Source organism: Citrobacter sp. Ce129 (genome assembly GCF_030334545.1).
Classification (GTDB): Bacteria; Pseudomonadota; Gammaproteobacteria; order Enterobacterales; family Enterobacteriaceae; genus Citrobacter; species Citrobacter europaeus.
Genome location: NZ_JAOWDS010000074.1, coordinates 115,343 through 161,720 on the forward strand (window position 1 = coordinate 115,343; position 46,378 = coordinate 161,720).

Annotated in this window: 44 protein-coding genes and 4 tRNA genes (1 of these 48 only partly in view); 27 read left to right on the forward strand and 21 right to left on the reverse strand. The window is 53.7% G+C overall.

Going from position 1 to position 46,378, the window contains the following annotated elements:
- Nucleotides 1–110, reverse strand: partial view of a porin gene (locus OGV77_RS23250; RefSeq protein ID WP_047409196.1) — the 5' end (the start) only. Its footprint begins 931 nt before the window's first position; only the first 110 of its 1,041 coding nucleotides appear in the window; its start codon is at nt 108–110; its stop codon lies off the left edge, out of view.
- Nucleotides 111–516: 406 nt separating this feature from the next.
- On the opposite strand from OGV77_RS23250, the gene OGV77_RS23255 reads away from it, so the two are divergent.
- Nucleotides 517–1,887 (forward strand): class-II fumarase/aspartase family protein, encoded by a 1,371-nt coding sequence (locus OGV77_RS23255; protein WP_087051255.1) that lies wholly within the window; start codon nt 517–519, stop codon nt 1,885–1,887.
- Nucleotides 1,888–1,933: 46 nt separating this feature from the next.
- Here the strand turns inward: OGV77_RS23255 and OGV77_RS23260 are convergent, their stop codons facing one another.
- On the reverse strand, nt 1,934–2,827 hold the full coding sequence (locus OGV77_RS23260; RefSeq protein ID WP_087051256.1) for a MurR/RpiR family transcriptional regulator: 894 nt from the start codon (nt 2,825–2,827) through the stop codon (nt 1,934–1,936).
- Nucleotides 2,828–3,180: 353 nt separating this feature from the next.
- On the opposite strand from OGV77_RS23260, the gene dcuC reads away from it, so the two are divergent.
- The 3 genes from dcuC (at nt 3,181) to OGV77_RS23275 (ending at nt 6,725) form a co-directional block, all read left to right on the forward strand.
- The gene (gene dcuC / locus OGV77_RS23265; RefSeq protein WP_080626187.1) at nt 3,181–4,548 is read left to right on the forward strand and encodes a C4-dicarboxylate transporter DcuC; all 1,368 of its coding nucleotides are present in this window, start codon (nt 3,181–3,183) and stop codon (nt 4,546–4,548) included.
- A gap of 52 nt (nt 4,549–4,600) precedes the next feature.
- Nucleotides 4,601–6,295, forward strand: a complete 1,695-nt coding sequence (locus OGV77_RS23270) for an NAD-dependent malic enzyme (protein WP_087051257.1) — start codon at nt 4,601–4,603, stop codon at nt 6,293–6,295.
- An 85-nt stretch (nt 6,296–6,380) separates the two neighbouring features.
- Nucleotides 6,381–6,725, forward strand: coding sequence for a nitrous oxide-stimulated promoter family protein (locus OGV77_RS23275; RefSeq protein ID WP_003825888.1), 345 nt, complete (start codon nt 6,381–6,383; stop codon nt 6,723–6,725).
- Between the two features lie 117 nt (nt 6,726–6,842).
- On the opposite strand, the gene OGV77_RS23280 is transcribed toward OGV77_RS23275, so the two are convergent.
- The 7 genes from OGV77_RS23280 to hypA form a co-directional block, all read right to left on the reverse strand.
- Nucleotides 6,843–7,271, reverse strand: a complete 429-nt coding sequence (locus OGV77_RS23280; RefSeq protein WP_003825890.1) for a TOBE domain-containing protein — start codon at nt 7,269–7,271, stop codon at nt 6,843–6,845.
- A 44-nt stretch (nt 7,272–7,315) separates the two neighbouring features.
- Nucleotides 7,316–9,394, reverse strand: a complete 2,079-nt coding sequence (gene flhA / locus OGV77_RS23285) for a formate hydrogenlyase transcriptional activator FlhA (RefSeq protein WP_087051259.1) — start codon at nt 9,392–9,394, stop codon at nt 7,316–7,318.
- A gap of 206 nt (nt 9,395–9,600) precedes the next feature.
- Nucleotides 9,601–10,611 (reverse strand): hydrogenase maturation carbamoyl dehydratase HypE, encoded by a 1,011-nt coding sequence (gene hypE, locus OGV77_RS23290; protein ID WP_043017345.1) that lies wholly within the window; start codon nt 10,609–10,611, stop codon nt 9,601–9,603.
- A complete protein-coding gene (gene hypD / locus OGV77_RS23295; protein ID WP_043017344.1) occupies nt 10,608–11,729 on the reverse strand; it encodes a hydrogenase formation protein HypD in 1,122 nt (373 codons plus the stop codon). The genes hypE and hypD overlap by 4 nt, the downstream gene beginning before the upstream one ends.
- Nucleotides 11,729–12,001, reverse strand: a complete 273-nt coding sequence (hypC, locus tag OGV77_RS23300; protein WP_003037411.1) for a hydrogenase 3 maturation protein HypC — start codon at nt 11,999–12,001, stop codon at nt 11,729–11,731. Before hypC ends, hypD begins: the two co-directional genes overlap by 1 nt.
- Entirely contained in the window at nt 11,992–12,864 is an 873-nt protein-coding gene (gene hypB, locus OGV77_RS23305; RefSeq protein ID WP_043017343.1) for a hydrogenase nickel incorporation protein HypB, read from the reverse strand. The genes hypC and hypB overlap by 10 nt, the downstream gene beginning before the upstream one ends.
- Nucleotides 12,865–12,967: 103 nt before the next feature.
- The gene (gene hypA / locus OGV77_RS23310; protein WP_016154191.1) at nt 12,968–13,339 is read right to left on the reverse strand and encodes a hydrogenase maturation nickel metallochaperone HypA; all 372 of its coding nucleotides are present in this window, start codon (nt 13,337–13,339) and stop codon (nt 12,968–12,970) included.
- A gap of 198 nt (nt 13,340–13,537) precedes the next feature.
- Here hypA and hycA point away from each other — a divergent pair, with 198 nt between their 5' ends.
- The 9 genes from hycA (at nt 13,538) to hycI (ending at nt 21,416) form a co-directional block, all read left to right on the forward strand.
- Nucleotides 13,538–13,996 (forward strand): formate hydrogenlyase regulator HycA, encoded by a 459-nt coding sequence (gene hycA / locus OGV77_RS23315; RefSeq protein WP_043017342.1) that lies wholly within the window; start codon nt 13,538–13,540, stop codon nt 13,994–13,996.
- A 143-nt stretch (nt 13,997–14,139) separates the two neighbouring features.
- Nucleotides 14,140–14,751, forward strand: coding sequence for a formate hydrogenlyase subunit HycB (gene hycB / locus OGV77_RS23320; RefSeq protein WP_043017341.1), 612 nt, complete (start codon nt 14,140–14,142; stop codon nt 14,749–14,751).
- On the forward strand, nt 14,748–16,574 hold the full coding sequence (gene hycC / locus OGV77_RS23325) for a formate hydrogenlyase subunit 3 (RefSeq protein ID WP_087051260.1): 1,827 nt from the start codon (nt 14,748–14,750) through the stop codon (nt 16,572–16,574). The genes hycB and hycC overlap by 4 nt, the downstream gene beginning before the upstream one ends.
- A 2-nt stretch (nt 16,575–16,576) precedes the next feature.
- Nucleotides 16,577–17,500 (forward strand): respiratory chain complex I subunit 1 family protein, encoded by a 924-nt coding sequence (locus OGV77_RS23330; RefSeq protein ID WP_003825914.1) that lies wholly within the window; start codon nt 16,577–16,579, stop codon nt 17,498–17,500.
- Between the two features lie 17 nt (nt 17,501–17,517).
- On the forward strand, nt 17,518–19,227 hold the full coding sequence (hycE, locus tag OGV77_RS23335; RefSeq protein ID WP_003037393.1) for a formate hydrogenlyase subunit HycE: 1,710 nt from the start codon (nt 17,518–17,520) through the stop codon (nt 19,225–19,227).
- A gap of 9 nt (nt 19,228–19,236) precedes the next feature.
- On the forward strand, nt 19,237–19,779 hold the full coding sequence (hycF, locus tag OGV77_RS23340) for a formate hydrogenlyase subunit HycF (protein ID WP_016154185.1): 543 nt from the start codon (nt 19,237–19,239) through the stop codon (nt 19,777–19,779).
- Nucleotides 19,779–20,546: a formate hydrogenlyase subunit HycG gene (hycG, locus tag OGV77_RS23345; RefSeq protein WP_087051261.1), complete on the forward strand. Its 768-nt coding sequence runs from the start codon at nt 19,779–19,781 to the stop codon at nt 20,544–20,546. Before hycF ends, hycG begins: the two co-directional genes overlap by 1 nt.
- Nucleotides 20,543–20,953: a formate hydrogenlyase maturation HycH family protein gene (locus tag OGV77_RS23350; RefSeq protein WP_043017338.1), complete on the forward strand. Its 411-nt coding sequence runs from the start codon at nt 20,543–20,545 to the stop codon at nt 20,951–20,953. Before hycG ends, OGV77_RS23350 begins: the two co-directional genes overlap by 4 nt.
- Complete coding sequence (gene hycI, locus OGV77_RS23355; protein ID WP_043017337.1) at nt 20,946–21,416, forward strand: hydrogenase maturation peptidase HycI; 471 nt, start codon at nt 20,946–20,948, stop codon at nt 21,414–21,416. The genes OGV77_RS23350 and hycI overlap by 8 nt, the downstream gene beginning before the upstream one ends.
- Before the next feature lie 55 nt (nt 21,417–21,471).
- Here hycI and OGV77_RS23360 read toward each other — a convergent pair whose 3' ends face one another.
- The 3 genes from OGV77_RS23360 to ascF form a co-directional block, all read right to left on the reverse strand.
- Complete coding sequence (locus OGV77_RS23360) at nt 21,472–21,711, reverse strand: SymE family type I addiction module toxin (protein ID WP_075145731.1); 240 nt, start codon at nt 21,709–21,711, stop codon at nt 21,472–21,474.
- Nucleotides 21,712–21,883: 172 nt separating this feature from the next.
- Nucleotides 21,884–23,308: a 6-phospho-beta-glucosidase gene (locus OGV77_RS23365; protein ID WP_087051262.1), complete on the reverse strand. Its 1,425-nt coding sequence runs from the start codon at nt 23,306–23,308 to the stop codon at nt 21,884–21,886.
- 22 nt (nt 23,309–23,330) lie between these two features.
- Nucleotides 23,331–24,785 (reverse strand): PTS cellobiose/arbutin/salicin transporter subunit IIBC, encoded by a 1,455-nt coding sequence (gene ascF, locus OGV77_RS23370; protein WP_043017335.1) that lies wholly within the window; start codon nt 24,783–24,785, stop codon nt 23,331–23,333.
- 264 nt (nt 24,786–25,049) lie between these two features.
- Here ascF and OGV77_RS23375 point away from each other — a divergent pair, with 264 nt between their 5' ends.
- The 3 genes from OGV77_RS23375 (at nt 25,050) to hypF (ending at nt 29,090) form a co-directional block, all read left to right on the forward strand.
- Nucleotides 25,050–26,063 carry a LacI family DNA-binding transcriptional regulator gene (locus tag OGV77_RS23375; RefSeq protein WP_087051274.1) on the forward strand — a complete coding sequence of 338 codons (1,014 nt, stop codon included), beginning with the start codon at nt 25,050–25,052 and terminating at the stop codon, nt 26,061–26,063.
- A 145-nt stretch (nt 26,064–26,208) separates the two neighbouring features.
- Nucleotides 26,209–26,754 carry an electron transport protein HydN gene (gene hydN, locus OGV77_RS23380; RefSeq protein WP_003037366.1) on the forward strand — a complete coding sequence of 182 codons (546 nt, stop codon included), beginning with the start codon at nt 26,209–26,211 and terminating at the stop codon, nt 26,752–26,754.
- A 95-nt stretch (nt 26,755–26,849) separates the two neighbouring features.
- Complete coding sequence (hypF, locus tag OGV77_RS23385) at nt 26,850–29,090, forward strand: carbamoyltransferase HypF (RefSeq protein ID WP_087051263.1); 2,241 nt, start codon at nt 26,850–26,852, stop codon at nt 29,088–29,090.
- A gap of 138 nt (nt 29,091–29,228) precedes the next feature.
- Here hypF and norW read toward each other — a convergent pair whose 3' ends face one another.
- Complete coding sequence (gene norW / locus OGV77_RS23390; protein ID WP_075145735.1) at nt 29,229–30,362, reverse strand: NADH:flavorubredoxin reductase NorW; 1,134 nt, start codon at nt 30,360–30,362, stop codon at nt 29,229–29,231.
- A complete protein-coding gene (gene norV / locus OGV77_RS23395) occupies nt 30,359–31,807 on the reverse strand; it encodes an anaerobic nitric oxide reductase flavorubredoxin (protein ID WP_075145736.1) in 1,449 nt (482 codons plus the stop codon). The genes norW and norV overlap by 4 nt, the downstream gene beginning before the upstream one ends.
- Before the next feature lie 191 nt (nt 31,808–31,998).
- On the opposite strand from norV, the gene norR reads away from it, so the two are divergent.
- Complete coding sequence (gene norR, locus OGV77_RS23400) at nt 31,999–33,519, forward strand: nitric oxide reductase transcriptional regulator NorR (protein ID WP_080626190.1); 1,521 nt, start codon at nt 31,999–32,001, stop codon at nt 33,517–33,519.
- On the opposite strand, the gene gutQ is transcribed toward norR, so the two are convergent.
- The 7 genes from gutQ to srlA all read right to left on the reverse strand — a co-directional run bounded on the left by gutQ (nt 33,516) and on the right by srlA (nt 38,436).
- Nucleotides 33,516–34,481 carry an arabinose-5-phosphate isomerase GutQ gene (gene gutQ / locus OGV77_RS23405; protein ID WP_038633059.1) on the reverse strand — a complete coding sequence of 322 codons (966 nt, stop codon included), beginning with the start codon at nt 34,479–34,481 and terminating at the stop codon, nt 33,516–33,518. The two genes, norR and gutQ, sit on opposite strands and share 4 nt — an antisense overlap.
- On the reverse strand, nt 34,474–35,247 hold the full coding sequence (gene srlR, locus OGV77_RS23410) for a glucitol operon DNA-binding transcriptional repressor SrlR (protein WP_003037350.1): 774 nt from the start codon (nt 35,245–35,247) through the stop codon (nt 34,474–34,476). Before srlR ends, gutQ begins: the two co-directional genes overlap by 8 nt.
- 70 nt (nt 35,248–35,317) lie before the next feature.
- Nucleotides 35,318–35,677: a transcriptional regulator GutM gene (gene gutM, locus OGV77_RS23415; protein ID WP_043017330.1), complete on the reverse strand. Its 360-nt coding sequence runs from the start codon at nt 35,675–35,677 to the stop codon at nt 35,318–35,320.
- A 54-nt stretch (nt 35,678–35,731) separates the two neighbouring features.
- Nucleotides 35,732–36,511, reverse strand: coding sequence for a sorbitol-6-phosphate dehydrogenase (srlD, locus tag OGV77_RS23420; RefSeq protein WP_043017329.1), 780 nt, complete (start codon nt 36,509–36,511; stop codon nt 35,732–35,734).
- A 17-nt stretch (nt 36,512–36,528) separates the two neighbouring features.
- On the reverse strand, nt 36,529–36,891 hold the full coding sequence (gene srlB, locus OGV77_RS23425) for a PTS glucitol/sorbitol transporter subunit IIA (protein ID WP_087051264.1): 363 nt from the start codon (nt 36,889–36,891) through the stop codon (nt 36,529–36,531).
- A 13-nt stretch (nt 36,892–36,904) separates the two neighbouring features.
- A complete protein-coding gene (srlE, locus tag OGV77_RS23430; RefSeq protein ID WP_075145739.1) occupies nt 36,905–37,876 on the reverse strand; it encodes a PTS glucitol/sorbitol transporter subunit IIB in 972 nt (323 codons plus the stop codon).
- Nucleotides 37,873–38,436 carry a PTS glucitol/sorbitol transporter subunit IIC gene (gene srlA / locus OGV77_RS23435; protein WP_003825953.1) on the reverse strand — a complete coding sequence of 188 codons (564 nt, stop codon included), beginning with the start codon at nt 38,434–38,436 and terminating at the stop codon, nt 37,873–37,875. The genes srlE and srlA overlap by 4 nt, the downstream gene beginning before the upstream one ends.
- A 264-nt stretch (nt 38,437–38,700) precedes the next feature.
- Between srlA and mltB the strand changes: the two genes are divergently transcribed.
- The 10 genes from mltB (at nt 38,701) to OGV77_RS23485 (ending at nt 46,185) form a co-directional block, all read left to right on the forward strand.
- A complete protein-coding gene (gene mltB, locus OGV77_RS23440; protein ID WP_032947148.1) occupies nt 38,701–39,780 on the forward strand; it encodes a lytic murein transglycosylase B in 1,080 nt (359 codons plus the stop codon).
- Nucleotides 39,781–39,970: 190 nt separating this feature from the next.
- Nucleotides 39,971–40,468, forward strand: a complete 498-nt coding sequence (gene pncC / locus OGV77_RS23445) for a nicotinamide-nucleotide amidase (protein WP_043017326.1) — start codon at nt 39,971–39,973, stop codon at nt 40,466–40,468.
- A gap of 92 nt (nt 40,469–40,560) precedes the next feature.
- Nucleotides 40,561–41,625 carry a recombinase RecA gene (gene recA / locus OGV77_RS23450; RefSeq protein WP_003037330.1) on the forward strand — a complete coding sequence of 355 codons (1,065 nt, stop codon included), beginning with the start codon at nt 40,561–40,563 and terminating at the stop codon, nt 41,623–41,625.
- An 86-nt stretch (nt 41,626–41,711) separates the two neighbouring features.
- Nucleotides 41,712–42,212, forward strand: coding sequence for a recombination regulator RecX (recX, locus tag OGV77_RS23455; protein WP_087051265.1), 501 nt, complete (start codon nt 41,712–41,714; stop codon nt 42,210–42,212).
- A 128-nt stretch (nt 42,213–42,340) separates the two neighbouring features.
- Nucleotides 42,341–44,968 carry an alanine--tRNA ligase gene (gene alaS / locus OGV77_RS23460; protein WP_047409235.1) on the forward strand — a complete coding sequence of 876 codons (2,628 nt, stop codon included), beginning with the start codon at nt 42,341–42,343 and terminating at the stop codon, nt 44,966–44,968.
- Nucleotides 44,969–45,206: 238 nt separating this feature from the next.
- Nucleotides 45,207–45,392 carry a carbon storage regulator CsrA gene (gene csrA / locus OGV77_RS23465; protein ID WP_000906486.1) on the forward strand — a complete coding sequence of 62 codons (186 nt, stop codon included), beginning with the start codon at nt 45,207–45,209 and terminating at the stop codon, nt 45,390–45,392.
- A 336-nt stretch (nt 45,393–45,728) separates the two neighbouring features.
- A tRNA-Ser gene (locus tag OGV77_RS23470) sits at nt 45,729–45,821 on the forward strand.
- 3 nt (nt 45,822–45,824) lie between these two features.
- A tRNA-Arg gene (locus tag OGV77_RS23475) sits at nt 45,825–45,901 on the forward strand.
- 91 nt (nt 45,902–45,992) lie between these two features.
- Nucleotides 45,993–46,069: transfer RNA gene (locus OGV77_RS23480), tRNA-Arg, on the forward strand.
- Between the two features lie 39 nt (nt 46,070–46,108).
- Nucleotides 46,109–46,185, forward strand: a tRNA-Arg gene (locus tag OGV77_RS23485).
- Nucleotides 46,186–46,378: the final 193 nt, after the last annotated feature.

The window sequence follows — 46,378 nt, forward strand, 5'->3', positions numbered from 1 at the left end:
ACGCGGCCATAGATATCCAGAGTATTGCCATCCTTATTATAGACGTTTAAGGCGAACGCCGAGGAACTCATACCCATAAGTAATATTAGTGAATAATTTTTTAGCTTCATGTCATCCCTCAAACAAGCATAAATTTCCTGACCATAAAAATGAATTTCACAGCGAGGTAATTGTTTGTGGAAATGGAATGTCAGCGGTATGGGAATCATTTTTTCTCGTGATGAAATGTGATTATTCACGCATAAATATCTCCGATTTCACTATTGTATTAATGGTTCTTATATTTAATAAGCATTTTTTTGGAAATATTGCAGTTGTTTAAAATGTAATTCACAAATTACTGTGAAGTACATCGCACTTCTACTTGGTGAGAAAAATGAAAATGGGAATATTGCATTCTCATGGCCATTTTTGGGTGGGAATACTATTTTCCCCTATAATTTGGAAAACAGATCCCGCAAACTTGATTAATCACATTTTCGATTTTGACGCATTCATTGGCCGGAGAGGCGCTGTATGTTCGGTAAGCAAACAACGGTATTTGATTCTGATCTTTATTCTTCATTGTTCACCCAGGGGCGGATGCGGGAAATATGGTCTGACGACAATCTGCTGCGGTGTTGGTTGCGGTTTGAGGCGACTGTCGCTCGCGTGCAAGGCGAGCTGGGGATTATCCCTGAGCAAGCCGCCGTCGAAATTGAAAAAACGTGCAGGGATATACAGATAGATTGGCCGGCCCTGGCACAGGAAACACAGACGGTTGGTATGGCGATAAAACCGTTGATCGATCAGATCTCTGCTTGCGGCACACCGTTGGTCAGCCAGTTTCTGCACTGGGGATGTACCACTCAGGACCTGCTGGACTCTGGCATGGCGATGAGACTACAACAAACGCTGCATCTGCTGCGCGAGCAAATACTTGATGTTGGCGAAGCGATGAAAGCGATGGCAATACGTCATACCAGGACGGTGATGGTTGCGCGCACCAATTCGGTGGATGCCTCTGCGACAACATGGGGGCTACATGTTTGCAGTTATCTGGCGGAGGTTAACCGCCATCTGATAAGACTCCAGCAGCTGTACCCGCGCGCGGTCACCGGGCTCTTTGGCGGCGCGGTAGGTAATCTGGCCTCGGTGGGCGAGCAGGGAATGGAAACGCGTGAACGGCTGATGCGAGAGCTGGGTCTGAACGTGCCCTGCGGCATTAATAATGCCAGCCAGGATGCGGTTGTTGAAGTCGTGCAGTTTTTTGCCCTTGTTCACGGCACGCTGTGTCGTCTGGCCAACGATGTCGAAACAATGGGACGCACGCCGATTGCTGAAGTGCTTGAGGGTGAGGGCGGCGGAGGGTCGAGCACGATGCCGCACAAAGTTAATCCGCGTGCCAGTAACATGATGCAAACGCTGGCAAGGATGGGATGGATGTATGCGTCTGGCGCCCCAGCAATGCTGGATCAACAGGACGTACGGGCTGCCTCAATGAGGGTATTAAACTGGACAATCCTCCCGGAGGCCTCTAATGCTTTATCGACCAGCCTGACACGCGCAAAGAATCTGCTTGCGCATCTCATTATTAATGAAGAGAAAATGCGCGCCAATTTTGACTGTTCGAAGCACTTTATTATGTCGGAATCGCTGACGATGAGGCTTGCCGCCAAAATTGGCAGAGAGTCTGCCTATAACTTAGTTAAAGACCTGCTGAAGCATGCAAACGGTGAGCAGAGTTTCATGGAGATTGTCCAGGCTAGCCCGGAAATCCGTGCATCATTATCTGTAGAGGAAATTGCCGACGCCTGCGAGCCGCTGTCATATATCGGAGCGAACGACGCGCTAATCGCTGAAACTATCGCTGAGTTCGATCGCGTGAAAACCGCAGAGAAAGCCTGATGCATCCTGTTGCCAGGAGTGAGAACACTCCTGGCTGCTGGTGGGTCTAAGTATTGTGGGCTGATGCTGAAAATGTTTCGAAAAAGACGAACAACTCCTCCAGTTGGGCAAAATTCCCCTCGCTATCACCTTTCTCATACGCCAGATGCAATATAAGTTCGATAAAAAAGAAGCCAAGAATACGGCTTTGAAAAATGGATTGTACGTCGCTGGGAAGAACGAACTGCAGATCGCAGAACTTACCGTAAGGATTCGCCTCTGAGTTGGTAACCAGGACCACGACGGCATTCTTTTTTCTGAACCACTTTGCAATATTGAGCGCTACCCGGTTAAATCGGTAGTAGGAGAACACAATCAAGACATCCTCCTCCTCAATATTGAGGAGGCATTTGGGGAGTTCGCTGATGTCCGTCGGTAACAGGGTGATGTCACTGCGAAAGTACTTTAGCAGTGTACAAAAGTGCGTTGCCATTGCATGAGATGATGAAGGGCCGACGACATAAATATGACGTTGATTGTTCAATACCAGATCGATAAACGCATTAAGGCTTTCAATATCGATATTATTTTTAAATTGATTAAATAATTCTGATACTTTGTGGGTGAAATCGGTAACGATACTTTCAGTGGTAATGCTGGGGTTGTTACGTAGTTTGATGTTTTTCTCAAAGGGTGCGGATATTTTATTTTTTGATAGCGTAATGTCTAATGCTTTGCGAAAAGCAGCATACCCCGTAAACCCAATTTTATTTAAAAATCGGCCAATGGTGGCTTTGCTTACCATCGCATTTTGCGAGAGATCAACAATGCCATGATAGGGGAGTTCATTGAAGTGTTTATTAATGTACTCATTAAGTCGGCACTCAGATTCAGTCAGTTCACCCATATTAAGAGTAAGTGAGTTATACTCATCCAGACTTAACGTGTTTTTTTTGTACATAGATAACACCCGATGGCTGCTGTATATCAACGTTGTTATAGGGTAATACGCTTTCGACGTCAATCATAGAATGAATATGTTGGAAACCCGCATCCAGCCTTTTCTGAGGGATGCGACCGCATTCAGATGAGTTGCGATCTTACTCACAAAAAGTGGTGGGAAAACACCTTTCCCGTATTTTACAACCGCACAACCCATTACAATTAAATCTGAATATTTGAGTATGTAATACGTTAAATTTACGTGCATATTATAGCTGCTTATATATAGGTGTGATTTTTTACTATCCTACATAAGCTATGATGATATGACAGAAAACCCTACCCGATTTGTATGGCATAGGAATTGTTATTATGACGGCGTTTATTATAGCAATAGTGATAACAGTTATTGCTGCATGGTTAATTGTGAAAAACTATCAGCCGCAAACTGTTCTATTACTCGCTGGACTGGCATTATTGACCATTACCGTACTGTTTTATCCTGAAAACAGCATTCTTTATGATAAAGCAAAATCCACGGGGTCAACCTGGCTGGATATCTTTAGTTTTGCAAAAGAATCGCTTACCACACAAATCGCGGGTATTGGTCTTATCATCATGGCGGCGGGTGGATTTGCCAGCTATATGGATCACATTAAAGCGTCGAACGCGATGGTGAATATGTGCATTCGACCGCTGCAGGTGATTAAAGCGCCATACCTGATCCTTGCGTTAGGGTATATCTGCGCACAGCTTCTGCACGTGGCAATTTCAAGTGCGGCAGGTCTGGCAATGTTGCTGCTGGTAACATTCTTCCCGGTCCTGGTACGCCTGGGAGTCAGTAAAGCCTCCGCGGCCGCGATGATCGGTCTGTGCGCGTTTATGGATTTAGGGCCCGCGGTTGGTACGGCGAATCTGGCAGCCAAGCATGCTGGCATGGAAAGCGCTATCTACTTTGCTCATTACCAGATGCCAGTGGCGGTGGTCGTAATGCTGGCCGTGGCGGTGGTGATTTACTTCAGCGCGAAGTATTTCGACAAAAAAGATGGCTTTGTTCCTGGAGCGCAAAGCGTAGCACAAGCGGAAGAAGAAGGCCGTAAGGTGCCCGTCATTTATGCGCTGTTGCCCGTCCTGCCTGTGGTACTGGTGCTGGTCTTTAGCCCTTTGGTTATCAAATCCATCAAAATTGACGTGGTCACAGCAATGATCCTTGGCGCGGTCGTCGCGTTTTTCTTCGAACTGGTGGCTACCCGAGATTTCAAAAGCTGCTGCAAAGGATTACAGGTCTTTTTCAAAGGGATGGGCAGCATGTTTACCAGCATCGTTTCCTTGCTGGTATGTGCGGATATTTATGCCCAGGGGCTGCAGAAAATTGGCGCGGTGGACTACCTGTTGCAGTCCGTGCAAAACGCAGGGCTGGGTTTTACCAGCATGACGCTGGTAATGACCGCGCTGGTGGGCGTCACCGCCGTCCTGACTGGCTCTGGCGTTGCAGCCTTTTTCTCTTTCTCCGGCCTGGCACCTTCGATTGCGGCAAAATTCGGTGAGAACGCTGTCAATATGATCCTGCCAATGCAGTTGATGGCGGGAATGGGGCGTTCAATGTCTCCGGTGGCTGGCATCATTATTGCGGTAAGCAAGGCAGGGGAATGCTCACCGTTTATGATTGTCAGAAGAACGCTGCTTCCAGCGCTGGCCGGTATCGCGGCGATGCTGGTTGCCAACTATGTCCTGATTTGAATCCTGAGAGCCTGTTAATGCAGGCTCTTATTTTTTTATCTGGTTGTAATTTATGGATGGCAACGTGACAAACGATGTTTTATACGTCCCGTTTACGGGGAAGTTACTGCTTGAGTCTCCGTTATTAAACAAGGGAAGTAGCTTCACGCAGCAAGAAAGACATGACTTTAACCTGAGTGGGCTACTGCCTTGTGCGATTGAGAATATTGATGAACAAGCTGAGCGGGCGTATCAACAATATCTTGAGGCTGAATCCCACAGCGCTCGACATATTTACCTGCGTAATATCCAGGATACCAACGAAACTTTATTTTATTACCTGTTGAAAAAGCACCTGCCCGAGATGTTGCCAATCGTTTATACCCCAGTAGTCGGGGCTGCCTGCGAAAAATTCTCCTGGATATATCGTCGGGCGCGTGGTGTCTTTATTTCCTGGCCCGATCGCGATCGTATTGACGATATTTTGCATGATATTCCACGACACGATATCAAGGTCATCGTCGTCACTGATGGTGAGCGCATTCTGGGACTAGGTGACCAGGGCGTTGGCGGTATGGGGATCCCTATCGGGAAACTGTCGCTCTATACCGTCTGTGGCGGGGTTAATCCGGCGAATACGCTACCCATTCTGCTGGATGTCGGTACGAACAATACGCGACTGCTGGACGATCCGCGCTATATCGGCTGGCGTCATCCGCGCATAACTGGCGAAGACTACTTCGCATTCATTGGTATGTTTATTGCTGCCGTAAAACGGCGCTGGCCTAACGTTCTGCTGCAGTTTGAAGATTTCGCCCAGCATACCGCTGTACCGCTACTGGACCGCTATCGCGATGAGCTGTGCTGTTTTAATGATGATATTCAGGGCACGGCGTCGGTGGCTCTGGCGACCGTGGTTGCTGCCTGTCGTGGCAGCGGCCGCGATTTCCGTCAGCAATCGATTGTGATTGTGGGCGCGGGTGCTGCCGGATGTGGGATCGCCCGACATATTATCGCCTGCCGCATCTCTGAAGGAATGAGCCAGGCCGAAGCCCGACGGACCATTTTTATGGTGGATCGCGACGGTCTGGTGATGACCACCAATCATGGATTAGCGGATTTCCAGCAACCGCTGGCGCAGCCTCCTGTGGCCTTATCTGACTGGCTGTATGAGGGGCAGACACCGTCGTTACTGGAGGTTATCCACAATGCCAAACCTTCGGTGATGCTGGGAGTGTCGGGCCAGGCCGGATTATTTTCGCAAGAGGTGATTAGCACGATGTACCAATACTGCGATCGGCCGATTGTTATGCCGTTGTCGAATCCCACCTCGAGAATGGAAGCGCGGCCAGAAGATATTGTTCGCTGGACCGAAGGACGGGCCATCATCGCGACCGGCAGTCCCTGCGATGCGGTTGAATTCAATGGGTGTTCCATTCCGGTTGCGCAGTGCAATAACGTTTATGTTTTCCCGGCCATCGGTCTGGGGGCTATCGCCAGCGGCGCGGCGCGAATAACAGAAGCCATGTTGATGGCGGCAAGCCGTGCGCTGGCCGATGCTTCTCCGCTGGTGCATAACGGGGAAGGCGCTCTGTTGCCGGAGATTGGGACAATCTGTGACGTGACGCGCCGCATTGCCTTCGAGGTCGGCAAGACGGCGCAGCAGTCAGGTGTGGCAGAGAAGATGAGCGACGACGCGCTGTTGCAGAGCATCAACGATAACTTTTGGCTACCGCACTACCGTCCTTATAAACGCAGGGCAATTTAGTCATTCTCGTGGGGAATTGATCTCATGTGATGGTTGCCTTCACTGTTAAGGTGTATTATTTATGCAACTTAATTGTGGAGGCATCATGTCCGGCAAACGTATTGCACGTGAAAAAATGACGATCCAGAGAATGATCTCGCTGTATGAAAGCCAGTGTCCGCAGGCTTCAGACGAGCCGGGGCATTACGATGCGTTGTTTGCCTATGCGCAAAAGCGCCTCGATAAGTGCGTATTTGGTGAGGAAAAACCGGCCTGTAAACAGTGCCCTGTGCACTGTTATCAACCAGCTAAACGCGAAGAGATGAAGCAAATTATGCGCTGGGCTGGACCAAGAATGCTCTGGCGTCATCCGATTCTGACCGTGCGTCATCTGATTGATGACAAACGTCCGGTACCGGAATTGCCAGAGAAATACCAGCGGAAGAAGTAATTCTATGCCGGATGGCGGCGATGCTTTATCTGGCCTACGAGAGCAAGCGCTCCTGCCGCGTAGGCCCGATAAGCACAGCGCTATCGGGCAAACTGGCCATGCGTTGACGAATGGTGATTACGCTTTGGTGGCAATCAGAATGGCTGAGGCTTTGATCAGCGCAACAACGCGGCTTCCCTGGCTCAGTTTCATCTCTTGCTGACTTTCGTTGGTGACGACGGCAACAATCTCAAAGCCTGCGTCAGTTTTGATATGTACCGTGGCGTTGACTGCGCCTTCAGTGACCTGGGAAACGCTACCGGCAAACTGGTTACGGGCGGAGAACTTCAGGCCGCAGTCTTCTGTTGCCAGCGTTACCCACGGCGCTTTAATCAGGGCAATTGCCTCTTTCCCTTTTGCCAGACCCAACGCCTGCTGGCTGCTATGGGTTACAATCGCGACCAGTTTTGCGCCGCCAGCCAGCGTCAGTTCAACTTCATCATTCACTGCGCCCGTAGCGACTGCGCTCACCGTACCGGTTAATTGATTACGTGCTGATACCGCCATACTGCCTCCTTTCGTTGAGATATCACCCAGTATAACCACACTGGCTAAACCAGTGCATCCTTATCAATGCCCAATCGTTTCATGCGTGAGAGTAACGTTGTGCGTTTCAGCCCCAGTCTTTGCGCCGCGCCTTTCGGACCGGCAACGACGCCGTTGGTCTCTTTTAGCACGCGCATTATCAACTGATATTCATCTTCGCCGTCCTGCGCGACTTCGGTCGCCACTGGTGGGGTGGATGGCGCCAACGCGACAACATCCGGCAGGGACAGTTGCAGCACGTTGCCTCGGGTGAGCAGAACCGCGCGCTCTACCACGTTTTCCAGTTCACGCACGTTACCCGGCCATTCCATATTGCTCAGCGTACGCAGAGCTTCGGCGGGAATACTGTCGATATTGCGCCCCATCCGGCGGGCAATCTTAAAGGTGAAGGCTTTCACCAGTAGCGGAATATCTTCCGGGCGCTCACGCAGCGGCGGCAGATGGATCGGGAAGACGTTCAGCCGATAGTAGAGATCGTTACGAAACTCGCGATCGGCGACCATCTTTTTCAGATCGCGGTTGGTGGCGGCGATCAAGCGAACGTCGGTCTGGATCAGCTTATTGCTGCCCAGACGTTCAAACTCCTGCTCCTGCAGAACGCGCAGCAGCTTCGGCTGAAGTTCCAGCGGCATGTCGCCAACTTCGTCGAGGAACAACGAACTTTTGTCCGCCAGTTCGAAACGCCCAATCCGCTGCGTGCTGGCCCCGGTAAACGCGCCGCGCTCATGGCCAAACAGATCGCTTTCCAGCAATCCGGCAGGCATTGCCGCGCAGTTCATTTTCACCATTCGGCGGGCGTTGCGTCCGCTCAGGTTGTGAATTGCTCGCGCGATTAGCTCCTTACCCGTTCCGGTTTCACCCAGAATCAGGACGGTGCTGTCGCTTTGCGCCACCATTTCGACCTGTTTGAGTACGCTGTACATCGCTTCGCTGCGGCCAATGATTTCGCCGAACTCACTCTCCACGTTGTTGAGTTGTTCCGTCAACGCCAGGTTTTCGTCGACCAGACGTTCCTTCAGGCGGTGGATCTCCTGGTAGGCGAGGGCGTTATCTACGGCGATCGCCACGCGTTCGGCGATTTGACGCAGTAGTTTTAGGTTGGCGGTGGTGAACACTTTCTCTTCGCACTGCGCCAGCTTCAGTACGCCGAGCATAGTATTGCCGGACATCAGCGGCAGCAGGCACAGAGTCTGTAGCTGGTTGCCCCAGGTTTCGAACAGCATCCGTTCGTAAGGAGCAAGGGTATCGCGTTCACTCAGGTTAATCAGCAGCATCTCTTTGCTTTTGAAGACCCGTTCAGAGAGTGTGCCTGCTTCGTCCACCTCACTTTGTTCGTGCGCCGGATGATGTTCATCCAGATAATGGGTGGAATAAATGCTGAGTTTATTCTTGCGATCGCTGCGTAACACGATGCTGATGGCATCAATGTCGAAGTAGTGATGGATCTCCTTGGCGACTTCGCTAACCAGTTCATCAATGTCGAGACGCGAGAGCACCGCATTGGTGATGGCGACCAGGATGCGAAAGTTGTCGCGCTCGCGGCACAGTAAATCGTAATCGACGTTGTTGCTGACCCTGCTTTGAATTTGTTCAGCAACAACGCCGACTATTTGCGTGAAGGTCTGCAGCCGGTTGTACTCTTTTTCACTCCACGGCCGATCTTCATTACGGATGAATTCGCAGCCGCCAAAGATTCGCCCATCTGCCGCCAGCGGCAACAGACAGTAGTGGCCAAATTCAGAATACAGCCCGCCTGAGGCCAGTTGCGGCCAGGTTTCCGTAAACTCATGATAGTTGCAGTGCAGCGCATCGGGGCGAGACAAAATACGGCGTACCGGGCCATGCGCCAGCACCGTTTCGTCTTCATAATCGATGGGTTTACCATTTTCACGCGTCGCAAAATAACGCGCACGCTGCGTTTGTGCCTGCCACAAGACAATAGCCGCACAGTCGGCCAGCGCTGAACGCTTGACCAGCTGCGAAAGCGCCTCGCTGAGAGACGGGAGATCGGGCTGCTGTAATAATGTACGAGTAATATCGAACAGGCCTTGCTGTCCAAGGTCACTCATCGGTGTATACGACATATTGCTTTTCCAGGAAAAGCACCGCAGAACGGTGCGAAAACGGTAAATGAATTATAGGTATAAGTCGTAATTTATTGCCGGATTGGTCCGGCTACACGAACCGTAGGCCCGATCGGCAAAGCGCCATCAGGCGAAAATGCATCGTTAATGCCGGATGTCGACGCAAATGCGTCTTATCCGGCCTACAGCTTGCTGCCAACCGGCTGTTAGCATATACGAGGCAATGGCTCGGCGTGCGGTAAATCGAGGGTTCGTTTCACGCCGTAGAGTCCGGCAAGACGTACACCTTTGCGTTCCACCACTTCACCAATCATTGCGGCATCGCGCCCTAACGGATGCGCGCGCAGCGCGGCAAGCGCCGTTTCAGCCGCCTGGCGCTCAACGGCAATCACCAGCTTGCCCTCGTTAGCAAAGTTGAGCGCATCCAGACCCAGCAGTTCGCAAACGCCGCGCACCGCGGGCTTCACGGGCAGGGCCGCTTCAGACAGCTCAATACCAAATCCGCATGAGGCGGCAAATTCATGCGTTACCGCATTCACGCCGCCACGGGTCGCGTCACGCAGCGCCTTCACGCCGGGAATATCACGTAGCGTCTGGATAAGCGGCGTTAATACCGCGCAGTCGCTGACCAGTTCACCATCAAGACCCAACTGTTCGCGCAGGTTAAGGATAGTTGCGCCGTGATCGCCAAGCGTACCGCTGACCAGCAGCACATCGCCCGGGCTGAGGGTCTGTGCCCCCCAGTGAATGTTGGCGGGGATCGCCCCCATTCCGGCGGTGTTGATGAACAGCTTGTCTGCTGCGCCGCGCTGCACGACTTTAGTATCGCCGGTTACGATGGCGATGCCCGCTTCGCGCGCGGTTGCTGCCATGCTGTTAACGACGGTTTTCAGCGTCTCCATCGGCAGACCCTCTTCGAGGATAAAACCACAGGAGAGGTAGCGCGGGATTGCGCCGCTGACCGCTACGTCGTTAGCCGTACCGCAAATAGCCAGCTTGCCGATATTGCCGCCCGGGAAGAACAACGGATCGATAACATAGCTGTCGGTTGAAAATGCCAGACGATCGCCTTCTGCCACCAGCTGCGCCAGTTCCAGACGTGCCTGATCCTCTTGTTCTGCCAGCCACGGATTAGCAAAAGCTTCCATAAACAGACTGTTGATCAACTGCTGCATAGCCTGACCGCCGCTACCGTGGGCGAGTTGTACGCTGTTCATGCTTCACACTCCTGCTGACGATACTGATACCAGGCGGCACATGCGCCTTCTGAGGAGACCATCAGGGCGCCAAACGCGGTCTCCGGGTTACAGGTTTTGCCAAATAGCGGGCACTGATGCGGTTTGCATCGGCCGGTCAATACCTCTCCGCAACGGGCGCGCGGATCGTCATACACCTGCTGCGGCGCTGGCTGGAAATGCGCTTCGGCATCAAAACGCTGATAGTCTGGCGTCAGGTGAACGCCAGAGGATTCAATTACGCCCAGGCCGCGCCATTCACTGTCGCCATTGACGCAGAACACGTCGGCGATAGCCTTTTGCGCTAACGCGTTACCGGCGTCCGGCACCACGCGGCGGTACTGGTTTTCGACCTGACTATGCTCGGCAATCTTCTGTTCAATCAACATCACCACGCCCTGCAGCAAATCGAGCGGTTCGAAACCGGCGACCACTAACGGACGATGGAAGTCTGACGCAATGAAGTTATAGGCATCGGTACCAATCACCATGCTGACGTGGCCTGGCGCTAAAAAGGCGTCGATGCCGTTGTCCGGCTGCTCCAGCAGACTGCGCAGCGTAGGAATAAGCGTGATGTGCTGGCAGAAAAAGTAAAAGTTCTGCACGTTACGCTGTTTTGCCTGCTGCAGGGTGATGGCGGTGGTTGGCATTGTGGTTTCAAAACCCAGGCCAAAGAACACTACCTTACGCGTTGGGTTTTCCTGCGCCAGCTTCAGCGCATCCATCGGTGAATAGACGATGCGGATATCTGCGCCGCGTGCTTTGGCTTGTAGCAAAGAACCTTGTTTACCCGGGACGCGCATCGCATCGCCAAAGGTGCAGAAAATCACTTCTGGATGGCTGGCGATTTCAACACAGCTGTCGATTCTGCCCATCGGCAGAACGCAAACCGGGCAGCCTGGTCCATGAATAAACTCGACATTTTCAGGCAATAACTGGTCGAGACCGAACTTGAAGATAGCGTGGGTATGACCACCACAAACTTCCATGATGCGCAGCGGGCGTTCAGCCGTGTAGGGGAGGAGTGCGGCACGTTCACACAGGTGCTCTATCAACTGCATCACCTGTTCTGGTGCGCGGTATTCGTCAACAAAACGCATTATTTTTCCTCGCCATACAGCAATGCGCCGACATCCGGCTCAACGTCAAACATATTTTGCAGCGCGTCGAGCGTGTCGCGCGCTTCAGCTTCATTAATGATGCTCATGGCAAAACCGACGTGGACCAGCACCCACTGACCCAGACGAGGTTGACCATGTTCATCGCAGCTTCCGACCAGCGTCAGGTCGACGTCACGCTGAATACCGCAAACGTCGACTTTAGCCTGGTTGCCATCAATGGTGCGGATTTGACCCGGAACACCTATGCACATCGCTGCGCCTCCAGCCAGGAGAGCCATTGATCCATGCCTTCGCCGCTGGTGGCAGAAATCAGGATAATCTCAATTTCGGGGTTCACTTCCCGGGCGCTGGCGATGCACTTCTCTACGTCAAAATTGAGGTACGGCAGCAGATCGACTTTGTTGAGCAGCATCAGCGACGCGGCGGCAAACATATGTGGGTATTTTAGCGGCTTGTCTTCACCTTCGGTGACGGAAAGCACCGCCACTTTATGACGCTCGCCGAGGTCGAAGCTGGCCGGGCAAACCAGGTTCCCGACGTTTTCAATGAACAGAATGCCGTTGTCTTCAAGCGGCAAACGCGGCGCGGCGTCAGCAATCATTTGGGCGTCGAGGTGACAGCCTTTACCGGTGTTGACCTGAATGGCTGGGGTGCCTGTGGCGCGAATACGGGCGGCATCATTAACCGTCTGCTGGTCGCCTTCAATCACGGCGCACGGCACGCTGTCTTTAAGCTTCATCAGCGTTTCGGTCAGTAGCGTGGTTTTACCGGAGCCAGGGCTTGAGACAAGGTTCAGCACCAGATGTTGACGGGCAGCAAAGCGGGCGCGGTTGCGCTCGGCCAGACGGTTGTTTTTGTCCAGCACGTCAATTTCCACTTCCAGCATCCGACGCTGGCTCATGCCTGGCGCGTGGGTGCCTGCTTCTCCGTGACCGTAGTGCAAATCGCCTTCTTCGGTCTGGCTTGGCGTGAAACTGGATGTCTTCACACCGGTAATGTTCAACGCCGGACGAGCTGCCGGGGCAAATGGCGCGCTGCGAAACGCCGAGTGGGGATTATGCTCATCACCCTCTATATAAAGGTTGCCTTCAGCGCAACCACATGTCGTACACATCGCTCACTCCTGATCTTTATCTTGCGGTATATCTGTTGCCGGATGGCGGCTTCGTCTTTTCCGGCCAACAACTCAGGCCATTCCTGTAGGCCGGACAAGACGCTTAGGCGTCGGCATCCGGCGCTGGAGTTTCATCTATTTCAATACGTCGAATCTGTAAGCCGTCATCGGCCACAATTCTCAGCATATCGCTGTTGCATTGCGGACATCTGCGCACGCGTTGCGTCAGTAAGGTGACGTATTGCTGACAAGATTCGCACCAACATTCGGCTTCTTGTTCTTCGAGGTGGAGTTTACAACCTTCTGCAAGGGTCCCGCGGCATACCAGATCAAAACAAAAGGCGAGAGCGCTGGTTTCTACGCAAGAAAATGCGCCAATTTTGAGCCAGACCCCAGTTACTCGCTGAGCACCGTATTGCGTGGCCTGTTGTTCAATCAATTCCAGTGCCCGTTGGCAGAGGGTTATTTCGTGCATACCGCCTCCTGTGAAGTTGCGATATTAAAAGCAATAAACATGCCAGGTTGAAATTTCCCGCGAGTGACAATGACGACGATGACGAAATGACACGTCGTCACCGGGTTTATGTTTTTTATCTATATGAAAATAAAGAATTTTAATTTTGGCATGAAATGTGCTTAAGGGTGTTCATCTCTGCTAAACGGGTAACCTGACATGACTATTTGGGAAATAAGCGAAAAAGCCGATTACATCGCTGAACGGCACCGTCGCCTACAGGACCAGTGGCGTATTTACTGTAACTCGCTGGTTCAGGGGATCACCCTGTCAAAAGCGCGTTTGCATCATGCAATGAGCTGCGCACCGGACAAGGATCTCTGCTTCGTCCTTTTTGAACACTTCACTATCTACGTCACGCTGGCGGACGGCTTTAACAGCCACACCATCGAATACTACGTTGAAACGAAAGATGGTGATGATAAACAACTGATTGCACGGGCAGAGTTGACCATCGACGGTAAAGTCGATGAGCGTATCAGCAACCGCGATCGCGAGCAGGTGCTGGAGCACTATCTCGAAAAAATCGCCACCGTCTACGACAGCCTGTACACCGCGGTTGAGAACAATATGCCGGTGAATTTAAGCCAACTGGTTGAGGGACACAGCCCGGCTTAAGCCTCGGGTGCTGCCCACTTTTGTCATGATGCGCTTTCATATTGCGTCACGACAGTTTAGGGAATGGGCATGTCGAAAAATGTCGAAATGACATTTACCAGACATGTTTTCGTCAAAAATGACTATCACCTGAGGAATGCCTGGTGAATCGTTTTGTAATTGCTGACTCCACTCTTTGTATCGGCTGCCACACCTGTGAAGCCGCCTGCTCAGAGACACATCGCCAGCATGGCCTGCAGTCAATGCCGCGCCTGAAAGTGATGTTAAATGAAAAAGAATCCGCCCCGCAGCTTTGCCACCAGTGTGAAGATGCGCCTTGCGCCACCGTTTGTCCGGTTAATGCGATTAATCGCGTTGATGGTGCCGTGCAACTGAATGAAAGCCTGTGCGTAAGCTGCAAACTGTGCGGGATTGCCTGTCCGTTTGGCGCAATTGAGTTTTCCGGTAGCCGTCCGCTGCATATCCCGGCAAACGCCAATACGCCAAAAGCGCCTCCGGCTCCGCCAGCGCCTGCCCGCGTGAGCACGCTGCTGGATTGGGTTCCGGGCGTTCGCGCCATCGCGGTGAAATGCGATCTGTGCAGTTTTGATGAGCTTGGTCCGGCCTGTGTACGCATGTGCCCAACCAAAGCCCTGCATCTGGTGAGCAACATGGATATCGCCCGCGCCAGCAAACGTAAGCGTGAGCTGACTTTCAATACCGATTTCGGCGATCTCACCTTGTTTCAGCAGGCTCAGAGTGGAGATGCAAAATGAGCGCAATTTCACTAATTAACAGCGGCGTGGCCTGGTTTACAGCGGCTGCGGTTCTGGCATTTCTGTTTTCATTTCATAAATCGCTGAGCGGCTGGATTGCCGGGGTTGGCGGTGCGGTCGGCAGCCTGTGTACGGCAGCCGCGGGTTTTACCGTTCTGACTAATGCGCTGGCAGTGAGCGGCGTGATGCCGTTTATTGGTCACAGTCTGCAAATTACTCCGCTTAATGCTATCTGGCTGATTACACTGGGCCTGTGCGGCCTGTTTGTCAGCCTGTACAACATTGACTGGCATCGTCATCCTCAGGTGAAAGCTAACGGCCTGCTGGTGAATCTGCTGATGGCCGCGGCGGTATGTGCGGTAGTGGCCAGCAACCTCGGAACGCTGGTGGTGATGGCGGAAATCATGGCGCTGTGCGCCGTGTTCCTCACCGGCTGCAGTAAAGAGGGCAAACTGTGGTTTGCGCTGGGACGCGTCGGTACGCTGCTGCTGGCTATTGCCTGTTACCTGGTGTGGCAACGTTACGGCACCCTGGAGTTGCGCCTGCTTGACCTGCGTACTCAGGAGCTGCCCCTTGGCTCTGACATCTGGCTGCTGGGCGTGGCGGGTTTTGGCCTGCTGGCCGGGATTATTCCGCTGCACGGATGGGTGCCACAGGCGCACGCCAACGCCAGCGCACCGGCTGCGGCGCTGTTCTCTACCGTCGTCATGAAGGTGGGGCTGCTGGGTATTCTCTCCCTGTCGCTGCTGGGCGGTAACGCGCCGCTGTGGTGGGGGATTACGCTGCTGGTGCTGGGTATGATCACCGCATTTGTCGGCGGTCTGTATGCGCTGATGGAACACAACATTCAGCGTCTGCTGGCGTACCACACGCTGGAAAACATCGGCATTATTCTGCTGGGTCTGGGTGCTGGCGTGACCGGGATTTCCCTGAATCAACCGGCGCTGATTGCGCTAGGTTTGACCGGCGGTCTGTACCACCTGGTAAACCACAGCCTGTTCAAAAGCGTTCTGTTCCTGGGCGCAGGTAGCATCTGGTTCCGTACCGGTCATCGTGATATCGAAAAACTGGGTGGTATTGGTAAACGTATGCCGGTTATCTCTCTGGCGATGCTGGTTGGCCTGATGGCGATGGCCGCACTGCCGCCGCTGAACGGTTTTGCCGGTGAGTGGGTTATCTACCAGTCCTTCTTTAAGCTTGGCAACAGCGGCGCGTTTGTCGGCCGTCTGTTAGGACCGTTGCTGGCGGTAGGACTGGCGATTACCGGCGCGCTGGCGGTGATGTGTATGGCGAAAGTGTATGGCGTTACGTTCCTTGGCGCACCGCGCACGAAGGAAGCTGAAAACGCCTGCTGCGCGCCAATCCTGATGGGGGTGAGCGTCGTTGCGCTGGCTATCTGTTGCGTGATTGGCGGCGTGGCGGCGCCGTGGCTGCTGCCGATGATCTCCTCTGCCGTTCCGCTGCCGCTGGAAACTGCGAACACCACCGTTTCTCAGCCAATGATCACGCTGCTGCTAATCGCATGTCCGCTGCTGCCGTTCATCATCATGGCAATTTTCAAAGGCAACCGTCTGCCGTCGCGTTCACGCGGTACGGCATGGGTGTGTGGTTACGATCATGAGCAGTCAATGGTCATTACCGCGCACGGTTTTGCCATGCCGGTGAAAGAAGCCTTTGCCCCGGTACTCAAACTGCGTAAATGGCTAAACCCGGTATCACTGGTTCCGGGCTGGCAGAATGCGGCTGCGCCGGTGCTGTTCCGTCGTCTGGCATTGATTGAGCTGGCGGTGCTGGTGGTGATTGTGGTTTCACGAGGAGCCTGAGAATGAGTGTTTTATATCCGTTAATTCAGGCGCTGGTGCTGTTTGCCGTTGCGCCGCTACTTTCCGGTGTTACCCGCGTGGCGCGTGCGCGTTTGCACAATCGCCGTGGTCCGGGCGTTTTGCAGGAATACCGCGACATTATCAAACTGCTGGGCCGTCAGAGCATTGCGCCTGCGGATTCCAGCTGGGTTTTCCGCCTGACACCGTTCGTGATGGTGGGCGTGATGCTGACTATCGCCACCGCGTTGCCGGTAGTGACCGTTGGCTCGCCGCTGCCGCAACTGGGCGATCTGATCACCTTGATTTACCTGTTCGCCATCGCCCGTTTCTTCTTCTCTATCGCGGGTCTGGATACCGGTAGCCCATTTACCGCTATTGGCGCCAGCCGCGAAGCGATGCTCGGCGTACTGGTTGAACCTATCCTGCTGTTGGGGCTGTGGGTAGCGGCGCAGGTTGCTGGCTCAACTCATATCAGCAATATCGCCGATACCATTTATCACTGGCCTGCTGCGCGCAGCATCCCGCTGATTCTGGCGCTGTGCGCCTGTGCTTTCGCCACCTTTATCGAAATGGGCAAACTGCCATTCGATCTGGCGGAAGCAGAGCAGGAGCTGCAGGAAGGTCCATTGACCGAATACAGCGGCAGCGGTTTTGCGGTGCTGAAATGGGGCATTAGCCTCAAGCAACTGGTCGTTCTGCAAATGTTCGTCGGCGTGTTCCTGCCGTGGGGACAGATGGAAACCTTCACCGCCGGTGGGCTGCTGTTGGCGCTGGTGATTGCCGTCGTCAAACTGGTCCTCGGCGTGCTGGTTATCGCCCTGTTCGAAAACAGCATGGCGCGTCTGCGTTTTTGCGCCACTTCACGCGTGACCTGGGCCGGTTTTGGGTTTGCGTTTTTAGCGTTCGTCTCCTTGCTGGTGGCGTGATTTAAGAGAGTTTGAGCATGTCTGAAGAAAAATTAGGTCAACAATATCTCGCTGCGCTGCACCAGGCCTTTCCGGGTGTCGTACTGGATGAAGCCTGGCAGACCAAAGATCAACTGACGATCACCGTCAAGGTGAACTACCTGCCGGAAGTGGTGGAGTTCCTGTACTACAAACAGGGTGGCTGGTTGTCCGTGCTGTTTGGTAACGACGAACGCCAGCTGTGCGGCCATTATGCCGTTTACTACGTGATGTCGATGGAGCAGGGCACCAAGTGCTGGATAACCGTCCGCGTTGAGGTCGATGCCAATAAGCTGGAGTTTCCGTCCGTCACGCCGCGCGTTCCGGCTGCAGTCTGGGGCGAGCGCGAAGTGCGCGATATGTACGGTTTGATCCCGGTAGGTTTACCGGATGAACGTCGTCTGGTACTGCCGGATGACTGGCCGGACGAACTCTACCCACTGCGTAAAGACAGTATGGATTATCGTCAGCGCCCGGCCCCGACCACCGATGCCGAAACCTACGAGTTCATCAACGAACTGGGCGACAAGAAAAACAACGTGGTGCCAATTGGTCCGCTGCACGTCACCTCCGATGAACCCGGTCACTTCCGCCTGTTCGTTGACGGCGAGAACATCATCGACGCCGACTACCGTCTGTTCTATGTTCACCGCGGCATGGAGAAACTGGCGGAAACCCGTATGGGTTATAACGAAGTCACGTTCCTGTCGGATCGCGTGTGCGGTATCTGCGGTTTTGCGCATAGCACCGCATATACCACCTCCGTTGAGAATGCGATGGGCATCGTGGTGCCAGAGCGTGCGCAGATGATCCGCGCCATTCTGCTGGAAGTTGAGCGTCTGCACTCGCACCTGCTGAACCTCGGCCTGGCCTGTCACTTCACCGGTTTTGACTCCGGCTTTATGCAGTTCTTCCGCGTGCGCGAAACGTCGATGAAGATGGCCGAGATCCTCACCGGGGCACGTAAAACCTACGGTCTGAACCTGATCGGCGGTATTCGTCGCGACCTGTTGAAAGAGGATATGATCCAGACCCGTCAACTGGCGCAGCAGATGCGCCGTGACGTGCAGGAACTGGTCGATATGCTGCTCAGCACGCCGAACATGGAACAACGTACCGTTGGTATTGGTCGTCTGGATCCGGAAATTGCTCGAGACTTCAGTAACGTCGGCCCGATGGTACGCGCCAGCGGTCACGCGCGTGACACCCGTGCCGATCACCCGTTTGTCGGTTATGGTCTGCTGCCGATGGAAGTTCATAGCGAGCAGGGTTGCGACGTTATTTCTCGTCTGAAAGTCCGTATCAATGAAGTCTACACCGCACTGAATATGATCGACTTTGGTCTGGATAACCTGCCGGGCGGCCCGCTGATGGTGGAAGGCTTTACCTATATTCCTCACCGCTTCGCACTGGGCTTTGCTGAAGCGCCGCGCGGAGATGACATCCACTGGAGCATGACCGGCGACAACCAGAAACTGTATCGCTGGCGCTGCCGTGCGGCGACGTACGCCAACTGGCCGACGCTGCGCTATATGCTGCGTGGCAACACCGTTTCCGATGCCCCGCTGATTATCGGTAGCCTCGACCCTTGCTACTCCTGTACTGACCGTATGACCGTGGTTGATGTGCGTAAGAAGAAGAGCAAAGTCGTGCCGTACAAAGAACTTGAGCGCTACAGCATCGAGCGTAAAAACTCGCCGCTGAAATAAGGAATCGCCATGTTTACCTTTATCAAAAAAGTCATCAAAACCGGGGCGCCGACGTCGTCGTATCCGCTGGAGCCGATTGCGGTCGATAAAAACTTCCGTGGCAAACCGGAACATAATCCGCAGCAGTGCATTGGCTGCGCGGCCTGTGTGAATGCATGCCCGTCGAACGCGCTAACGGTAGAAACCGATCTGGTTACCCATGAGCTGGCGTGGCAGTTCAACCTTGGTCGCTGCATCTTCTGCGCCCGCTGCGAAGAAGTCTGTCCGACGGCGGCAATCAAGCTGTCGCAGGAGTATGAACTGGCGGTGTGGAAGAAAGAGGATTTCCTGCAGCAGTCCCGCTTTGCGCTGTGTAATTGCCGCGTCTGTAACCGCCCGTTTGCGGTACAAAAAGAGATCGATTACGCCATTGCGCTGCTGAAGCACAACGGTGACAGCCGTGCGGAAAACCACCGTGAAAGCTTTGAGACCTGCCCGGATTGTAAGCGCCAGAAATGTCTGGTGCCGTCTGACCGTATTGAACTGACTCGCCATATGAAAGAGGCCAGCTGATGAACAATTTATTAGGCCCACGTGACGCCAACGGTATTCCAGTGCCGATGACGGTGGATGAATCCATTGCCAGCATGAAAGCGTCGCTGCTTAAAAGCATCAAGCGTTCAGCGTACGTTTACCGTGTGGACTGCGGCGGCTGCAACGGCTGTGAAATCGAAATTTTCGCCACGCTTTCTCCGCTGTTTGATGCCGAACGTTTTGGTATCAAAGTGGTACCGTCGCCGCGCCATGCGGATATTCTGCTGTTTACCGGCGCGGTAACGCGTGCCATGCGCTCTCCGGCACTGCGCGCCTGGCAGTCAGCCCCGGATCCGAAAATTTGTATCTCTTACGGTGCCTGCGGTAACAGCGGCGGTATCTTCCACGACTTATACTGCGTATGGGGCGGCACGGACAAAATCGTACCGGTGGACGTGTATATTCCAGGTTGCCCGCCGACGCCTGCGGCAACGCTGTACGGCTTTGCCATGGCGCTGGGACTGCTGGAACAAAAAATTCACGCGCGAGCGCCGGGTGAACTGGACGAACAGCCGGCGGAAATTCTGCATCCGGATATGGTTCAGCCGCTGCGTGTGAAGGTGGACCGCGAAGCACGCCGTCTGGCGGGATACCGCTATGGCCGCCAGATTGCTGATGACTATATGACGCAGTTAGGGCAAGGCGAGCATCAGGTGGCGCGCTGGCTGGAAGCGGAAAACGATCCGCGTCTGACCGAGATCGTCACGCATCTTAATCATGTTGTCGAAGAGGCTCGTATCCGATGAGTGAAACGGTGGTGTTCAGTCAACTGAGCCGTAAGTTTATTGATGAGAACGATGCAACGCCCGCTGAGGCGCAGCAGGTTGTCTATTACAGCCTGGCGATTGGTCACCACCTTGGGATCATCGATTGCCTGGAAGCGGCGTTAACCTGTCCGTGGGATGAATATCTGGCGTGGATTGCTACGCTTGCCGAAGGCAGTGAAGCTCGCCGGAAAATGGAAGGCGTGCCGAAGTACGGTGAGATAGTCATCGATTTCAACCATGTGCAAATGCTGGCGCGCGCGTTCGATGATGCGCGTGCCGTGCAGACCCAGCAGCAGCAGGAGTGGAGCAAGCTGATGCTCAGCATGCTGCACGATATCCACCAGGAAAGCGCTATCTATCTGATGGTGAGGAGACACCGTGACTGACGTTTTATTATGTGTAGGTAACAGCATGATGGGCGATGACGGCGCGGGTCCGCTGCTGGCCGAAATGTGTGCCGCAAACCCTCAAGGCCAATGGGTTGTCATCGACGGCGGTAGCGCGCCGGAGAACGACATCGTCGCCATCCGTGAACTGCGCCCGCAGCGTCTGTTGATCGTGGATGCCACCGACATGGGGCTAAACCCCGGTGAAATCCGTATTATCGATCCTGATGATATTGCTGAGATGTTCATGATGACCACCCACAACATGCCGCTGAACTACCTGGTCGATCAGCTGAAAGACGACGTAGGCGAGGTAATTTTCCTTGGCATTCAGCCAGATATTGTCGGTTTTTACTACCCGATGACACAACCGATTAAAGATGCGGTTGATACCGTCTATCAGCGATTAGCTGGCTGGGAAGGACACGGTGGATTCTCCGAGCTGGAAGCGCCGGAAGAGTAAACCGTATCAGTGCCGGATGTGAGCGACATCCGGCCTGTTTCCCTGCGTATCCTCGTCACTCAATGGCCTGCTCAATAATTAATTTCCCCTGCATCACTGACACTTTTACTGCCGTACCGGTAGGAAACCCAGCTTGTTCCAGCCAGTCACCGTTCAGCGTGAGTGAAGCGTGCCGACTGATTCGTCGCGTGAAACCCGTTTTGGGATCTTCATGGCGTTTTCTGACATAGCCGACTTTCAAACGACGTACGGGTTTGGTGATAGCCACTGCTATTTTGCCATTTTTATCAGTCATACACGTTTCCTTGTGGTGAACGGCCAGGATTAAAAACTACTGAATAAAATGCCAGTAAAAAAGGGCGCGAGCAAACCTGAAACTGGAAGGATGATTCCACATTTTGAATGCAATAAATGAAATGAAAATACGTACTTCTGCCGGAGGGCTGTAGACCCCTCCGGCAGGCCCGTCAGGCCAGATCGGTACCGTTGCTGGCGATCACTTTTTTGTACCACCAGAATGATTTCTTGCGGGTGCGCGCCAGCGTGCCGTTACCCGCGTCATCGCGGTCCACATACACAAAACCGTAGCGTTTGCTCATCTCACCGGTTGAGGCAGAAACCAGATCAATACAGCCCCAGGTGGTGTAACCCATCAGCGGCACGCCATCCTCAATAGCGTCTGCCATGGCGCGAATGTGCTCGCGTAAATAGCTGATGCGATAGTCGTCATTGATCTCGCCGTTAGCATCGATTTCATCTTTCGCCCCCAGCCCGTTTTCCACCAGAAACAGCGGTTTCTGGTAGCGGTCATACATCATGTTCATGGTAATGCGCAGACCGAGCGGATCGATGCCCCAGCCCCATTCGCTGGTGGCAATATATGGATTACGCAGCGATTTCACCACGTTGGCGGCGCTGGTATTGCCGGTGTTCATTTCAGCAGAGGCACAGCGCGATGCGTAGTAGCTAAACGAGACAAAATCGACGGTGTTTTTCAGGATGTCGTCATCTTCCGGGGCTTTTTCTATCACCACGCCTTTTTCGCGAAACACACGGGCAGAGTAAGCGGGGTAAGCCCCGCGCGCCTGCACATCAATAAAGAACAGGTTTTCGCGGTCTTTTTCCAGCGCGGTCCATACATCTTCCGGTTTACAGGAGTAAGGATAAAAATTGCCGCCAGCCAGCATACAACCGACCTGGTTTTGCGGATTAATTTCATGGGCAATTTTAGTCGCCAGGGCGCTGGCTATTAGTTCGTGGTGCGCGGCCTGGTATTTAACCTGATCCTGATTTTCACCTTCTTCAAATACCAGCCCGGCGCCAGAAAAGGGACTGTGCAGCATAATGTTGATTTCGTTGAAGGTCAGCCAGTACTTCACCAGACCGTCGAACGCCTCGAAGCAGGTACGGGCGTAGCGGGTAAAGAACTCCACCATTTTGCGGTTACGCCAGGAGCCGTACTCGGTGACCAGATGCATTGGCACATCGAAATGGCACAGCGTGACCAACGGCTCAATTCCGTATTTTTTACACTCGGCAAACACGCTGTGGTAAAACGCGATACCCTCTTCATTCGGCGTCAGTTCATCGCCGTTAGGGTAGAGACGGCTCCAGGCAATGGAAGTACGAAAAACCGTAAACCCCATTTCCGCCATCAGCGCGATATCTTCTTTATAGCGATGATAAAAGTCGATCGCCTGATGGCTGGGATAAAATTCGTCATCCTGAAGCGTAAAGCGCTTTTCCTGACCCAGTTTGACGGGCATCCGGTGTGCGCCGTGAGGGATCATATCGACGGTGGTCAGCCCTTTGCCGCCTTCCCGGTATGCCCCTTCAGACTGGTTGGCGGCCAGTGCGCCGCCCCATAAAAATCCTTGCGGAAAAACAGACATAATTAACCTCAGTTGATACCAGTCAAATGCTGGCTCCATTGATATTGCCCGGTTGTGCGGCCTGATTTTTTCTGGCCTGCGCGGCTGCATCTTCGACAGGAATATCTTCAAAGCCGAGAATCAGTGTTAATACAAAGGAAAGCACTACTGCCAGCGCCATCACGCCAAATACCCAGACGATGGTCATCGGATTGGCCGGATCGAAAAACTGTACGCTGGTGAACAGGCCCGGAGCCGCCATGGAGTGGCTTGCCAGTCCGGCCATTCCGGCAACGGCGCCGCAGATAAAGCCGCTGATAAGGCTCGCAATCAGCGGACGTTTCAGGCGGATCGCCACGCCATACAGCGCAGGTTCGGAAATACCCGCCATAATGGCTGAGGCAGCTGCCGCTAACGCCGTCTGACGCAACTCCGGGTTTTTAGTTTTCCATGCTACTGCCAGCGATGAACCGCCTAACGACAAGTTGGCGCCGATTTCAGACGGCATCACCATGCCTTCTTTTCCGGTCTCGGCAATAGTCTGAATGATGGTTGGCGTAAAGACGCGGTGCATACCGGTCATTACCAGCAGCGGCCACAGCGCGCCCATAATGGCTACCGACAGCCAGCCGAGATAGCCGTGAATGGTATACACCAGCGCGGAAATCGCACTCCCGATCCAGATGCCTACCGGGCCAATGATGACGATGGCGAGTGGGGCGGCGATCAGTACGATCAGCATCGGTTTCAGGAAGTTTTTGGTCACCGCCGGAGTGATGCGATCGACCCAGCGTTCGATGTAAGACAGACACCAGGTCATGACCAGTGCCGGGATCACCGTATAGGTATACTTCACCGCCGTCACCGGGATCAGGGCGAACTCAACGTGTTCACCCTGCGCGGCCTTCGCCATCAGGTCGATAAAGCTGGGATGCACCAGTACCCCTGCGATGGCGATAGCCAGCGACATGTTGGTTTTGAATTTGATGGCTGCCGAAGCGGCGACCATCAGCGGCAGGAAGAAAAATGCGCCGTCGCCGATAACGGTCAGAATGGTGAGTGTGGACGAACCTTTCACCAGCACGCCGGTCATTTCCAGAACCATCGCCAGCAGCTTGAGCATTGATCCGCCGATAATTGCCGGGATCAACGGAGACATGGTGCCGATCAGCGCGTCGAGGATCCCCGCGCCAATCCGCTTCAGCGTCAGTCGGGGTTTGGTTTGCGGCTCAGCAGGTTGCATGTTGGCAGGCAACAGGCTGACCACTTCACGATACGCCTGCGAAACGGTGTTGCCGATAATCACCTGGCACTGATTATCGTTACGCACCACGCCGAGCACGCCAGAGAGCGTCTTCAGCGTCGCGCTGTCGACCTGCGAGTCATCTTTGATAACGAAACGCAAACGGGTCATGCAGTGGGTTACTGCTGTGATGTTGTCGACGCCTCCCAGAGCCGTCACAACGGAGCGCGCCAGCGCTGCATAATTCTTGGACATCGGATTTAATCCTGTTTTATCAGTAGAGTACGTTATGTTTTATCCGTTTACGTTGGTCGCTCTTCTGAGTGAATGAAACACAGATAGGAAACCGGTTCCACAAAATCATGTTTAAATTATGAATAATGAGCAAGATTTAATTTTGATCACTTTTTGTAATTGTGACTCCGATCACCAGATGTCAGCGTCTGCGATTTAGCGGCAAGGACAGCGGCGAAACGGTGCAGTACACTGCGTCACATTGAGAGAATAGGGATGAGTAATATGACCACGATGCTGGAGGTGGCGAAGCGTGCCGGGGTGTCGAAAGCGACCGTTTCCCGGGTGCTTTCCGGAAACGGCTATGTCAGCCAGGAGACCAAAGACCGCGTGTTTCAGGCCATTGAAGAGAGTGGTTACCGCCCAAACTTGCTGGCGCGCAGTCTCGCAGCGAAAACCACACAGACGCTGGGTCTGGTGGTAACAAATACCCTTTATCACGGCGTCTATTTCAGCGAGCTGCTGTTTCATACCGCGCGGATGGCGGAAGATAAAGGACGCCAGCTGTTACTGGCTGACGGTAAACACAGCGCTGAGGAAGAGCGCCAGGCAATCCAGTACCTGCTCGACCTGCGCTGTGACGCGATTATGATCTATCCGCGTTTTCTCAGCGTGGATGAGATAGACGATATCATCGACGCCCACAGCCAGCCGATTATGGTGCTTAATCGACGCTTGCGGAAAAACAGTAGCCACAGCGTGTGGTGCGATCAAAAGCAAACCAGCTTCAACGCCGTTACTCAGCTCATTGCCGCCGGGCATAAAGAGATTGGATTTATTACCGGCTCAATGGATTCCCCTACCGGCGTGGAGCGACTTTCAGGCTATAAAGACGCGCTGGCGCATCATGATATCCCGCTAAACAATGATCTGATTGTTAACGGGAAATGGACGCCGGCCTGCGGCGCAGCGGGTGTGGATACTTTACTTTCGCGCAAGGTCAAATTCACCGCGCTGGTGGCCAGTAATGACGATATGGCGATCGGCGCGATGAAGCAGTTGCACGTGCATGGCGTGCGCGTTCCTGCACAGGTGTCGGTGATTGGCTTCGATGATATCGCCCTCGCGCCATACACTATTCCGGCGCTTTCCAGCGTCAAAATACCGGTGACGGAAATGATTCAGGAAACGATTGGACGTCTGATCTTTATGCTGGATGACGGGGCATTTACGCCGCCAAAAACCTTCACCGGCGAACTCATCCAACGCGACTCTGTTGCGCCGCTTGTCTTGCGCTGACGGCTGTCATTTGTCATCGTCACTAGTGACGATGACACGCCTTTCCTGCATTCGTCAGAATAAAAAACCTTTAATAACAGTCAATTAAAATCTGGCACGATTTGTGAATGCTTCGGCAGATATTCTGTCATTGCTGGAGAAATTGATGAACCGTTTCATCATTGCAGACGCCAATAAATGCATTGGTTGCCGTACCTGTGAAGTGGCCTGCGTGGTATCCCATCAGGATAACCAGGACTGCGCATCGCTGACCCCTGAAACTTTTTTACCCCGCATTCACGTCATCAAAGGCGTTAATGTCTCCACGGCGACGCTGTGCCGCCAGTGCGAAGACGCGCCGTGCGCTAACGTCTGCCCGAACGGTGCTATCAGCCGTGATAAAGGCTTTGTCCACGTGATGCAGGAACGCTGCATTGGGTGTAAAACCTGCGTTGTGGCGTGCCCTTATGGCGCAATGGAAGTGGTTGTGCGCCCGGTTGTGCGTAACAGCGGCGCGGGTCTGAACGTCCGTGCAGAAAAAGCAGAAGCCAATAAGTGCGATCTGTGCCACCACCGTGAGGCCGGCCCTGCCTGTATGGAAGTCTGCCCGACTCACGCGCTGATTTATGTGGATCGCAATAAGCTTGAGCAATTGAGCGCGGAAAAACGCCGTCGCGCGGCGCTGGATTCCACCGCATCTTTGCTGTTCTGATATCTGAAAATCCGCGTAAAATACGGCAGTACTTATGCCGGATGGCGGCTTTGCCTTATCCGGCCTACGGGGATAGATGACTGCGGGACTACCTAATGACAATAAACAACCACTCCGGCGTACAACTGCGTATTCGCGGTAAGGTACAGGGTGTCGGATTTCGCCCCTACGTCTGGCAACTGGCGCAGCGGTTACAACTGCATGGCGATGTGTGTAACGACGGTGACGGTGTGGTTGTGCGTGTACAGGAAGATCCGGCGGAGTTTATTGCACAGTTGCATCAACACTGCCCACCGCTGGCGCGTATTGACAGCGTTGAGAGCGAACCATTCGCCTGGACGCAGCAGCCTGCCGATTTCTCGATTCGTCAAAGCGCTGGCGGTACGATGAATACGCAAATCGTTCCTGACGCCGCGACCTGTCCCGAATGCCTTGTTGAAATGAACACCCCCGGCGAACGTCGCTACCGATACCCCTTTATCAACTGCACCCACTGTGGTCCACGTTTTACGATTATCCGCGCCATGCCCTATGACCGGCCGTTCACCGTGATGGCGTCGTTCCCACTCTGTGCGCAATGCGATAAAGAGTATCGCGACCCGTATGATCGTCGCTTCCATGCCCAGCCCGTTGCCTGTCCGGCCTGCGGCCCTCATCTTGAGTGGTTCAGCGCGGATGAGCGGGCGGAGAAAGAAGAGGCGCTGCAGGCGGCGGTATCGCGGCTGAAAGCAGGCGGTATTGTGGCCGTTAAAGGCATTGGCGGGTTTCATCTGGTGTGTGATGCGCGAAATGATGATGCCATAGCGTTGCTCAGGTTGCGCAAACGCCGTCCGGCAAAACCTCTGGCGGTAATGCTGCCAGGTGATGACGGGCTACCTGAACCCGCTCGTCGTTTGCTGACTACCCCTGCCGCGCCGATCGTGCTGGTACAGAAGCGCTATGTCGCGGCATTGAGCGAAGGAATTGCGCCAGGGTTAACGGAAGTTGGCGTCATGCTGCCCGCGAATCCGTTACAGCATTTACTTTTACAAGAGATGAATTGCCCACTGGTGATGACCTCCGGCAATCTCAGCGGCAGGCCTCCGGCCATTACCAACGCGCAGGCGCTGGAAGATTTACGCGACATTGCTGACGGTTTCCTGCTGCATAACCGCGAAATTGTGCAGCGGATGGATGACTCGGTGGTGCGTGAAAGTGGGGAAATGCTGCGTCGTTCCCGGGGTTACGTACCGGATGCGGTAGCACTGCCGCCAGGATTTCGCGATGTGCCGCCGATGCTGTGCTTAGGCGCGGATCTGAAAAATACTTTCTGTCTGATGCGTGGCGAACAGGCGGTTATCAGCCAGCATTTGGGCGATCTCAGCGATGACGGCATTCAGCAGCAGTGGCGTGATGCGCTGCGCCTGATCCAGAGCATTTATGACTTTACGCCGCAGCGTATTGTGCACGATGCACACCCTGGCTATGTTTCCAGCCAGTGGGCCAGCGAAATGGAGCTGCCAGTTGAAACGGCGCTGCATCACCATGCGCATGCCGCTGCGTGTCTTGCCGAGCACGACTGGCCGCTCGACGGTGGCGACGTGATTGCTCTGACGTTAGACGGTATCGGCATGGGGGAAAACGGCGCGCTGTGGGGGGGAGAGTGTTTGCGGGTCAACTATCGTGAATGCGAACACCTTGGCGGCTTACCTGCGGTAGCGCTGGCGGGCGGCGATCTGGCGGCAAAACAGCCGTGGCGTAACCTGCTCGCGCAGTGCCTGCGTTTTGTTCCTGACTGGCAGCGTTATCCGGAAACATCTGCGCTGCAGCATCAAAGCTGGAATGTGCTGGCGCGCGCTATTGAACGGGGGATCAACGCTCCGCTGGCGTCATCGTGCGGACGGTTGTTTGACGCCGTTGCCGCTGCGCTGCAATGTGCGCCGGACTCGTTGAGTTATGAAGGAGAAGCGGCCTGCGCGCTGGAGGCGCTGGCATCGCAGTGTGATGATGTTGATCATCCTGTCACGGTGCCGCTTGATGGCAATGAACTGGACTTAGCGGTTTTTTGGCAGCAATGGCTGAACTGGCAGGCCAAACCAGCGGAAAGAGCGTGGGCGTTTCACGACGCGCTGGCGCGTGGGTTTGCTACTCTGATGCGAGAGCAGGCCGAAGCGCGTGGAATCAAGACGTTAGTATTTAGCGGCGGCGTGATGCATAACCGTTTATTGTCAGCCCGTCTGGCTATTTATCTGCATGATTTTACTTTACTGTTTCCCCAGCGTTTACCGGCGGGCGACGGTGGGTTGTCGTTGGGGCAAGGCGTGATTGCCGCGGCGCGAGCGTTGGCACAAAAATAAAAAAGCCCCGGGACTGGCGGGGCAAGAAAAACATGTCGGGGCATACCGACAAATGGCAACGCACATCCATGTGCGTGAGGTTAATAAATCAGTAGCAGCGTAGCCGGATAAAGCAAAGCCGCCATCCGGCATCACGATTTACACGGGCAACGTTTTCAGCAACGCAAAGGCCTCTTTCATGCGGTCTTCACTGACGACGAACGCGCACAGCTGACCTTCGTCGTTCATCCCTCTGGCGACCATCCCCTGCGTTTCGGCGGCAATTTGCCAGTTCAAATCGCGGCGCTGGGTTTCCCCGGCCAAATGCAATGGCAGTTCCGGCGTTTTGACTTTTACCAGCATGGCTGGCAGCTTCAACGGCGTATTGCCGCCGAGCAGGTTTTTCGCCAGATACATGGCGCTCAGTTGAATCGGTTGCAGGAACGGAAGTACCTGACCGTTAATTTCCGCACAGTCGCCGAGTGCGTAAATATCTGGATGGCTGGTTTGCAGGTAGCTGTCGACGCAGACGCCACGGTTAATGTTCAATCCGGCGCGGTGTGCCAATGCAGTTTCCGGGCGCAGACCGGTTGCGGCGATCACCGCATCGACCTCTACGCTGCGGCTACGATCGAGCGTGGCGCGAATACCCGACGCCGTTTTCTCCAGCCCCTGAAGCTGCGATTTCAGCAGCAGATGTACACCCATATCGGTCAGACGATGCTGTAAGCGACTGCTGACTTCCGGCGGCATCAGCGAAGCCAGAATGCTGGCGGCGTTGTCGATAAGCGTCACCGCTTTACCGGCACGACAGAAATCCATCGCCAGTTCGCTGCCAATCAAGCCGCCGCCGACAATCAGTACCCGCTGTGCGTCGCGCAGCTGAGTTTCACAGGCGCGGTACTCTTGTTGACTGTTCAACGTGAGCATTAACTCACGTCCGGTAACGGGCGGTACAAAGGCTGAAGCGCCCGTCGCCAGTACCAGCTTGTCGTACTGCCACTGATGATCCTGGCTTTTCACTACGTGAGCATCAGCGTCGATGTCGGTTACCCAGGTGTGCGGGAACAGGCGTAAATTAAACTGTTCGGCAAACTCTCCCGCCGACTGGCGGGTGAGGTCGTCTGCACGCTGCGACTGACTGATAACATGGCTGAGATCGGGCTTGTTGTACTCATCCATGCTGTCCGCAGCAATCAGGGTCAGCGGGACATTTGCATCCTGCTTACGGATATTTTTGACTAACTGGCGGGCAGCGAAGCCCGAACCAATAATGACAATTCCGCGGCTCATTTTGCCTCCGTTGCCAGTACGTCGAAGACGTCTTTACCTAATGAACATTCCGGGCACAGGAAGTTGTCAGGCACGTCGCTCCACGGCGTTCCCGGCGCAACATCCTGCAGCGGTTCACCTTTTGCCGGGTCGTAAATCCACTGGCACACGCTGCATTGCATGCATGGACCGAGATCGGCTGCTGCGGCTGCTGCGCAGGCGCACTCTTCTTCTTTGGATGCTGCTTTCACGGTTGTTTCCGGCAGTGGAGCAAGCGCCCACTGACGAGCAATTTCACGGCCGTGCTGGCGGCACAGTTCCAACGCATCCAGGTCCGGACGCCATTTGGCTTTGAGGCTCAGCGACATCTCGAAACCTGCATCCTGCAGGCGCGTGGATAAACGGTCTACCGCTCCGCCGCTCCAGCCGTGTGAGCCAAAAGCGCTGGCGCGTTTGTTACGAAAACGCAGGCCGGTCATCTCTTCCACGAGACCCGCGATTTTCGGCATCATCACGTTGTTCATCGTCGAAGTACCGACCAGTACGCCTTTAGAGCGGAAGACGTTAGTCAGAACTTCGTTTTTATCGCTACGGGCGACGTTAAAGATTTTCACCGCCACGTTCGGGTCAACTTCGTTGATGCCCTGGGCAATGGCGTCCGCCATCATGCGGGTATTGTTGGACATGGTGTCGTAGAAAATGGTGATCCGGTCTTCTTGGTAATCCGCCGCCCATTTCAGGTACATCTCAACGATTTGCGTTGGGTTGTCGCGCCATACCACGCCGTGAGAAGTGGCAATCATATCGACCGGCAGGTTGAAGCCGAGGATCTCAGTGATTTTCGGTGTAACCAGACGGCTGAACGGCGTCAGGATATTGGCGTAGTAACGCTGGCACTGTTCGAACAGTTCGGTCTGGTCAACTTCGTCGTTAAACAGACGTTCGTCGCAGTAGTGCTGACCGAAGGCGTCGTTACTGAACAGCACCGCGTCGCCGGTCATGTAGGTCATCATGCTGTCAGGCCAGTGCAGCATCGGCGTTTCAACGAAGATCAGCTGTTTGCCGTTACCAATGTCCAGTGAATCACCGGTTTTCACCACGTTGAAATTCCACTCCGGGTGATGGTGGTGCCCGTTGATGGAGTCAATGGCGTTGGCTGTGCAGTAAATCGGCGTATCCGGGATGCAGGACATTAGCTCGGTCAGCGCCCCGGCATGGTCTTCTTCCGCGTGGTTAATGATGATGTAGTCGATATCCGCGAGGTCAATTTCACTGCGCAGGTTCTGCACGAATTCACGGCTAAATTTGTGGTCTACTGTATCGATCAGGACATTTTTTTCTTCACGGATGAGATAGCTGTTGTAGCTGCTACCGCGCAGCGTTTTGTATTCAGTCCCGTGGAAATCACGAACTTCCCAGTCACGTTGGCCAACCCAATGAATGTTATTTTTAACCAGAATAGACATAGCAACCTCAGTAATTAATTCAGCGTTTTTCTAAATAAGATGTTTTGCTTATTGCAGGTTGCGTGCCAATTTTTTATTTTATTGATTTTAAAGGTTTTATAGTTTGATGATTATTAGGTGGTAGTCAAAATGACTATTCATTTTATTGTCAATATGACAATATGGATTGTCAAAATGACAATGAGGTAGTCATGAGCTTTTCCGTAGACGTGCTGGCGGGCATCGCCATTGAATTACAAAGCGGTATTGGACATCAGGACCGTTTTCAACGCCTGATAACCACCTTGCGCCAGGTGCTGGAGTGCGACGCGTCGGCATTGCTGCGCTATGAGTCCCGACAGTTTATTCCGCTGGCGATCGATGGGCTGGCGCAGGATGTTCTCGGCAGACGCTTTACCCTGGAGGGGCATCCGCGTCTGGAGGCGATTGCCCGCGCCGGGGACGTGGTTCGTTTCCCTGCCGACAGCGATTTGCCAGACCCTTACGATGGGCTGATTCCGGGGCAGGAAAGCCTGAAGGTACACGCCTGCATTGGCTTACCGCTGTTCGCCGGTCAAAATCTGATTGGCGCGTTAACCCTGGATGGCATGGAGCCCGATCAGTTCGATGTTTTCAGCGATGAAGAGCTTAGACTGATTGCCGCGCTGGCGGCGGGCGCGCTGAGCAATGCGCTGCTGATTGAACAACTGGAAAGCCAGAATATGCTGCCAGGCCCATCGACGGCTTTCGAGCAGGTGACTGAAACGCAGATGATTGGCCTGTCGCCCAATATGATGCAGTTGAAAAAAGAAATTGAGATTGTGGCAGGGTCCGATCTCAACGTACTGATTAGCGGCGAAACGGGGACCGGGAAGGAGCTGGTGGCTAAAGCTATCCATGAAGGTTCGCCGCGCGCGGTAAACCCGCTGGTGTATCTGAACTGCGCGGCGTTGCCGGAAACCGTAGCCGAAAGTGAGCTGTTTGGGCACGTAAAAGGCGCGTTTACCGGGGCTATCAGCAATCGTAGCGGTAAGTTTGAAATGGCCGACAATGGGACGCTGTTTCTTGATGAGATTGGCGAACTCTCGTTAGCACTACAGGCTAAGCTGCTGCGCGTATTGCAGTACGGTGATATTCAGCGTGTGGGTGACGATCGCAGTCTGCGCGTGGATGTGCGGGTGCTGGCGGCGACGAACCGTGATTTACGCGAAGAGGTGCTGGCCGGAAATTTCCGTGCGGATCTGTTCCACCGTCTGAGCGTCTTTCCCCTTTCCGTACCGCCTCTTCGCGAACGCGGCGAAGATGTGGTGCTGCTGGCCGGCTATTTTTGCGAGCAATGTCGGCTGCGGCTGGGGCTTTCCCGCGTAGTGTTAAGCCCCGGCGCGCGTAGCCATCTGCTGAATTATGGCTGGCCTGGAAACGTGCGCGAGCTGGAACATGCCATTCACCGGGCGGTGGTTCTGGCAAGGGCGACCAGGGCAGGGGATGAAGTGGTACTGGAGGCGCAGCATTTTGCCCTGCTGGATGAAGGTCCGGCTCCGCAGGCGGCAGAAGTTGTTGCGGAGATCCCACAGCATCACAGCCTGCGTGAGGCAACAGAGTCTTTCCAGCGGGAAATGATCCGTCGGGCACTGGCGCAAAATAACCATAGTTGGGCGGCAAGTGCGCGAGCGCTGGAAACAGACGTCGCCAACCTGCACCGGCTGGCGAAACGTCTGGGGCTGAAGGATTAGATAATACCGGCCTGATAGAAATCCTGCAGGTTGATAGCACCGGTGAGTTTACCGTTTTCATCTACCACCGGTGCGGCAGTGATTTTGCGCTTCATCAGGATCTCTTTGGCATCAATCGCGCGGCTCTGCGCCTGCAGCGTAATGCCATTATGGGTCATTGCTTCGCTAACCTGAGTGGTGAGCGCTCCGCCGCCAACCAGCCAGCGGCGCAGGTCGCCGTCGGTAAAGACCCCTTTCACCAGTGACGCGTCGTCGCAGACTGCCACCAGGCCAAGACCCGTGCGGCTGAGTTCCAGCATCGCGTCCATGACGCTGGTGGTAAGCGTCACCTGCGGAATGGCATCGTCACGGCGCATCAGATGATGCACTTTATTTAACAGACGAGCGCCCAGCGCACCTGCCGGATGCGAGCGGGCAAAATCTTCCTCGTTAAAGCCGCGCGCCTGCATTACGGCGATTGCCAGTGCGTCACCCATCATTAAAGTGTTCACGGTGCTGGACGTTGGTGCCAGACGCATCGGACAGGCTTCGCGCTCAACGGAAATATCCAGCACGGCTTTGGCGGCCAGACCCAACGGTGAGGTCGGTTTTCCGGTCATTGCCAGCAGGGCGACGGATTTGTCTTCCAGGCGTGGGATGATGAGATCCAGCTCTTTTGCGCCGCCGGAGTAGGAGATAAATAGCATGACATCGCGGCTTTCAATCATCCCTAAGTCACCGTGCAGCGCTTCCGCCGGATGCACAAAAAAGGCGGGCGTGCCGGTACTGGCGAGGGTCGCTGCGATTTTTTTGCCAATATGGCCGGATTTTCCAATCCCGGAGACGATCACTTTGCCTTCGCAGTGGATGATAGTATTGGCGGCACGGACAAAATCATCGCCCAGCCGCTCAGGCAGTCGGCTGGCTTCCTGTAGTTCCAGCATTAACGTCTGGCGGCCCGCGTTCAGTAGTGCATCACTCATTGGTTTCTCCGGTTATGATTACTTCAATCCCTTTTGCTTCCAGCGCCTGACGAAACGCAGGGTCGATACCCGCATCGGTAATCAGCTTGTCGACGCTTTCCAGACTGCACACAACATTGGGGCTTTTGCGCCCGAATTTTGACGAGTCAGCCATCAGAATCACTTCACGAGCAGCATTACACATCGCTTTACTGACGCTAAACACCTCATTAAAGGTGGTCACGCCGGCATTGAGGTCAATGCCGTCGGTTCCCATGAAGAGTTTATCAAAGCTGAACTGCTCAAAGGCGTTTTCTGCCAGCTGACCGTGAAATGACGCAGATTTTTTGCGAAAGGTCCCGCCGGGCATCAGGATGGTTTGCTCGTTGTCCAGCTCCGAAAGGGCGTTAACAATGTGCAGACTGTTGGTCATGACGGTGATGTTGCTAAAGCGTGTGAGCATCGGCACCATCTGCAATACGGTGCTACCCGCATCCAGAATAATAGAGTCGCCATCGTGTATAAAACGGACGGCGGCTTCGGCAATCTGCTCTTTTTTATGCGTATTGATTAGCGTTTTATGATCGATTGGCGGGTCGGATTCGTCTTTATTTAATACTACGCCGCCATAGGTACGAATGACGGTTCCGGCATTTTCCAGAATGACCAGGTCTTTGCGAATGGTCGTGCCGGTCGTGTCAAAGTAGTGGGCCAGTTCTTCAACCGAGCATTTTCCCTGCTTTTGCAGATGCTCCAGTATGGCAGCCTGACGCTGACGAGGTTTCATAGGCGTGATTACCCTGACTTAATAGGTTGCAAAATGATAATTTCGCAAGCTATTAGCATTCACAACGAAATTACCCATGTTTCAGTTTAAGCGCCAATGATAGTGCATTCTGCGCTAACGGATCATGGGGAAAGATCACATCAGGCTGTAAATCATCAAGATGTTTGCCCATTATTGTGGCAATTTTGCCGGGTCTGGCGAATACCGTAAGACCTTTCATAAACAACGTATCGGTAACCCGTTGCCGCTCATCCAGCGCGATGGCGACTACCACGCGTGGTTTAAACCGTCCGCCGGAACGACCGACGCCAACCCGACCCCGTTGGCAGAGTTTATCAAACGCCCGGTTAAAGCGGGATATTTGCCAGCCGCCAAGCGCCAGTTGCAAACACCAGGCGATAGCGGCGACGGTAATCAGTGCGGAAACCATATGTACTCCTTTGATTTTGCCGGATAAGCGCAGTCGCCATCCGGCAATTCAACATTAAAACATCACCTGACCGCCGGTGACGTTGATGGACTGCCCTGTGCAGTAAGAGGCTTTCGGGCTGGCGTAAAACAGCAGCATATTCAACACGTCCTGATAATCGCAGCCGCGCTTGAGCGGAACCTTATCAATGTAATACTGCTCAACTTCGTCTGGCTTAAGGCCAAGCTTGGTCGCATATTGCGGCAATAACGACTGAAACATCGGTGATTTCAGCAAATTACCGAGCATCAACGAATGCACGGTAATCCCGTATTCCGCCAGATCCAGCGCCAGCGACTGGGTTAGGCCCACGCCGCCAAATTTTGCCGCGCTATAACCTGAGTTGTGTTTACTGCCCACTTTCCCTGATTTGGAGTTGATCTGGATAATGCGCCCCTGAACGCCATCGCGGATCATCAGGCGTGAGAATTCACGTGCGCAGAGGAAGTAGCCAACCAGATTCACTTGCAGCGAGCGGTCGAAATCCCCAAGCTGAAAGTCGCTGATAAACGCGGCTTTAGCGATACCCGCGCTGTAAACCAGCAGATCGACACGGCCAAATATTTCATCCACTCCGCGCGATAACGCCAGCACGCTCTGCTCGCTGGTGGCATCTGCGCCAAAACCGTAGGCGGTGCCTTCGCCAAACTCGGCGTTAATTTCCTGCGCGACGCTGGCGGCTTTATCGCTTTGAATATCCACTACCGCGACGCGGTATCCTTCTGTCGCAAGCCCACGGCAAAGGAATGCCCCCAGGGTCTGGCCTCCACCAATGACAACGGCAACCTGATTCATCTTTATCTCCTTCAATCTTAAGCAACAAACTTCAAAATACAGCCCGGCGCTATACCGTCTGGTACAGGACCCGCAACGTGTACGGTGCCAGGGAATTCCGCTTCACTCAGTCCGTCAAAACGCAGGGTGATATGGCCTAGTTCACGTAAGTTTTGTTCCGCCACGCTGCCAACGGCCGTGACCGGGTAGTGATGCTGACCCAGCACAAATTGGATCCCTGCTTGCAATGAGCCGCTTAGTTCTCCGTGGCAATGGATGAAGCAAAACTCCGCGATATCCGCAGGGGCACCTTCACGAAAGGTAATCAGCATCTGGTCGCAGAGCGCATCCGGGGCACTCTGTCCGATGCGGGTGATGGTGGTTTGATAAATCACGGTCATTTTTGAGTGCCTCTTATTGGTAAATAAAGCCGGAAACAAACCAGGCGATGAGAACGGTAGGCGCGCCGGTCAGAAAACGGCTCACCAGAACAGATGGCACGCCGACGCGGACCGTGTCCTGACGCGCTTCGGCCAGCGACAACCCGACAGGAATAAAATCGCATGCAGCCTGGGCGTTAATGGCGAACAGGGCAGGTAGCGCCAGATGTGGAGGGATGTTCCCCAAACCAATCTGTACGCCGATCAGAACGCCGATAACCTGGGCGATAACCGCGCCGGGGCCGAGAAAAGGTGACAGCAGCGGGAAAGAACAGATCAGCGCCAGAGTGACCAGTCCCAGCGGATGGCTGGCCAGTGGTGCGAGTCCATGGGCAATCCAGTCCCCCAGACCAGAAGCCATGATGATGCCGATCAGCGCCGAGACGAACGCCATAAATGGCAGAATGGTTTTCAGAACGGTATCGATAGTGTCGCGTCCGGCCTGAAACAGAACCGCAACTGCTGAACCCATTCCCATCCCAACTTTTGCCAGCAGACCGTCGCTTTGTTCCGTAATTTTCTTGCTGGCGTCGTACTCGCGACCAATCGTGCTGCTTGCAGGCGTTGTCGCAGCGGATGCTTCACCGACAATGGTAATGTTTTCTTCTTTTACGCCAGAGACATAGATGTCTTCGATAATGTACTGGGCCAGTGGGCCTGATTTACCTGTAGCGTGAATATTCACCGTCGGTATACGACGTTTGGGATAGATCCCGCAGCGCAGCGTGCCGCCGCAGTCGATGATCGCCACGCCAATTTCGTTTTCCGGCGGCTCGCCTTCTTTGAAGCCATCAACGGCCTGCCAACCGGTCAGACTTGCTATCCTGTCGACTATTGCGGGGCGAGTACCGGCGGTGATATAGACAATTTTCTTGCCCGGTTCGGCATCCAGTTCAAGCGGGCCGCCCCAGCCGCCGGTGCCTTTTTCAATACGAATACGTGTCATGATGTTGCTCCCGCCAGATGCACTTTCTGCTCAAGTTGAATGCCCATTTTTTTCTCAAAGATGGCGGTGGTGAAATCAGTCACCCAGCCGCGGAAGAAGTTGGTCACCAGACCGACCAGCAAATAGCTCACCGCTAGCGGGCCGAGCGGAAGACCCAGCGTGGTCAGTCCGCTGGCGATCCCCAGATAGACGAACAGTTCACCAGGGTTGATGTGTGGGAATAAGCCGTTCATGGAATGGCAACTGTATGAGGCGGCGGCGTAGTAGCTGGGCTTGTACTTTTCTGGCATAAAGCGGCCCAGGCTCAGCGTCATTGGGTTACAAAACACAAATGTGCCGATGCACGGCAGCAGCAGATAGCGGGACAGCGGGTTTCCGGCGCAGCGCTGGGCAAAACGTTCAATGCGCTGCTGACCGATAAAGTTAATTAGCGCATTCATGATGACCAGCAGACTGATCAGCAGGGGCAGAATACCGGTTACCATGCCGGTAAAGACCTCTCCGCCTTTCTGGAACAACCCGATAAACCACTCAGCACCGAGTGTGATGGTGTCGATCATTATTCTCTCCTGTAGGGTTTTTAGTTATCTTGCCAAACGGTAACTAATTTTAATCAGATCGAAAGATTTAAAAGTGTTATTTTGATCTCAAAATGAAAGATAAATATTTTAATTTGAAAGATTGTGCGTAAGGGATCGCAAATGTGCCGGTCGGGGGGGCAAGAGGGGGGAAATTCTGTGAAGGAGAGTGACTACTACTTCCTTGTATGGAGGAGGATGCTTTACCATACTTCTCCCAGGCTGAATTTGTTTAATGGATGTCTCATGTTCAAGCGTCGTTATGTAGCGTTACTTCCCCTTTTCGTATTGCTTGCTGCTTGTAGCAGCAAACCTAAACCTTCAGAGACTCAAACGACTACGGGTACGCCTTCCGGCGGTTTCCTGCTTGAGCCACAACATAATGTCATGCAAACGGGCGGCGATTTTGCCAATAATCCGAACGCGCAGCAGTTCATCGAGAAAATGGTGAACAAGCACGGCTTTGACCGCCAGCAGTTGCAAGAGATCCTGTCGCAGGCCAAGCGTCTGGACTCGGTATTGCGATTGATGGACCGCCAGGCACCGACGACTCAACCGCCAGCCGGGCCTAACGGCGCATGGTTGCGGTATCGTAAACAGTTCATCACGCCGGATAATGTGCAAAACGGCGTGGCCTTCTGGAACCAATATGAAGATGCCCTTAACCGTGCCTGGCAGGTCTATGGGGTACCGCCGGAAATTATCGTTGGCATTATTGGCGTAGAGACTCGCTGGGGCCGCGTGATGGGTAAAACGCGGATTCTGGATGCGTTGGCGACGTTGTCGTTTAACTATCCTCGTCGTGCAGAATATTTCTCTGGTGAACTGGAAACCTTCCTGCTGATGGCGCGAGATGAAAGCGACGATCCGCTTGATTTGAAAGGTTCTTTCGCAGGGGCGATGGGCTATGGCCAGTTTATGCCATCTTCCTATAAACAATATGCCGTTGATTTTAATGGCGATGGCCACATTAACCTGTGGGATCCGGTTGATGCTATCGGTAGCGTGGCAAACTATTTCAAAGGTCACGGCTGGGTGAAAGGCGATACGGTTGCGGTTCCGGCCAATGGTCAGGCGCCTGGGCTAGCGAACGGCTTTAAAACCCAGTACAGCATATCTCAGCTTGCCGCCGCGGGCCTGACGCCGCAGCAGTCGTTGGGGAATCATCAGCAGGCCAGCCTGCTGCGCCTGGATATCGGTACTGGTTATCAGTATTGGTATGGACTGCCGAACTTCTACACCATCACCCGCTACAACCACAGTACCCACTACGCGATGGCCGTGTGGCAATTGGGTCAGGCTGTCGCACTGGCGCGCGTGCAGTAATCGCTCCACCGGCCTACCGGAAGATATCTCTTGTAGGCCGGATAAGATGCCCTGGTATCGCCATCCGGCAGGTCTTATTTATGCCACGGAGCAATTTTTGGAATCCCCCTCGTAAATCGTTCTCTCCATCCCCACATTGGTTATGAAAGTGCTATCTTGTCCGGCATATTTTTAACTGACAGAGGCTGAAATGACTGACAGTGAACTGATGCAGTTAAGCGAGAAGGTTGGCCTGGCGCTGAAGGCGCGCGGTGCAACCGTAACAACGGCGGAATCCTGCACCGGCGGCTGGGTAGCCAAAGTGATTACGGATATTGCCGGCAGCTCCGCCTGGTTTGAGCGTGGGTTTGTGACCTACAGCAATGAAGCTAAAGCGCAGATGATTGGCGTGCGCGAAGAGACGCTGGCCCAGCATGGCGCGGTGAGCGAGCCTGTCGTGGTGGAGATGGCGATTGGTGCGCTAAAAGCCGCCCGCGCGCATTTCGCTGTTTCGATAAGCGGTATTGCGGGGCCGGATGGTGGCAGTGAAGAAAAGCCCGTGGGGACGGTATGGTTCGCTTTTGCCAGCGTGAGCGGCGAGGGGATTACCCGCCGGGAATGCTTCAGCGGCGATCGCGACGCGGTACGTCGACAGGCGACCGCCTACGCGTTACAAACCCTGTGGCAACAATTTCTACAAAATACTTGATACTGTATGAGCATACAGTATAATTGCCTCAACAGAACATTATCTATCACGTTTCGCGGTTTAAACCGAAAGCGGCATGACAGGAGTAATTAATGGCTATCGACGAAAACAAACAGAAAGCGTTGGCGGCAGCGCTGGGTCAGATCGAAAAGCAATTCGGTAAAGGCTCCATCATGCGCCTGGGTGAAGACCGTTCCATGGATGTGGAAACCATCTCCACCGGTTCGCTTTCTCTGGATATCGCACTGGGCGCGGGCGGTCTGCCAATGGGCCGTATCGTCGAAATCTACGGGCCTGAATCCTCCGGTAAAACGACGCTGACCCTGCAGGTTATTGCCGCCGCACAGCGCGAAGGTAAAACCTGTGCGTTCATCGATGCGGAACATGCGCTGGATCCTGTCTATGCGCGCAAGCTTGGCGTTGATATCGACAACCTGCTGTGTTCTCAGCCGGATACCGGTGAGCAAGCGCTGGAAATCTGTGATGCGCTGGCGCGCTCCGGCGCGGTTGACGTTATCGTTGTCGACTCTGTTGCCGCATTGACGCCGAAGGCAGAAATCGAAGGCGAGATTGGTGACTCTCACATGGGCCTTGCGGCACGTATGATGAGCCAGGCAATGCGTAAGCTGGCCGGTAACCTGAAGCAGTCCAACACGCTGCTGATTTTCATCAACCAGATCCGTATGAAGATTGGCGTGATGTTCGGTAACCCGGAAACCACCACCGGTGGTAACGCCCTTAAGTTCTATGCTTCTGTCCGCCTGGATATCCGTCGTATTGGCGCGGTGAAAGAAGGCGACAACGTGGTTGGTAGCGAAACCCGTGTTAAGGTCGTGAAAAACAAAATTGCAGCGCCGTTCAAACAGGCTGAATTCCAGATTCTTTACGGTGAAGGTATTAACTTCTACGGCGAACTGGTTGACCTGGGCGTGAAAGAGAAGCTGATTGAAAAAGCGGGTGCATGGTACAGCTACAACGGTGAGAAAATCGGTCAGGGTAAAGCGAATGCGACCAACTGGCTGAAAGAAAACCCGGCAACTGCGAAAGAAATTGAGAAGAAACTACGCGAGTTATTGCTCAACAACCAGGATTCAACGCCTGATTTCTCCGTTGATGACAGCGGTGAAGACGTAAAAGAAACGAACGAAGATTTCTGATAATCTGTTTTGAATCGCATGTTTTGAATCGCATATAGTAAAGGGCTGCATATCATGCAGCCCTTTTTCATTTCTGAAGGCTCACTATGACAGAAGCAACTTCTCGCCGTTCGGCTTATTCACGACTTCTTGACCGCGCCGTACGTATTCTGGCAATGCGCGATCACAGCGAGCAGGAGCTGCGGCGCAAGCTGGCCGCTCCAGTGATGGGGAAAAATGGACCGGAAGACATTGATGCTACGCCGGAGGATTACGACAAGGTCATCGCCTGGTGTATTGAAAGTCGTTATCTGGATGATGATCGCTTCGTTCAGCAGTTTATCGCCAGCCGTAGTCGTAAGGGCTATGGACCCGCGCGTGTACGTCAGGAACTAAACCAAAAGGGGATCCCGCGTGAGGCTATCGAGCGGGCCATGCGAGAGTGCGAAATTGACTGGGCAGTTCTTGCGCGCGAGCAGGCCATTCGGAAATACGGAGAACCTTTACCTGTAGATTTTTCAGATAAGGTAAAGGTCCAGCGCTTTTTGCTCTATCGTGGCTATCTGATGGAAGATATTCAGGCAATATGGCGAAATTTTGACGATTGAGCGCATACGGGATTTTACTTCCCAGTAAAGAAAACTTATCTTATTCCCACTTTTCGATTGCCAGAGGCGCAGTTTACGTGCCGATGCTGGTAATGACATTTCGTTAGCTTGATTTCTTCAGGATAATTATGAGCAAGAGCACCGCTGAGATCCGTCAGGCGTTTCTCGATTTTTTCCATAGTAAAGGACATCAGGTAGTTGCCAGCAGCTCCCTGGTACCGAACAATGACCCTACTTTGTTGTTTACCAACGCCGGGATGAACCAGTTCAAGGATGTTTTCCTTGGCCTCGACAAGCGTAATTATTCCCGCGCAACCACCTCGCAGCGTTGCGTACGTGCGGGCGGTAAGCACAACGACCTGGAAAACGTCGGTTACACTGCACGTCACCACACTTTCTTCGAAATGCTGGGCAACTTCAGCTTCGGCGATTACTTCAAACACGACGCCATTCAATACGCGTGGGAACTGTTGACCGGTGAAAACTGGTTTGCCCTGCCAAAAGAGCGTCTGTGGGTCACCGTCTATGAAACTGACGATGAAGCCTATGAAATCTGGGAGAAAGAAGTCGGTATTCCACGCGAACGTATCATCCGCATCGGTGATAACAAAGGCGCGGCTTATGCTTCCGACAACTTCTGGCAGATGGGTGATACCGGTCCTTGCGGCCCGTGCACCGAAATTTTCTACGACCATGGCGACCACATCTGGGGTGGCCCTCCGGGAAGCGCAGAAGAAGATGGCGATCGCTACATTGAGATCTGGAACATCGTCTTTATGCAGTTCAACCGTCAGGCGGACGGCACCATGGAACCGCTGCCGAAGCCGTCCGTGGATACCGGTATGGGTCTGGAGCGTATTGCGGCAGTGCTGCAACACGTTAACTCCAACTATGAAATCGACCTGTTCCGCTCACTGATCGAATCCGTGGCAAAAGTTACTGGCGCGACCGATTTGAGCAACAAGTCGCTGCGCGTTATCGCCGACCATATCCGTTCCTGCGCATTCCTGATTGCCGATGGCGTTGTTCCGTCGAATGAAAACCGTGGCTATGTGCTGCGCCGTATCATTCGTCGCGCGGTACGTCATGGCAATATGCTGGGCGCGAAGGATACCTTCTTCTACAAGCTGGTTGGTCCGCTGGTGGAAGTCATGGGCTCAGCAGGTGAAGAACTGAAGCGTCAGCAGGCTATGGTTGAGCAGGTTCTGAAAACCGAAGAAGAGCAGTTTGCACGTACTCTGGAGCGTGGTCTGGCGCTGCTGGATGAAGAACTGGCAAAACTGTCCGGCGATACGCTGGATGGCGAAACCGCATTCCGTCTGTATGACACCTACGGTTTCCCGGTTGACCTGACGGCAGACGTTTGCCGCGAGCGCAACATTAAGGTTGATGAAGCCGGTTTTGAAGCTGCAATGGAAGAACAGCGCCGTCGTGCGCGTGAAGCCAGCGGCTTCGGCGCAGACTACAATGCGATGATTCGCGTTGATGGCGCCTCTGAATTTAAAGGCTACGAACACCTGGAACTGAACGGCAAAGTGACCGCGCTGTTTGTTGATGGTAAAGCAGTAGACGCAATTAACGCAGGTCAGGACGCAGTTGTCGTTCTGGATCAGACGCCGTTCTATGCGGAATCTGGCGGTCAGGTTGGCGACAAGGGTGAACTGAAAGGCGCGGGCTTTAGCTTTGCGGTCAGCGACACGCAGAAATATGGCCAGGCCATTGGTCACATCGGCAAGCTGTCTACGGGTTCTCTGAAAATTGGCGATGCAGTACAGGCCGATGTTGATGATGCACGTCGTGCGCGTATTCGCCTGAACCACTCCGCAACGCACCTGATGCACGCGGCGCTGCGCCAGGTACTCGGTACGCATGTAGCGCAGAAAGGCTCGTTGGTTAACGATAAAATGCTGCGCTTCGACTTCTCTCATACCGAAGCTATGAAGCCTGATGAAATCCGTGCCGTTGAAGATCTGGTGAATGCGCAAATTCGTCGCAACCTGCCGATTGAAACGAACATCATGGATCTCGAAGCGGCGAAAGCCAAAGGCGCAATGGCACTGTTTGGTGAGAAATATGACGATCACGTGCGTGTTCTGAGCATGGGGGATTTCTCTACCGAACTGTGTGGCGGTACTCACGCCAGCCGTACGGGGGATATCGGTCTGTTCCGCATAGTGTCCGAGTCAGGCACCGCGGCGGGCGTTCGTCGTATCGAAGCCGTAACCGGTGAAGGCGCTATCCAAACCGTGCATGCTGAGAGCGATCGCTTAAGCGATATTGCGCAGCTGCTGAAAGGCGATAGCCAGAATATCGGTGACAAAGTTCGTTCCGTACTGGAGCGTACGCGTCAACTTGAAAAAGAATTGCAGCAATTGAAGGAACAGGCTGCGGCGCAGGAGAGTGCAAATCTTTCCAGCAAAGCAGTTGATATCAACGGCGTGAAGCTGCTGGTCAGCGAACTCGCGGACGTTGAGCCGAAAATGTTGCGTACCATGGTTGATGATCTGAAAAATCAACTGGGGTCTACCGTTATCGTTCTGGCAACGGTAGTGGAAGGTAAGGTTTCTCTGATTGCGGGTGTGTCTAAGGACGTGACAGATCGCGTGAAAGCAGGGGAACTGGTTGGCATGGTCGCTCAGCAGGTAGGCGGTAAGGGTGGCGGTCGTCCGGACATGGCGCAAGCCGGTGGTACGGATGCAGCGGCTCTGCCTGCAGCGTTAGCCAGTGTGAAAGGCTGGGTCAGCGCAAAACTGTAATAATTATAAGCGTAAGCCGACGCTGCGGACTTCAGTCCGCAGCGGTTGGATCAACGCTATCGACAACGATAAAGTCAGGTTGAAGTTGTGTATATCGGCTAAACTTAGGTTTAACAGAATGTGATGCCGTGACTGCTTACACTTAGGTGTTTGTCATCGCTTACTTTTTGGCGTTATATGATGGATAATGCCGGGATACAGAGAGACCCGACTCTTTTAATCTTTCAAGGAGCAAAGAATGCTGATTCTGACTCGTCGAGTTGGTGAGACCCTCATGATAGGCGATGAGGTCACCGTGACAGTTTTAGGGGTGAAGGGCAACCAGGTGCGCATTGGCGTAAACGCCCCGAAAGAAGTTTCTGTCCATCGTGAAGAGATCTACCAGCGTATCCAGGCTGAAAAATCCCAGCAGTCCAGTTACTAAGGTTTTCGCGTCTCACCTTTCTGGTGAGGCGCAACCTGATTGAATAGTCCTTTTTCTTCTCTTTTCTATTTTGTCTTCCCCATTTTTTCGATTCCACTGCGCGTATTGCCTTTTCCTGCGACGTTTCCGTTTGTTCACTGCTTCAGGAAATTGCCAATTTATCTGTTGATAAAACACTCTTTTTGCCGTTTTTGCAGACTAATTGCGCGTGAAATGTGCAAACGATAAAAGCTCTGGAAAAATTGTTTGACTTATAAGTCCCAGAAAGTAATATGTGCGCCACGCAGCGACGATGAGCAGAAACAAGTTCTTCGAAGCACTCGCAAGAGGCGTGTTGGTGAGGTGGCCGAGAGGCTGAAGGCGCTCCCCTGCTAAGGGAGTATGCGGTCAAAAGCTGCATCCGGGGTTCGAATCCCCGCCTCACCGCCATTTGCATCCGTAGCTCAGCTGGATAGAGTACTCGGCTACGAACCGAGCGGTCGGAGGTTCGAATCCTCCCGGATGCACCATCTTCTCTGCAATAGCGCATTAGCGCTGTTACAGAAAATCGATATCACTTTAGCAGCGATATCAAATCTGCAGTAAGTAAGTTTCCCTGATGCATCCGTAGCTCAGCTGGATAGAGTACTCGGCTACGAACCGAGCGGTCGGAGGTTCGAATCCTCCCGGATGCACCATCTTCTTCGCAGTATCAGTAGTAATCAGCAATTCCCGATGCATCCGTAGCTCAGCTGGATAGAGTACTCGGCTACGAACCGAGCGGTCGGAGGTTCGAATCCTCCCGGATGCACCATCTTCTCTGAGATAACAGCGAAACTGTTGTTTCATGGACTGCGAGATAATCGCGAGTACCAGGGAGGATAACGTTGCTTCAGCAACGGCCCGCAGGGCGAGGCGCAGCCGAGTAATCCTCCCGGATGCACCATCTTCTTCGCAGTATCAGTAGTAATCAGCAATTCCCGATGCATCCGTAGCTCAGCTGGATA

What these genes read in the sequence shown, in the direction of transcription:
- OGV77_RS23270 (WP_087051257.1), top strand. Translation starts at nt 4,601, where the DNA reads ATGGATGGCAACGTGACAAACGATGTTTTATACGTCCCGTTTACGGGG.
- OGV77_RS23260 (WP_087051256.1), bottom strand. Translation starts at nt 2,827, where the DNA reads ATGTACAAAAAAAACACGTTAAGTCTGGATGAGTATAACTCACTTACT.
- hypC (WP_003037411.1), bottom strand. Translation starts at nt 12,001, where the DNA reads ATGTGCATAGGTGTTCCGGGTCAAATCCGCACCATTGATGGCAACCAG.
- OGV77_RS23330 (WP_003825914.1), top strand. Translation starts at nt 16,577, where the DNA reads ATGAGTGTTTTATATCCGTTAATTCAGGCGCTGGTGCTGTTTGCCGTT.
- srlE (WP_075145739.1), bottom strand. Translation starts at nt 37,876, where the DNA reads ATGACACGTATTCGTATTGAAAAAGGCACCGGCGGCTGGGGCGGCCCG.
- hypA (WP_016154191.1), bottom strand. Translation starts at nt 13,339, where the DNA reads ATGCACGAAATAACCCTCTGCCAACGGGCACTGGAATTGATTGAACAA.
- csrA (WP_000906486.1), top strand. Translation starts at nt 45,207, where the DNA reads ATGCTGATTCTGACTCGTCGAGTTGGTGAGACCCTCATGATAGGCGAT.
- OGV77_RS23365 (WP_087051262.1), bottom strand. Translation starts at nt 23,308, where the DNA reads ATGTCTGTTTTTCCGCAAGGATTTTTATGGGGCGGCGCACTGGCCGCC.
- pncC (WP_043017326.1), top strand. Translation starts at nt 39,971, where the DNA reads ATGACTGACAGTGAACTGATGCAGTTAAGCGAGAAGGTTGGCCTGGCG.
- hydN (WP_003037366.1), top strand. Translation starts at nt 26,209, where the DNA reads ATGAACCGTTTCATCATTGCAGACGCCAATAAATGCATTGGTTGCCGT.
- norV (WP_075145736.1), bottom strand. Translation starts at nt 31,807, where the DNA reads ATGTCTATTCTGGTTAAAAATAACATTCATTGGGTTGGCCAACGTGAC.
- srlB (WP_087051264.1), bottom strand. Translation starts at nt 36,891, where the DNA reads ATGACCGTGATTTATCAAACCACCATCACCCGCATCGGACAGAGTGCC.
- gutM (WP_043017330.1), bottom strand. Translation starts at nt 35,677, where the DNA reads ATGGTTTCCGCACTGATTACCGTCGCCGCTATCGCCTGGTGTTTGCAA.
- recX (WP_087051265.1), top strand. Translation starts at nt 41,712, where the DNA reads ATGACAGAAGCAACTTCTCGCCGTTCGGCTTATTCACGACTTCTTGAC.
- hycE (WP_003037393.1), top strand. Translation starts at nt 17,518, where the DNA reads ATGTCTGAAGAAAAATTAGGTCAACAATATCTCGCTGCGCTGCACCAG.
- hycG (WP_087051261.1), top strand. Translation starts at nt 19,779, where the DNA reads ATGAACAATTTATTAGGCCCACGTGACGCCAACGGTATTCCAGTGCCG.
- hypE (WP_043017345.1), bottom strand. Translation starts at nt 10,611, where the DNA reads ATGAACAGCGTACAACTCGCCCACGGTAGCGGCGGTCAGGCTATGCAG.
- flhA (WP_087051259.1), bottom strand. Translation starts at nt 9,394, where the DNA reads ATGTCGTATACACCGATGAGTGACCTTGGACAGCAAGGCCTGTTCGAT.
- OGV77_RS23275 (WP_003825888.1), top strand. Translation starts at nt 6,381, where the DNA reads ATGTCCGGCAAACGTATTGCACGTGAAAAAATGACGATCCAGAGAATG.
- OGV77_RS23360 (WP_075145731.1), bottom strand. Translation starts at nt 21,711, where the DNA reads ATGACTGATAAAAATGGCAAAATAGCAGTGGCTATCACCAAACCCGTA.
- hycC (WP_087051260.1), top strand. Translation starts at nt 14,748, where the DNA reads ATGAGCGCAATTTCACTAATTAACAGCGGCGTGGCCTGGTTTACAGCG.
- recA (WP_003037330.1), top strand. Translation starts at nt 40,561, where the DNA reads ATGGCTATCGACGAAAACAAACAGAAAGCGTTGGCGGCAGCGCTGGGT.
- hypB (WP_043017343.1), bottom strand. Translation starts at nt 12,864, where the DNA reads ATGTGTACGACATGTGGTTGCGCTGAAGGCAACCTTTATATAGAGGGT.
- srlD (WP_043017329.1), bottom strand. Translation starts at nt 36,511, where the DNA reads ATGAATCAGGTTGCCGTTGTCATTGGTGGAGGCCAGACCCTGGGGGCA.
- OGV77_RS23255 (WP_087051255.1), top strand. Translation starts at nt 517, where the DNA reads ATGTTCGGTAAGCAAACAACGGTATTTGATTCTGATCTTTATTCTTCA.
- OGV77_RS23280 (WP_003825890.1), bottom strand. Translation starts at nt 7,271, where the DNA reads ATGGCGGTATCAGCACGTAATCAATTAACCGGTACGGTGAGCGCAGTC.
- srlR (WP_003037350.1), bottom strand. Translation starts at nt 35,247, where the DNA reads ATGAAACCTCGTCAGCGTCAGGCTGCCATACTGGAGCATCTGCAAAAG.
- ascF (WP_043017335.1), bottom strand. Translation starts at nt 24,785, where the DNA reads ATGTCCAAGAATTATGCAGCGCTGGCGCGCTCCGTTGTGACGGCTCTG.
- gutQ (WP_038633059.1), bottom strand. Translation starts at nt 34,481, where the DNA reads ATGAGTGATGCACTACTGAACGCGGGCCGCCAGACGTTAATGCTGGAA.
- OGV77_RS23375 (WP_087051274.1), top strand. Translation starts at nt 25,050, where the DNA reads ATGACCACGATGCTGGAGGTGGCGAAGCGTGCCGGGGTGTCGAAAGCG.
- mltB (WP_032947148.1), top strand. Translation starts at nt 38,701, where the DNA reads ATGTTCAAGCGTCGTTATGTAGCGTTACTTCCCCTTTTCGTATTGCTT.
- hycA (WP_043017342.1), top strand. Translation starts at nt 13,538, where the DNA reads ATGACTATTTGGGAAATAAGCGAAAAAGCCGATTACATCGCTGAACGG.
- srlA (WP_003825953.1), bottom strand. Translation starts at nt 38,436, where the DNA reads ATGATCGACACCATCACACTCGGTGCTGAGTGGTTTATCGGGTTGTTC.
- hycF (WP_016154185.1), top strand. Translation starts at nt 19,237, where the DNA reads ATGTTTACCTTTATCAAAAAAGTCATCAAAACCGGGGCGCCGACGTCG.
- norW (WP_075145735.1), bottom strand. Translation starts at nt 30,362, where the DNA reads ATGAGCCGCGGAATTGTCATTATTGGTTCGGGCTTCGCTGCCCGCCAG.
- hypF (WP_087051263.1), top strand. Translation starts at nt 26,850, where the DNA reads ATGACAATAAACAACCACTCCGGCGTACAACTGCGTATTCGCGGTAAG.
- OGV77_RS23350 (WP_043017338.1), top strand. Translation starts at nt 20,543, where the DNA reads ATGAGTGAAACGGTGGTGTTCAGTCAACTGAGCCGTAAGTTTATTGAT.
- alaS (WP_047409235.1), top strand. Translation starts at nt 42,341, where the DNA reads ATGAGCAAGAGCACCGCTGAGATCCGTCAGGCGTTTCTCGATTTTTTC.
- dcuC (WP_080626187.1), top strand. Translation starts at nt 3,181, where the DNA reads ATGACGGCGTTTATTATAGCAATAGTGATAACAGTTATTGCTGCATGG.
- hypD (WP_043017344.1), bottom strand. Translation starts at nt 11,729, where the DNA reads ATGCGTTTTGTTGACGAATACCGCGCACCAGAACAGGTGATGCAGTTG.
- norR (WP_080626190.1), top strand. Translation starts at nt 31,999, where the DNA reads ATGAGCTTTTCCGTAGACGTGCTGGCGGGCATCGCCATTGAATTACAA.